Origin of the sequence: Paraburkholderia piptadeniae (assembly GCF_900007165.1) — a bacterium.
Lineage (GTDB): Bacteria > Pseudomonadota > Gammaproteobacteria > Burkholderiales > Burkholderiaceae > Paraburkholderia > Paraburkholderia piptadeniae.
The window spans coordinates 117170-168666 of sequence record NZ_CYGY02000067.1 but is presented as its reverse complement, the minus strand read 5'-3'; the positions used below and the strand labels follow the sequence as shown (position 1 = coordinate 168666).

The 51497-nt window shown below is 63.1% G+C and carries 47 protein-coding genes (1 of these 47 cut by a window edge); 36 read left to right on the top strand and 11 right to left on the bottom strand.

Translation table 11 applies throughout. The features are described from left to right. From BN2476_RS32575 to BN2476_RS32525, 11 genes are all read left to right on the top strand, one after another. The coding region (locus BN2476_RS32575) for an amino acid synthesis family protein (protein ID WP_143811094.1) at nt 1-365 on the top strand (365 nt) is incomplete at its 5' end. Continuing rightward, the gene (locus BN2476_RS32570) at nt 355-1251 is read left to right on the top strand and encodes an alpha/beta fold hydrolase (RefSeq protein WP_087738302.1); all 897 of its coding nucleotides are present in this window, start codon (nt 355-357) and stop codon (nt 1249-1251) included. The genes BN2476_RS32575 and BN2476_RS32570, both read left to right, overlap by 11 nt. Continuing rightward, nucleotides 1244-2236, top strand: coding sequence for a flavin reductase (locus BN2476_RS32565; RefSeq protein WP_235851061.1), 993 nt, complete (start codon nt 1244-1246; stop codon nt 2234-2236). Before BN2476_RS32570 ends, BN2476_RS32565 begins: the two co-directional genes overlap by 8 nt. 38 nt (nt 2237-2274) lie before the next feature. Next, nucleotides 2275-3318, top strand: coding sequence for an LLM class flavin-dependent oxidoreductase (locus BN2476_RS32560; RefSeq protein WP_087738301.1), 1044 nt, complete (start codon nt 2275-2277; stop codon nt 3316-3318). 27 nt (nt 3319-3345) lie between these two features. Continuing rightward, the gene (locus BN2476_RS32555; protein ID WP_087738300.1) at nt 3346-4818 is read left to right on the top strand and encodes an aldehyde dehydrogenase; all 1473 of its coding nucleotides are present in this window, start codon (nt 3346-3348) and stop codon (nt 4816-4818) included. A 33-nt stretch (nt 4819-4851) separates the two neighbouring features. Next, nucleotides 4852-5166, top strand: a complete 315-nt coding sequence (locus BN2476_RS32550; protein ID WP_087738299.1) for an NIPSNAP family protein — start codon at nt 4852-4854, stop codon at nt 5164-5166. 74 nt (nt 5167-5240) lie between these two features. Continuing rightward, nucleotides 5241-6272 carry an ABC transporter substrate-binding protein gene (locus BN2476_RS32545; protein WP_087738298.1) on the top strand — a complete coding sequence of 344 codons (1032 nt, stop codon included), beginning with the start codon at nt 5241-5243 and terminating at the stop codon, nt 6270-6272. 62 nt (nt 6273-6334) lie between these two features. Then, a complete protein-coding gene (locus tag BN2476_RS32540; protein ID WP_087738297.1) occupies nt 6335-7219 on the top strand; it encodes an ABC transporter permease in 885 nt (294 codons plus the stop codon). Between the two features lies 1 nt (nt 7220). Continuing rightward, complete coding sequence (locus BN2476_RS32535) at nt 7221-8015, top strand: ABC transporter permease (RefSeq protein WP_087738296.1); 795 nt, start codon at nt 7221-7223, stop codon at nt 8013-8015. Between the two features lie 14 nt (nt 8016-8029). Continuing rightward, on the top strand, nt 8030-9127 hold the full coding sequence (locus tag BN2476_RS32530; protein WP_087738321.1) for an ABC transporter ATP-binding protein: 1098 nt from the start codon (nt 8030-8032) through the stop codon (nt 9125-9127). 8 nt (nt 9128-9135) lie between these two features. Then, entirely contained in the window at nt 9136-9843 is a 708-nt protein-coding gene (locus tag BN2476_RS32525) for a GntR family transcriptional regulator (RefSeq protein ID WP_087738295.1), read from the top strand. Between the two features lie 32 nt (nt 9844-9875). On the opposite strand, the gene BN2476_RS32520 is transcribed toward BN2476_RS32525, so the two are convergent. Then, nucleotides 9876-11441 (bottom strand): methyl-accepting chemotaxis protein, encoded by a 1566-nt coding sequence (locus BN2476_RS32520; protein WP_087738320.1) that lies wholly within the window; start codon nt 11439-11441, stop codon nt 9876-9878. 242 nt (nt 11442-11683) lie between these two features. Here BN2476_RS32520 and BN2476_RS32515 point away from each other — a divergent pair, with 242 nt between their 5' ends. After that, nucleotides 11684-12160, top strand: coding sequence for a RidA family protein (locus BN2476_RS32515; RefSeq protein ID WP_087738319.1), 477 nt, complete (start codon nt 11684-11686; stop codon nt 12158-12160). 49 nt (nt 12161-12209) lie between these two features. On the opposite strand, the gene BN2476_RS32510 is transcribed toward BN2476_RS32515, so the two are convergent. After that, nucleotides 12210-15812 (bottom strand): indolepyruvate ferredoxin oxidoreductase family protein, encoded by a 3603-nt coding sequence (locus tag BN2476_RS32510; protein WP_087738294.1) that lies wholly within the window; start codon nt 15810-15812, stop codon nt 12210-12212. A gap of 101 nt (nt 15813-15913) precedes the next feature. Here BN2476_RS32510 and BN2476_RS32505 point away from each other — a divergent pair, with 101 nt between their 5' ends. Beyond that, entirely contained in the window at nt 15914-16819 is a 906-nt protein-coding gene (locus BN2476_RS32505; RefSeq protein ID WP_087738293.1) for a LysR substrate-binding domain-containing protein, read from the top strand. Between the two features lie 15 nt (nt 16820-16834). Here BN2476_RS32505 and BN2476_RS32500 read toward each other — a convergent pair whose 3' ends face one another. The 5 genes from BN2476_RS32500 to merR form a co-directional block, all read right to left on the bottom strand. Further along, a complete protein-coding gene (locus tag BN2476_RS32500) occupies nt 16835-18277 on the bottom strand; it encodes an MFS transporter (RefSeq protein WP_087738292.1) in 1443 nt (480 codons plus the stop codon). A gap of 43 nt (nt 18278-18320) precedes the next feature. Beyond that, nucleotides 18321-20285, bottom strand: coding sequence for an aconitase family protein (locus BN2476_RS32495; protein WP_087738291.1), 1965 nt, complete (start codon nt 20283-20285; stop codon nt 18321-18323). Between the two features lie 94 nt (nt 20286-20379). Further along, entirely contained in the window at nt 20380-21273 is an 894-nt protein-coding gene (locus tag BN2476_RS32490) for a LysR family transcriptional regulator (protein WP_087738318.1), read from the bottom strand. A gap of 732 nt (nt 21274-22005) precedes the next feature. Next, nucleotides 22006-22830, bottom strand: a complete 825-nt coding sequence (locus BN2476_RS32480; RefSeq protein WP_087738290.1) for a 4'-phosphopantetheinyl transferase family protein — start codon at nt 22828-22830, stop codon at nt 22006-22008. Between the two features lie 979 nt (nt 22831-23809). Continuing rightward, complete coding sequence (gene merR, locus BN2476_RS32475; protein WP_087738289.1) at nt 23810-24217, bottom strand: mercury resistance transcriptional regulator MerR; 408 nt, start codon at nt 24215-24217, stop codon at nt 23810-23812. A gap of 215 nt (nt 24218-24432) precedes the next feature. Here merR and merC point away from each other — a divergent pair, with 215 nt between their 5' ends. From merC to merB, 3 genes are read left to right on the top strand one after another with little or no spacing between them, the layout of a single operon-like run. Beyond that, complete coding sequence (merC, locus tag BN2476_RS32465; RefSeq protein ID WP_087738287.1) at nt 24433-24858, top strand: organomercurial transporter MerC; 426 nt, start codon at nt 24433-24435, stop codon at nt 24856-24858. 39 nt (nt 24859-24897) lie between these two features. Continuing rightward, nucleotides 24898-26577, top strand: a complete 1680-nt coding sequence (merA, locus tag BN2476_RS32460; RefSeq protein WP_087738286.1) for a mercury(II) reductase — start codon at nt 24898-24900, stop codon at nt 26575-26577. Nucleotides 26578-26587: 10 nt separating this feature from the next. Next, a complete protein-coding gene (gene merB, locus BN2476_RS32455) occupies nt 26588-27220 on the top strand; it encodes an organomercurial lyase MerB (protein WP_235851060.1) in 633 nt (210 codons plus the stop codon). A gap of 155 nt (nt 27221-27375) precedes the next feature. On the opposite strand, the gene BN2476_RS32450 is transcribed toward merB, so the two are convergent. Next, on the bottom strand, nt 27376-28152 hold the full coding sequence (locus BN2476_RS32450) for a maleate cis-trans isomerase family protein (protein ID WP_087738284.1): 777 nt from the start codon (nt 28150-28152) through the stop codon (nt 27376-27378). Continuing rightward, nucleotides 28149-29393, bottom strand: coding sequence for a D-amino acid dehydrogenase (locus BN2476_RS32445; RefSeq protein WP_087738283.1), 1245 nt, complete (start codon nt 29391-29393; stop codon nt 28149-28151). The genes BN2476_RS32450 and BN2476_RS32445 overlap by 4 nt, the downstream gene beginning before the upstream one ends. Before the next feature lie 260 nt (nt 29394-29653). On the opposite strand from BN2476_RS32445, the gene BN2476_RS32440 reads away from it, so the two are divergent. Genes BN2476_RS32440 through BN2476_RS32425 form a run of 4 tightly spaced genes read left to right on the top strand, consistent with a single transcriptional unit; the run spans nt 29654 to nt 34309 of the window. Beyond that, nucleotides 29654-30847 (top strand): branched-chain amino acid ABC transporter substrate-binding protein, encoded by a 1194-nt coding sequence (locus tag BN2476_RS32440; RefSeq protein WP_087738282.1) that lies wholly within the window; start codon nt 29654-29656, stop codon nt 30845-30847. 25 nt (nt 30848-30872) lie between these two features. Next, nucleotides 30873-31772 carry a branched-chain amino acid ABC transporter permease gene (locus tag BN2476_RS32435; protein ID WP_087738281.1) on the top strand — a complete coding sequence of 300 codons (900 nt, stop codon included), beginning with the start codon at nt 30873-30875 and terminating at the stop codon, nt 31770-31772. A gap of 3 nt (nt 31773-31775) precedes the next feature. Next, nucleotides 31776-33590, top strand: a complete 1815-nt coding sequence (locus tag BN2476_RS32430; RefSeq protein ID WP_087738280.1) for a branched-chain amino acid ABC transporter ATP-binding protein/permease — start codon at nt 31776-31778, stop codon at nt 33588-33590. Further along, complete coding sequence (locus BN2476_RS32425; protein ID WP_087738279.1) at nt 33578-34309, top strand: ABC transporter ATP-binding protein; 732 nt, start codon at nt 33578-33580, stop codon at nt 34307-34309. Before BN2476_RS32430 ends, BN2476_RS32425 begins: the two co-directional genes overlap by 13 nt. Before the next feature lie 69 nt (nt 34310-34378). On the opposite strand, the gene BN2476_RS32420 is transcribed toward BN2476_RS32425, so the two are convergent. Further along, on the bottom strand, nt 34379-34804 hold the full coding sequence (locus tag BN2476_RS32420; RefSeq protein ID WP_235851059.1) for a hypothetical protein: 426 nt from the start codon (nt 34802-34804) through the stop codon (nt 34379-34381). A 355-nt stretch (nt 34805-35159) separates the two neighbouring features. Here BN2476_RS32420 and BN2476_RS32415 point away from each other — a divergent pair, with 355 nt between their 5' ends. Beyond that, entirely contained in the window at nt 35160-36005 is an 846-nt protein-coding gene (locus tag BN2476_RS32415) for an urea carboxylase-associated family protein (protein WP_087738277.1), read from the top strand. Between the two features lie 372 nt (nt 36006-36377). On the opposite strand, the gene BN2476_RS32410 is transcribed toward BN2476_RS32415, so the two are convergent. Beyond that, entirely contained in the window at nt 36378-36752 is a 375-nt protein-coding gene (locus tag BN2476_RS32410) for a hypothetical protein (RefSeq protein ID WP_087738276.1), read from the bottom strand. A gap of 308 nt (nt 36753-37060) precedes the next feature. Between BN2476_RS32410 and BN2476_RS32405 the strand changes: the two genes are divergently transcribed. From BN2476_RS32405 to folD, 15 genes are all read left to right on the top strand, one after another. Further along, a complete protein-coding gene (locus BN2476_RS32405; RefSeq protein ID WP_087738275.1) occupies nt 37061-37477 on the top strand; it encodes a hypothetical protein in 417 nt (138 codons plus the stop codon). 247 nt (nt 37478-37724) lie between these two features. Further along, nucleotides 37725-38153: a hypothetical protein gene (locus BN2476_RS32400; RefSeq protein WP_087738274.1), complete on the top strand. Its 429-nt coding sequence runs from the start codon at nt 37725-37727 to the stop codon at nt 38151-38153. A 69-nt stretch (nt 38154-38222) separates the two neighbouring features. Next, nucleotides 38223-38468, top strand: a complete 246-nt coding sequence (locus BN2476_RS48670; protein WP_087738273.1) for a hypothetical protein — start codon at nt 38223-38225, stop codon at nt 38466-38468. Nucleotides 38469-38566: 98 nt separating this feature from the next. Further along, complete coding sequence (gene narL / locus BN2476_RS32390) at nt 38567-39226, top strand: two-component system response regulator NarL (RefSeq protein WP_087738272.1); 660 nt, start codon at nt 38567-38569, stop codon at nt 39224-39226. A gap of 132 nt (nt 39227-39358) precedes the next feature. Next, entirely contained in the window at nt 39359-40003 is a 645-nt protein-coding gene (locus BN2476_RS32385) for a helix-turn-helix domain-containing protein (protein ID WP_087738271.1), read from the top strand. Nucleotides 40004-40357: 354 nt separating this feature from the next. Beyond that, nucleotides 40358-41221, top strand: coding sequence for a formyltetrahydrofolate deformylase (gene purU / locus BN2476_RS32380; RefSeq protein ID WP_087738270.1), 864 nt, complete (start codon nt 40358-40360; stop codon nt 41219-41221). A gap of 146 nt (nt 41222-41367) precedes the next feature. Then, nucleotides 41368-42534 (top strand): FAD-dependent oxidoreductase, encoded by a 1167-nt coding sequence (locus BN2476_RS32375; protein ID WP_235851058.1) that lies wholly within the window; start codon nt 41368-41370, stop codon nt 42532-42534. Between the two features lie 14 nt (nt 42535-42548). Then, nucleotides 42549-42806: a sarcosine oxidase subunit delta gene (locus tag BN2476_RS32370; protein ID WP_087738316.1), complete on the top strand. Its 258-nt coding sequence runs from the start codon at nt 42549-42551 to the stop codon at nt 42804-42806. Beyond that, complete coding sequence (locus BN2476_RS32365; RefSeq protein WP_087738268.1) at nt 42807-45773, top strand: glycine cleavage T C-terminal barrel domain-containing protein; 2967 nt, start codon at nt 42807-42809, stop codon at nt 45771-45773. It abuts the gene before it with no gap. Continuing rightward, nucleotides 45770-46444: an aminomethyltransferase family protein gene (locus BN2476_RS32360; RefSeq protein WP_087738267.1), complete on the top strand. Its 675-nt coding sequence runs from the start codon at nt 45770-45772 to the stop codon at nt 46442-46444. The genes BN2476_RS32365 and BN2476_RS32360 overlap by 4 nt, the downstream gene beginning before the upstream one ends. 97 nt (nt 46445-46541) lie before the next feature. Beyond that, complete coding sequence (gene glnT / locus BN2476_RS32355; RefSeq protein ID WP_087738266.1) at nt 46542-47870, top strand: type III glutamate--ammonia ligase; 1329 nt, start codon at nt 46542-46544, stop codon at nt 47868-47870. A gap of 51 nt (nt 47871-47921) precedes the next feature. Continuing rightward, on the top strand, nt 47922-48830 hold the full coding sequence (locus tag BN2476_RS32350) for a class II glutamine amidotransferase domain-containing protein (protein WP_087738265.1): 909 nt from the start codon (nt 47922-47924) through the stop codon (nt 48828-48830). Next, a complete protein-coding gene (locus BN2476_RS32345; protein ID WP_087738264.1) occupies nt 48818-49516 on the top strand; it encodes a GltB/FmdC/FwdC-like GXGXG domain-containing protein in 699 nt (232 codons plus the stop codon). Before BN2476_RS32350 ends, BN2476_RS32345 begins: the two co-directional genes overlap by 13 nt. Before the next feature lie 15 nt (nt 49517-49531). Then, nucleotides 49532-50899 carry an FMN-binding glutamate synthase family protein gene (locus BN2476_RS32340; RefSeq protein ID WP_087738263.1) on the top strand — a complete coding sequence of 456 codons (1368 nt, stop codon included), beginning with the start codon at nt 49532-49534 and terminating at the stop codon, nt 50897-50899. Beyond that, a protein-coding gene (folD, locus tag BN2476_RS32335) for a bifunctional methylenetetrahydrofolate dehydrogenase/methenyltetrahydrofolate cyclohydrolase FolD (RefSeq protein WP_087738262.1) crosses the window boundary here: on the top strand, nt 50896-51497 show its 5' portion. It continues 298 nt past the right edge of the window; the window shows 602 of its 900 coding nt (coding positions 1-602); it begins with the start codon at nt 50896-50898; the stop codon falls past the right edge of the window. The genes BN2476_RS32340 and folD overlap by 4 nt, the downstream gene beginning before the upstream one ends.

The following is a 51497-nucleotide window of genomic DNA, read 5'->3' as shown; positions in this document are numbered from 1 at the left end:
GCGACGCGATCGAGGGCTACGGCAAGGCGGCCATCGTCGGCACGTCGGGCGAAATAGAGCACGCGTCCGCGCTGATTCACACGCTGCGTTTCGGCAACCACTATCGCAAGGCCGTCGGCGCGAAGAGCTATCTGAGCTTCACGAATCTGCGCGGCGGCCCGAACTGCCCGATCTCGATTCCGCTGATGCACAAGCACGACGAAGGCATGCGCTCGCACTATCTGACCGTGCAGTTTTCGATCGTCGATGCACCCGCGCCCGATGAACTCGTGATCGCGCTGGGCGCATCGATTGGAGGCCGTCCGCATCACCGTATCGGCGACCGTTATCAGGATCTGAAGGAACTCGAATCCAATGAAGCCTGAACTGGCGCCCGAGCGGGCGGTGTCGCATGGCGAGGCCGCGGGCACGTGCTATAGCGTCTATGCGCCGCGCTCCGACGAAAGCGGCGAGACGGTCGTGCTGATCCACGGCGTGGGCATGAACCAGAGCGTTTGGGCGCCGCAGATCGACGCGTTGACGGCGTCGTTTCAGGTCGTCGTGTACGACATGCTCGGTCATGGCGACAGCGCGTTGCCGACGCCCGCGCCGACGCTCGACGAATACGCGGCGCAACTCGAAGCGCTGCTCGACACGATGCGAATCGGGCGCGCGCATATCGTCGGGCATTCGATGGGCGCGCTCGTCGCGCTCGAATTCGCGCTGACGCATCCGCAGCGCACGCTGAGTGTCGCGGCGCTGAACGCGGTGTACGACCGCACGCCCGCGCAGCGTGAAGCCGTCATGACGCGCGCCGCGACGCTGAACGACACGCCCGCCGATGCAGGCGTCGACGCGACGCTCTCGCGCTGGTTCGGCGATCCGATTCCCGTTCATCTGACGCAGGCGGCGCTGGCCGTGCGCGAGTTGCTGCTGTCCGTCGATCCCGTCGGCTATGCGCGCACCTATCGGCTCTTTGCCAGCTCGGACGATGCCCACGTCGGCCGCCTCGCGAGTCTCGCCGTGCCCGCGCTCTTCCTCACGGGCGAATGCGATCCGAACTCGAGCCCGTCGATGTCGCTTGCGATGGCTGCCGCCGCGCCGTTCGGGCGCGCGGAGATCATCGCGAACGAGCGCCACATGATGAACGTCACCGATCCGGCGCGCGTGAACGAAAAGCTGCTCGCGTTCCTCGCGGAAGCATCGGCGGCGAACCCGGCGCGAGCTTTCAACCCGAAGCACCGAACGATTCCTGGAGAACGCCATGACTAAGCGGGCCAATGAGCGGACCACTGCGCCGACCACCGAGCAAATCGCGGAACAGGCTTTCGACATCGGCGATTTTCGCCGCGCGCTCGGCGCATTCGTGACGGGCGTGACGGTCGTCACGACGATCCAGCCGGATGGCTCGCCGCGCGGCTTCACGGCGAATTCGTTCACGTCGGTGTCGCTCGATCCGCCGCTGATTCTCGTGTGCATCGCGAAGACGGCATCGAGCTACGAGGTGTTTTCGCAGACGCGCCGCTTCGCAGTCAGCGTGCTTGCCGAAGACCAGAAAGCGGTGTCCGGCGTGTTCGCCTCCAAGGCCACTGACAAGTTCGCGCAAGTCGTGTGGCACGCGCGCACGACGGGCGCGCCCGTGATGGACGACGCGGCCGCGAGCTTCGACTGCACGACGCATGAGGTCGTCGATGCCGGCGATCACATCATATTGATCGGACGTGTCGTCGATTTCGTTCATACGAGCTCGTCGCCGCTCGGCTATTGCCGGGGCGCGTATGTGAACTTCAGCCTGTCGCAGGATGCGTTGGCGGCGGCCGGTTCGCGCGCGCAAGTGGGCGCGATTCTCGAGCATCGCGATGGGCTCGTGCTGCTCGATACGCCGAAGGGATTGCAGTTGCCGACAGGCATCAAGCTCGAGCCCGCGAGCGATTCGGCGAGTCTGCGCGGCGTGCTCGCGAAGCTCGGTCTCGACGCGCATCTCGACTTCATTTTTGCCGTATTCGAATCGGGCAACGGACAGGCGCCGAGTGTACAAATCTACTATCGCGGCCGTGTGATCGACAGCGGCGCTGCGTGGATCGATAGCTCGATCCGCATCGTGCCGCTGTCGCAGATTCCGTGGGACGAATTGCGCGACGAGGCTGTGCGCTCGATGCTCGAACGCTACGTGCGCGAACGCAGCGAAGACGCATTCGGCATCTATGTCGGCGATACGGAAGCCGGCACGGTGCAGACGCTCGCGCTCGCTCATTGACCAGCGCAACTACGTTGCGTGGGACCGGAGAACACATCATGAAGTTTTCATTGTTTCTGCACATGGAGCGATACGACAACACGACGTCGCATCGCGAGCTGTTCGACCAGATGACCGAGCTCGTGCAGATCGCCGAGCGCGGCGGGTTCGAGACGGCATGGATCGGCGAGCATCACGCGATGGAGTTCACGATCGCGCCGAACCCGTTCGTCAATCTGTCGTATCTCGCCGCGAAGACAGAGCGCATTCGTCTGGGTACGGGCACGGTGATCGCGCCGTTCTGGCATCCGATTGCGCTCGCGGGCGAAGCGGGCATGGTCGACGTCGCGAGCAACGGGCGGCTCGATGTCGGCATCGCGCGCGGCGCGTACTCGTTCGAATACGAACGCCTGCTGCCGGGGCTCGATGCGATGGGCGCGGGCGCTCGCATGCGCGAACTGGTGCCCGCGCTGCGCAAGCTTTTCGAAGGCGACTACGCGCATCAGGGCGAGTTCTGGTCGTGGCCCAAATCGACGCCCGTGCCGCGTCCGATTCAGCAGCCTCATCCGCCGCTATGGCTCGCCGCGCGCGATCCGAATTCGCATGCGTTCGCGGTGGCGAACGGCTGCAATGTGCAGGTGACATCGCTGGCTTCCGGCGATGCCGAAGTCGTGAGCCTGATGGAGCGCTTCAACGCCGCGTGCGCAGCGCATCCTGACGTGCCGCGTCCGCAGGTGATGATGCTGATGCACACGTTCGTCGGCGCGAATGCAGCGGAAGTCGATGCGGCCGTCGAGGACCTCGCACGCTTCTATCGCTACTTCAGCAAATGGTTCAAGAACGAGCGCCCCGTCACACAGGGCTTCATCGAGCCGCTTACGGATGCCGACGTCGAGATGTTCCCCCAATACTCGCCCGAATCGATCCGCAAGAACCTCGTGATCGGCGAGCCGAAGCAGGTGATCGCGCGTCTCAAGGGCTATGAGGAACTGGGCTACGACCAGTACAGCTTCTGGCTCGACAGTCATATGAGCTTCGAGCGCAAGCGCAAGTCACTGGAGCTGTTCATCTCCGACGTGATGCCCGCTTTCGACAAGCATTGAGGCAATCCTCTCATTGGAGTGGCTGACATGGTCCAGCGGTTCCAGCAATACATCGACGGTGGATTCGAAGATGCGCGCGAGCATTTCGACAGCGTCGATCCATCGACGGGCGACGTGTGGGCGCGCATGCCTGCCGCGAGCGCGGAAGATGTCGACCGCGCGGTGCGCGCCGCGCATCGCGCGCTGAACGATCCGGCGTGGGCGAATCTGACGGCGAGCGCGCGCGGCAAGCTGCTGTACAGGCTCGCCGATCTAGTCGCGCAACATGCGCCGCGTCTCGCGGAACTCGAAACGCAGGACACGGGCAAGATCATTCGCGAGACGCGCGCGCAGATCGGCTATGTCGCCGAGTACTACCGCTATTACGCGGGCGTTGCCGACAAGATCCAGGGCGCGTGGCTGCCCGTCGACAAGCCCGATATGGAAGTGACGCTGCGTCGCGAGCCCGTCGGTGTCGTCGCGGGCATCGTACCGTGGAACTCGCAGCTTTTTCTCTCGGCGGTCAAGGTCGGGCCTGCACTCGCGGCAGGTTGCACGATCGTCCTCAAGGCATCGGAAGACGGCCCCGCGCCGCTGCTCGAATTCGCGCGGCTCGTGCACGAAGCCGGTTTTCCGAAGGGCGTCGTCAACATCGTGACGGGCTTCGGCAACGATTGCGGCCGCACGCTGACGAGTCATCCGCTCGTGTCGAAGATCGCGTTCACGGGCGGCCCCGAAACGGCGCGTCATGTCGTGCGCAATTCGGCGGAGAACCTCGCGGCGATGTCACTGGAATTGGGCGGCAAGTCGCCCGTGCTGGTCTTCGACGACGCCGATCTCGACAGCACATGCAACGCCCTCGTCGCGGGCATCTTCGCGGCGACGGGGCAAAGCTGTGTCGCGGGCTCGCGTCTCGTCGTGCAGCGCGGCATTCACGATGCGCTTGTCGAGCGTCTTGTCGCAAAGGCGCAGGCCATTCGCATCGGCAATCCGCAGGACATGGCGACTGAAATGGGACCGCTCGCGACGCGCCGTCAACTCGAACACATCGAGCGCGTGCTGCGCGCAAGCGTCGAAGCGGGCGGGCGTGTCGTCGCGGGCGGCAAGCAGCCTGATGGCGTGAGCAAGGGCAACTACTTCATGCCGACCATCGTCGATTGTCCGAATGCGCAAGTGCCGAGCGTGATGGAAGAGCTGTTCGGGCCGGTGCTCAGTGTCGTCACATTCGATACGGAAGCCGACGCGATCGCGCTCGCCAACGACACGCGCTATGGGCTCGCCTCCGGTGTGTTCACGCGCGATCTGACGCGCGCGCATCGTCTGACGCGTGCGTTGCGCGCGGGCATCGTGTGGGTCAACACGTATCGCGCGGTGTCGCCGATCGTGCCGTTCGGCGGATACGGCTTGAGCGGCCTCGGACGCGAAGGCGGCCTCGAAGCGGTGCTCGACTACACGCGCACGAAATCCGTCTGGATTCGCACATCGGATGAACCGATCGCCGATCCGTTCGTGATGCGTTGACCCGTCAACGCTCGCACAGACACAGGAGCCCGCATGTTCTACGAAATCCGCACGTACCGCATCAAGACGGGTGCCGTGCCTGCCTATCTGAAGCTCGTCGAGGAGGAGGGCATCGAGTTGCAGAAGCGGTATCTGGGTCAACTGGTCGGCTACTTCTTTTCGGAGGTCGGTCCGCTGAATCAGATCGTGCATATCTGGGCCTATCCGAGCCTCGACGAACGCGAGCGCCGTCGCGCCGCGCTCGCCGAAGACCGCGCATGGCAGGCCTTTGCGCCGAAGATTCAGGCGCTGATGGAAGAGATGGAAAACAAGATCATGAAGCCGGCGCGCTTTTCGCCGCTGACCTGAGAACCTGAGAGAGAGCGTCCGGCTGGCCGCCGTACACGTTGCCCCGATACAAAACGTATTCCATGGAGACAGACATGAGCAGCAGAAGCACTTCCTTTATCGCGCCGCTGGTCGCGCTGTGCGCGGCGACGCTGGTGTCCGCGCCCGTCCTCGCCGCGGACCCGATCGTCTTTACGAGCTGGGGCGGCACCACGCAGTCTTCGCAACAGAAGAACTGGGCGCAGCCGTTCACGCAGGCGACAGGCATCAACGTGCTGATGGACGGCCCGACCGACTACGGCAAGCTGAAAGCGATGGTCGACAGCGGCAACGTGAACTGGGATGTCGTCGATGTCGAAGGTGACTTCGCGTACGCCGCGCAGCAGGCAGGGCTGATCGAGCCGATCGACTATTCCGTCGTGAAGAAGGACGAGCTCGACCCGCGTTTCGCGACGCAGGCCGCAGTGGGCAGCTTCTACTACTCGTTCGTGCTCGGCTACAACAAGGCGAAGTACGCGGGCGCGCAGCCTTCGACGTGGGCCGATCTGTTCGATACGAAGAAATTCCCCGGCAAGCGCACGCTCTACAAATGGTCGGCGCCAGGCGTGCTCGAAATCGCGCTGCTTGCCGATGGCGTGCCGCCGAACAAGCTCTATCCGCTCGATCTCGACCGCGCGTTCAAGAAGCTCGACACGATCAAGAGCCAGATCGTCTGGTGGAGCGGCGGCGCGCAATCGCAGCAACTGCTCGCATCGGGCGAAGCGCCCATCGGCATGTTCTGGAACGGCCGCCTGCATGCGCTCGAACAGACGGGCGTGCCGGTCGGCATTTCATGGAACCAGAACCTGACGGCCGCCGACATGCTCGTGATCCCGAAGGGCGCGAAGCACAAGGCCGAGGCGATGAAGTACCTCGCCGCCGCGACCAGCCCGCAGGCCCAGGCGAAGTTCGCGACCGATACGGGCTATGCGCCGATCAACGTCAAATCGGCCGCGCTGATGTCGCCCGCGATCGCGAAGACGCTGCCCGATCAGTACAAGAGCTCGCAGATCAATCTCGACATGAAGTACTGGGCCGAGAACCGCGACGCCATCGCGAAGCGCTGGTACGCGTGGCAGTCGAAATAAGCGCGCGTTGCTTGAGCGTCGCCATGAGCGCCGTATAGTCATCGGAGTGGATGGGAGACACCATGCCTAATGTTCTGAGTACCGTCGCGCATCCGCCCGCGACGGCCACGCGCCGGCGGCGCGACTGGCGCAGTATCCGCCTGCTCGTGCCCGCGCTGTTGCTGCTCGTGATCTTCTTTCTGCTGCCGGTGCTGTCGCTGCTGCTGCGCAGTGTGATCGAGCCGACGCCGGGCTTGCACAACTACGAGCAACTGCTCGGCTCGACGACCTATCTGCGCGTATTCGGCAACACGTTTCTGGTGGCGACAGTCGTGACGGTCGTGACGCTCGCGATCGGCTTTCCGACAGCGTGGCTGCTCGCCATCGCGCCGCGCAAGCTGAGTTCGTTTTTGTTCGCGATTCTGCTGCTGTCGATGTGGACCAATCTGCTTGCGCGGACGTTCGCATGGATGGTGCTGTTGCAGCAGACGGGGCCGATCAACCGCATGCTGATGGCGCTCGGCATCATCAGCGAGCCGCTGACGCTCGTGAACAACCTCGTCGGCGTGACGGTCGGCATGACGTACATCATGCTGCCGTTTCTCGTGATGCCGCTGCACGCAACGTTGCGCAGCATCGATGCGTCGACGCTACGCGCGGCCGCGATCTGCGGCGCGAGCCGCTGGCAGGCGTTCTGGCGCGTGCTGGTGCCGCTCGCGATGCCAGGCGTCGCGTCGGGCGCGCTAATGGTGTTCGTGATGGCGCTCGGTTACTTCGTCACGCCTGCGCTGCTCGGCGGACCGTCGTACATGATGCTCGCCGAACTCGTCGCGCAGCTCGTGCAGGAACTGCTGAACTGGGGCCTCGCTGGTGCTGCCGCTTTCGTGCTGCTCACCGTGACGCTCGCGCTCTATGCGTTGCAACTGCGCTTTACGGGCGGTGCGCGCGCAAGCTTCGGAGGACGCTGACATGCTGCTCGATTTCGATCGTCTGGGCTCGCTGCGCTGGGTGCTGCTCGCCGTTGGCGCCGCCGTCGCGCTCTTTCTGCTGCTGCCGATACTGTTCATCGTCGCGCTGTCGTTCGGCGATTCGCAGTGGCTCATCTTTCCGCCGCCGGGCTGGACGCTGGAGTGGTATCGCCAGCTGTTCACCGATGCAGGCTGGCTCGACTCGCTGCTGACGAGCGCGAAGCTGGCGGTGATCGTCACGGTGCTGTCGGTGCTGATCGGCTTTCTCGCGTCGTTGGCGCTCGTGCGCGGCAAGTTTCGCGGACGCAACGCGGTGCAGGCGTTCTTTCTCACGCCGATGGTACTGCCCGTCGTTGTGCTCGCGGTCGCGCTGTATGCGTTCTTCCTGCGCATCGGGCTGAACGGCACGATCACGGGCTTCGTGATCGGCCATCTGATCATCGCGTTGCCGTTCTCGATTATTTCGATCAGCAACTCGCTCGCGAGCTTCGACACGGCGCTCGAAGACGCCGCGATGGTTTGCGGTGCGTCGCCGCTCGAAGTGAAGCTGCGCGTCACGCTGCCCGCGATCCGGCTCGGGCTCTTCGCTGCCGCGATCTTCTCGTTTCTTGCGTCGTGGGACGAAGTGGTGGTGTCGATCTTCATGGCTAGCCCGACACTGCAGACGTTGCCCGTGCGTATCTGGGCGACGCTGCGACAAGATTTGACGCCCGTCGTCGCGGCGGCGTCTTCGTTACTTGTCGGCCTGACGACTGTTTTGATGCTGGCGGGCGCGTTGCTGCGCCGCGCGCGATAACCGAGGTGAACGACATGACTGCATTCCTGCAAATCCAGCGCCTGCGCAAAACGTACGACGATGTCGTCGCCATCGATCAGGTGTCGCTCGATGTGCGCAAGGGCGAGTTCATGACCTTTCTCGGGCCGTCGGGCTCGGGCAAGAGCACGACGCTCTACATCGTCGCGGGCTTTCAGGAGCCGAGCGAAGGGCGCGTGCTGCTCGACGGCAAGCCGCTGCTTTCCGTCGCGCCGAACAAACGCAATATCGGCATGGTGTTTCAGCGCTATACGCTGTTTCCGCATCTGACCGTGGGCGAGAACGTCGCGTTTCCGCTGCGCGTGCGCCGCCGTCCCGATGCCGAGGTGAAGGCGAAAGTCGACAAGATGCTCGCGCTCGTGCATCTGTCCGAGTGCCGCGACCGGATGCCCGCGCAACTGTCGGGCGGACAGCAGCAGCGCGTCGCGATTGCGCGCGCGCTCGCCTACGATCCGCCCGTGCTGTTGATGGACGAGCCGCTTTCCGCGCTCGACAAGAAGCTGCGCGAGGAAATCCAGCTCGAACTGCGCCGCATCCATCAGGAGACGGGTGTCACGATTCTCTATGTGACGCACGATCAGGAAGAGGCGCTGCGCCTGTCGGACCGCATTGCGGTGTTCAATAAAGGGCGCATCGAGCAGGTCGGCACGGGCGAAGAACTGTATTCGAACCCTGCGTCGCGCTTCGTCGCGAGCTTTATCGGCAATTCGAATTTCCTGCCGGTGCGCTTGAGGTCGAACAACGATGGCGTGATGAACGGCGTGTTTCCGAACGGCCACGAAGTGGCGTCGGGTGCGTTCAATCCCGCGCTGACGCCGGGCGACGATGGCACGCTGATGATTCGCCCCGAGCAGATGCGCATTCGCTCGCTGCACGAAACGCGCAGCGCAGCGAATGCGGCGAGCCTGCCCGTCACCGTGCGCGACATCACGTATCTCGGCGATGCGATGCACTACGCCGTTGCAACGCCGTGGCAGCAGGAGATTTCGATTCGCATGCCGGCGGGGCATCGACATGACAGCGGGCTCGCGATCGGCACGCAGGCGCTCGTCGACTGGGATGCACGCGATGTGCGTCTGTTTGCTCAGGCTTGACGGTTGCGATGAGTGACGCGCTGCCCTCGCTGAAAGTCGAACGCCGCACGACGACGTTGCGCGAACTCGCGCTGGAGAAGATGCGCACCGCAATTCTCGACGCGCATTTTCATCCGGGCGAGCGGCTCATCGAGCGCTCGCTATGCGAGGAGCTCGGCGTGAGCCGGACGGTAGTGCGCGAAGTATTGCGCCACCTGGAGACAGAAGGGCTGGTCGATTCGATACCGAACCAGGGGCCGATCGTCGCGATACTCGATCTCGATACCGCAGCGGAGATCTACGAAATCCGCGCGTTGCTGGAGGGCGAGGCCGCGATGGCCTGTGCACGGCACGCCGACGAAAGCACGTTTGCGGAGCTGGCGGCTTGCATCGACAAGATCCAGCGCGCGTTCGATACGCAAGATCACCAGGCCGTGCGCGCATTCACGACGGCGTTCTACGAGCGCATGTTCACTGGGGGGAAGAAGGCGGTAGCGTGGGATATCGTGCAGTCGCTGACCGCGCGTATCAACCGGCTAAGAGCATTGACGATCGCATCCGACGATCGCGGGCGCCAGGCGGTCCAGGAAATGCGCCGGATGCTCGCCGCCATTCGCGCGCGCAAGCCGATGGAGGCACGCGAGGCCGCGATTGCGCACGTCGAAAGAGTGGCCGAGATCGCGCGTCATTTGCTGTGCGAAGGGCAGGAAAAAGCGTCATGGAGGCGCGCCGGATAAACCGTGNNCACGGTTTATCCGGCGCGCAGGCGTCAGGCGAATGCCTCTTCGCGAAGCCGGAACTGCGCCACCGCGTCGTTGAGCCGCCCGCTCTGCTCCTCGAGCGAGAGCGCCACGGCTGCCGCCTCCTCGACGAGCGCCGCGTTGCGCTGCATCGTCTGCTCCATTTGCGTGACCGTGGTGTTCACCTGCTCGATGCCCGAGGACTGCTCATCGGACGCGATGCTGATTTCGCTCATGATCGTATTGACGCGCTCGACGGCGGCGACGAGCTCGCCCATCGTCGAGCCTGCCAGCGCGACGAGGCCGCTGCCGTCGTCGACGCGCCGCGCGGAATCGCCGATCAGCTCCTTGATTTCCCTCGCGGCCGACGCGCAGCGCTGCGCGAGTCCGCGAACTTCGGTCGCGACGACCGCGAAGCCGCGTCCCTGCTCGCCTGCGCGCGCGGCTTCGACGGCCGCGTTCAACGCGAGGATGTTCGTCTGGAACGCAATGCTCTCGATGACGCCGACGATGCCCGAGATCCGCGCGGAGCTTTCGGAGATCGCGGACATCGTTTCGACGACGCGCTGCATCGCCTCTCCGCCACGCGACGCGATGTCGGCGGCGCCCTCGACGTAGGTGCGTGCATCGCGAGCGTTGTCCGCGTTCTGGCGCACGGCCGCCGTCAGCTGCTCCACGCTCGCCGCGGCCTGCTGTAGCGATACGGCTTGCTGCTCGGTGCGCGCCGACAGGTCGACGTTACCGCTCGCAATCGCGCGAACGTCGCCGACGATCGTCTCGGTGCTCGCGCGCACCTGCTTCACGGTATCGATGAGGCCCGCCTGCATCTGCTCGAGCGCGTTCAGCAGCCAGGCCATTTCGTTTTCGCGGGAAATGACGACAGTGCCCGTCAGGTCGCCTTTCGCGATCTTCTCGAAGTGGTCGACGGCCAGAGAGATCGGCTCGACGATCGCCTTCGCAAGCGCGCGCTGCGCAAAGAAGCCGACGACGAGCGCGAACGCGGCCACCGCGCCCATCGCCCAGACGATCCGGTGGAAACGCGTGGCGGCCGCGTCGTAGCGGGCCTTTTCTCGCGCGACCTGGAACGCTTCGAGCGCGCCGATCGCATTCTGGTACGCAGCGAACAGCGCGGGCGGCGCGTCACGCTGCGTGCTGAGGAAATTGAACGCATCGTCGTGATCGAGTTGGGACAGCGCCTTCAGAAAGACCTGGTCGAGCAGGGCCTGGCGGTTGTGCTGGAGCGTGTCGAAAAGCGATTGCTCTTCGGCGGCGCGCGGGTGCAGGCGCGAGTAGGCCGCCAGTTCGTCGTTGCTCTGCGTAAGAAGCGTGTGGACTTGCGCGATCCCCTCCTTGGCGGACTGGCCGGCACTGATGATCTGCGCAACGTCGCTCAGGCGCTCGCGCAGGACGAGCATGCGCTCGGAGCTGGTCTTGAGGTGCAGCAGCGAAGCAGTGTCGTCGCGGTACATCGCCTCGAGCGAAGCATTGCCGACATAGAGGCCAGCGATGCACGCACCGACCACCAGCACGAGCAGTACGGTATAGCCGGCGATTGTCGCGACGAGTCCGCCGCGGATAGTCAGTTGTTTTCGCACGAGACGTCCCCTGGCCGGCGGCCGGGCGCGGCCATCGGCGGATGTGTTTTCCGGATCGCGAAAGACGGGTGCCGTCTTGCAACGCGTGGCGATCCTGGGTTGCGAACACATTAACGACAGGGTGGATGGAAAGGTTTTGCGTGCAGGCGACGCGGATATGGCGGATTGCGACACACGTCGTATGGGACAAACCCAAAGCACTCAACTATCCTTACGCTTTCGACAGCGTCGGTGAAAGTGCCATGACGAGAGACGACAAGTTGCGACAGGTCGCGGCCGAGTTCGGATTTGATCCGGACGAGGAAATCAAGAAGGGCGGAAGGTACACGCCTGTTTTGATCGATGGAAACTCGGCCTACATTGCTGGCCAGATTCCGCGAGTGGGAGACGTGGTGCGCTTCGTGGGCGTGGTGGGCGAATCCGTCTCGCTGGACGACGGGCGCCGTGCAGCAGCGACTTCGACGCTCCGTGCGCTGTCTCTGATCAAGAAGAGTTGCGGAACGCTCGATGCCATATTGGCGGTGCCGCGCATCACCGTTTTCGTGCGAAGCGCGCCGGACTTCACGATGCAAAGCGAAGTCGCCGATGGCGCATCCGACGTCTTGTATGCGGTGCTTGGCGATGCCGGCATGCACACTCGCACGTCTGTTGGCGTGTTGCAATTGCCGAAAGGCGCGTCGGTGGAAGTGGATTTTATTTTCAGCGTGCGGCCTGTGTAGCCGTCGGCCAGCACCGTGTCGCTGGCCTCGGCATCCAGACATGCACCTCTCATGCGCATGCAGTCGATTGTTCCGGCGTCAGGTACTCTCGCAGCAAACGCTCCTTCTTGTTTGCCGCTGCCCGGACATTACGCTCCTTGACGTGACCGAACCCGCGTATGTCATCGGGCAGGTTGGCCAGTTGCAGCGCCACAGGGAGACGTTTGGCATCGAGCGTCGCACAGAACTCATCGACGAGCTCAATGTATTCGGCGATCAGTTGACGCTCGCCGCGCCGCTCAGCGGTTCGTCCGAACACATCGAGTGCCGTGCCGCGAAGTCCCTTCATCCGTGCGAGCACGCGAAAAGCGGGCAGTATCCACGGGCCGAAGCGCTTCTTCTGCAAATGCCCGTGCTCATCGCGCTTCGCGAGCAAGGGCGGCGCAAGGTAGAAACTCAGCTTGTAGTCGCGTCCCGGTACACCGTCGAACTGCTGACGCAGTTTCTCCATATAGGCGGGGTCGGCGTAAAGACGAGCGACTTCGTATTCATCCTTGTATGCCATGAGTTTCGCGAGGTTCACGGCGACCGCTCGCGTAAGCGGCAGTTTCGAGTTACCGGCGATCTCCGTTTCCTTTGCACGAATCCCGTCGATCACGCGGCGATAGCTTCGCGCGTACGCTGCGTTCTGGTAAGCGGTCAGCAACGCTTCTCGCGCTGCGATCAGCGCGTCGAGCGATTCGGGCATCTGCACAACGATTCGCTGAGGCGCGACAGCCGGCTTGATCATCGCCTGAACGGCGGCATTGCCGTGATGCGCGACATAGCGTCCCCAATTGAACGCCTGCCGATTCTTCTCGATCGAAACACCATTGAGTTCGATCGCACGCACAAGGCTCGCCAGTTCCAGCGGCAGCCAGCCTTTCTGCCATGCAAAGCCAAGCAGCAGCGGATTGCTGTAGATCGTGTCGCCAAGCAGCGTGAGCGCAAGTGCGTTGGCGTCGATGAACGCGCAGCCGTCTCCAATGCTCTCGCGTAGTTCGGCTTCCGTCTGCGTTCCCGGGAAGGTCCACTTCGGGTTCTTGACGAAGTCTGCGGTCGGCGTGGCGCCGCTGTTGATCGCGGCGAATGTCACGCCATGCTGCGTGCGAGACAGCACGTCGTTCGACGCTGAAACGATCGCGTCGCAACCGATCACGAGCCGCGCTTCTCCCGTTGCGATGCGTGTCGCGTGCAGTGCTTCGGGCGCGGACGCGACCTGTACATGGCTGAGAACAGCGCCGCCTTTTTGCGCGAGACCGGCCATATCGAGCACAGTGACGCCCTTGCGTTCGATATGCGCCGCCATGCCGATCAATCCGCCAATCGTCACGACGCCCGTGCCGCCGACGCCCGTCACGAGAATGCCATACGGCCTCGCGAGCGCGGGCAACGATGGCAGCGGCAGCGCATCGAAATCGGGCTTGCCGCTTCCCGTGCCGGCAGCAAGCGGCGCTTGAGGCTTGCGAAGCTGCGCGCCTTCAGCCGTCACGAAGCTCGGGCAAAAGCCCTTCACGCACGAAAAGTCCTTGTTGCACGACGACTGGTTGATCTTGCGCTTGGTGCCCAGCGGCGTGTCGAGCGGCTCGACGGACAGGCAGTTGGACTGCACCGAGCAATCGCCGCACCCTTCGCAAACGGCATCGTTGATGAACGCACGGCGCGCCGGGTCGGGATACGTGCCGCGCTTGCGGCGGCGCCGCTTTTCGGTCGCGCAGGTCTGGTCGTAGATCAGCACGGTCGTGCCGGGCATGTCGCGCAACGTGCGCTGAACGGAGTCCAACTGATCGCGGTGATGAACGTCGACGCCGGCGGGCAGCACGATGCCCGAGTGATATTTCTGCGGCTCGTCGGTGACGATGACGATCCGCTTTGCGCCCTCGGCGTGGACCTGATGCGCGATCTGAGGCACCGTGAGCACGCCGTCGACAGGCTGGCCGCCCGTCATCGCGACGGCATCGTTATAGAGGATCTTGTACGTGACGTTCGCATTCGCCGCGATCGCCGCGCGGATCGCGAGCAGCCCGGAATGGAAGTAGGTGCCGTCGCCGAGATTGACGAATACGTGCTTGTCGCCGGAAAAGTGCATCTGGCCGAGCCACGCCACGCCTTCGCCGCCCATCTGGCTGAAGGTTTCCGTCTTGCGGTCCATCCACATCGACATGTAGTGGCAACCGATGCCCGCGAGCGCGCGCGAGCCTTCGGGCACATTCGTCGACGTGTTGTGCGGGCAGCCGGAGCAGAACCACGGCTTTCGCTCGACGGACACGCGGGGCTTCGCGGCTTCGCGTTCTTTCGCCTCGATGATCGCCACGCGTGCGAGCATCCGCGCGCGCACGTCCTCGGGCAAATCCGCACGCGCGAGCCGACGTGCAATGCCCTTCGCGATCAGCGCGGGCGACAGCTCGTAATGCGCGGGCAGCAGCCAGTCGCCGCGCGGCACGGACCATTCGCCGCCTTCGTTGTCGCGCTCGTCGAACTTGCCGTAGATCTTCGGGCGAACATCCTCGCGCCAGTTGTACAGTTCTTCCTTCAACGCGTATTCGAGAATCTGGCGCTTTTCTTCGACGACGAGTATCTCTTCGAGCCCCGTAGCGAATGCACGCGCGTCCTGCGCGTCGAGCGGCCACACGCAACCCACTTTCAACAGACGCAAGCCGATCTGCGCACACGTGTCGTCATCGAGGCCAAGGTCGCTCAGCGCCTGGCGCACGTCGAGATAGGCCTTGCCCGCCGTGATGATGCCAAAGCGCGGCTTCGGCGAGTCGATGACCACACGGTTCAGCTTGTTCGCGCGCACGTAGGCGAGGGCCGCATACCATTTCTCGTCCAGCAGCCGGGCTTCCTGCGCGAGCGGCGCATCGGGCCATCGGATGTTGAGACCGCCGGCAGGCATCGTGTAGTCGGTCGGCGTGACGATCTCGACGCGTTCCGGATCGAGATCGATCGACGCGGTGGACTCGATCACATCCGTCACGCATTTCATCGCGACCCATAGGCCCGAGTAGCGGCTCATCGCCCATCCGTGCAGGCCGTAGTCCAGATATTCCTGCACGTTCGCCGGATAGAGCACGGGAATGCCCGCCGCGATGAACGCATGCTCGGATTGATGAGCGACGGATGACGATTTGGCCGCGTGGTCGTCGCCTGCCAGCACGAGCACGCCGCCACGCGCATCGCTGCCTGCGGAGTTCGCGTGCTTGAACACATCGCCCGTGCGGTCGACGCCGGGGCCCTTCCCATACCACATGCCGAACACGCCGTCGCGCGTCGCGCCCGGCCACAGGTTGATCTGCTGCGTGCCCCATACGGATGTCGCGGCCAGATCCTCGTTGACGCCAGGCTGAAAGACGATGTCGTTTGCCTGCAGATGCTTTTTCGCTTTCCACAGCGACCGATCGAGCGCGCCGAGAGGCGAGCCGCGATAGCCCGAAATGAAGCCGGCCGTGTTCAGGCCCGCTTTCAGGTCGCGAGCTTTTTGCAGCATCGGAAGACGTACGAGCGCCTGCGTGCCGCTGATGTACACGCGGCCTTTTTCAAGCGTGTACTTGTCGTCGAGCGTCACAGGCGCGACGGGTGTTTCGATGGCCAGGTCGGACTGGTCGGGCGTGGCGGCTAGATCGGGCGCATTCATGGGGGCTGTCTCCGGCGGAATCGTGATTTTTCCGCCGAGTATAGAAAGCCGAATTGCTATCGTAAAATCACAAATAGACAATTCTGGTATTCGAAAATCAGATGGCGTTCGATCTCACACTCCGGCAATTGCGCTACTTCGTGGCGGCGGCGCAAACAGGCCAGTTTTCGATGGCGGCCGCCAACGAGCACGTGTCGCAATCGGCGATCACCAATGCTGTTCTCGCGTTGGAGAGCGGTCTTGGCACGCGGCTGTTCGAGCGGCTGCCGCAGGGCGTCGCGCTCACACCGGATGGCCAGGACTTTTACAACCACGCGAGGCGCGTGCTGGACGCGGCGCGCGATGCGATCCACAAGCCGCCGTTCCGTTCGCACGACATGCGCGGCACCGTGCGGATCGCCGCGTCGTATACCGTGCTGGGCTATTTTCTGCCGGAACTGCTCGCGCGTTTTCGCGCGACCTATCCGTTGATCGAGTTCGATCTGCGCGACATGGAGCGAGCGGATATCGAAAGTGCGGTACTCGCTGGCGACATCGAGATCGGCGTGGTGCTGCTTTCGAATGTCGAGAACCTCAACCGATTCGGCAAGCACGTGCTGATCCGCTCGCGGCGGCAGCTATGGGTCGCGCCGACGCACCCGCTCGCGCAACTCGATGCACCGTCGCTGAAGGACATTGCGGCGCATCCGTACATCCTGATCACAGTCGACGAAGGCGAGCAATCGACGTTGCGCTACTGGAAGAAGAAACGCATCGAGCCGAATATCGCGTTTCGCACGAGCTCGATGGAAGCGCTGCGCGGACTGGTTGCCCACGGCTTCGGCGTGACCGTCCTCTCGGATATGGTTTTCCGCCCGTGGTCGCTGGAGGGCAAGCGTATCGAAGCACGTCCGATTCTGGATACCGTTCCGCAAATGGATGCGGGCATGATCTGGCTGAAGGGCGCGCGACTGAGTGGACCAGCGACTGCGCTACAGCAGTTTCTGATCCACGCATGCGGCGGATGAACGGCGATGCGCCGCTCAGTGTGAAATGCTCTCGAGCGATTTGCCGAGCGTGCGCGGACCCATCAGGCCGATCGCGACGATGACGAGCGTCATTGCGCCCGCGATGAAAACGAACACCCCTGTCACGCCGAATTCCTTCAGCGTGAACGCGATAACGAAAGAACTGAATACGGCCGAGAGTCGGCTCCACGAATAGACGAAGCCCACTGCGCGTGCGCGGATCGCGGTCGGATAGAGTTCCTGCTGATACGTGTGATAGGTGAACGAGATGATGTTGCCGGCCAACGTCAGCAAAACACCGAGCGTCACGATCGCGACCGCCGACGCCACCTGGCTGAACAGCAAGCCGCTGACGATATTCAGCGCAGCCATGCAGACGATCACATGCTTGCGCTCGAAGCGGTCGGCAATCCAGTAGCCGAGCAGTGGCCCGAGCGGCGCCGCGAGGCCGATGACCGTCGTGTACAGCAGGCTCGACGTAACCGTGATGCCTTGCTTGACGAGCAGCGTCGGCACCCAGTTCGCGAAGCCATAGAAGCCGACCGTCTGGAAGATGTGGAAGACGATGAGCATCACTGTGCGCTTGCGATACGGCGGTTTCCACATATCCGCGAAGCCGGCCTTGCGGGGCACGGGGTCGGACGGTCCCGGTTCGGGCAGCGGCCGCCCGTACTCGCTCGCGACTTTTTCTTCGAGACGTGAGAGCACTTCGTCGGCTTCGCGAATCCGTCCTTTGTTCGCCAGCCAGCGCGGACTTTCCGGCAGGTTGCGCCGGAAGTACCAGATAAAGAGCGCGCTGATACCGCCGAGCAACACGACCCATCGCCAGCCATCGACGCCGAACGGCGCGTTCGGTACAAGCAGATAGGAAAGAAACGCAACGACAGGCACAGCCGAGAAGCCGAGTGTCTGACATATGGCGAAAGCCCTGCCACGCAGATGCTTCGGGGCAAGCTCGGACATGTAGGTGCCGATCGTCACCAGCTCGACGCCGATGCCCATGCCCGAAACGAAGCGCCAGAAATTCAGGCCGGTCGCGGTGTCCTGGAAGGCCATCACGGTGTTGGCCGCTACGTACCACAACAAGGACCACGTGAAGATCGCTCTGCGGCCGAAACGGTCGGCAAGAAACCCGCAAGCGACGGTGCCGAGAAACAGTCCGCAAAAGAGCGCGGCGATGAAGCTCGCGACGCCCGATGTGCCGAACAGGCCTGATGTCGTCGACGTGAGAATGCCGCTCTTGACGAGGCCCGGCGCGACGTAGCCGGTAAAGAGAAGATCGTATAGCTCGAAGAAGAATCCGAGGCTGAGTAGCACGATCAGCTTCCAGACGGCGCGTGTTGCAGGCAGCCTGTCCAGACGCGCGGAAATTGCGCCTGTGTCGACGGCGGAAGCTGTTTCGGCTAGCGCGGGATGATCTGCGGCGCGCAGTTGTGACGCGCCCTCCAGCATGGCCATGTTTGTCTCCAGTATCGTAGTTGTATGTCTTGCGAGCGAACCGTCAGGCCCGCTGCGCGTGCGCCTTCAATTCATCGAACGAAGCGATATGGCCGGCGAGCGCGCTGGCCACCACGGTCGGCGGACTCGCGAGCCAGACCTGGCCCGGACCCGAGCGGCCCGGGAAATTGCGGTTGATCGCGCTGATCGTGACCTGGCTCGCGTCCACGGAAGCGCCCGGACCGCAATTGGCGCAGGCCCCGCATGACGGTTGCAGAAGGATGGCACCCGCTCGCTCGAATGCCTCGATGTAGCCGCGCCGCACGCAGTAGTCCCTGACGTCCGATGTGCCGAACTGAAGATACAGCTTCACGCTCGACGGGACGCGCAGGCCACGCGCGGCAGCCCATGCGAGGACTTCGTGATAGTGGTCGAAGTCTTCGCGCTTGCCGGCGGTGCAAGAGCCGCCATAAGCGATATCGACGCGCGGGCGTTCCGCGAGATCGCGCAGCGCGACGCCGTTGCCCGGATCGCCGGGTGAGGCGAGCATCGGCGAGATGCCCGTACAGTCGATCTCGATCACCTCGGTGTAGCTTGCGCCCGCATCGCTGCGCATCCACGCTTCGATCACGAAGTCGAGGCCGCGCCGCGCCTTGAGAAAGCGCACGGTTTCTTCGTCGGGCGCGACGATGCCGGTCAAGCCGCCGAGTTCGGCCGTCATGTTCGTCAGCGTCGTGCGTTCATCCGTCGTCAGTTGCGCGATGGCGGAGCCCGCGAACTCGAACACTTTGCCGACGCCTGCGCCGGCGCGGATTCTCGGGTCGGCGAGCAGATGCAGCGCCAGGTCCTTCGCCGTGACGCCGGCTGGAATGGAACCGTTGAAATCGACACGCAGCGACTGCGGCACGGTCATGCGCACTGCGCCGGTGACGAACGCATTTGCCATATCGGTGGTGCCGACGCCGAACGCCACGCACCCGAGCGCGCCGCTATGCGGCGTGTGCGAATCCGTGCCGACGATCAACTGGCCGGGCAGCGCGTAGCGCTCGGCCATCATCGCGTGCGAGATACCTTCGGAGCCTTCGCTGAAGCGCCCGTCGATCTCGCTGAGATAGCCGTGATTCTTCAGCCCATGGTCTTGAGCGAATTGCCTGTGCGCCGCGGACAGTTCGTTGACGTCAGGCAGCAGACCGTTTCTGATGTGAAGCTCGCTCTTGTGCGAATACGAGAGGTGGTCTTCGAAGGTGAGAATGGTTTCCGGCTGATGCAGCGACAACGGCTTGCCGAACGTCGCATGCAGCATGTGTGTCGCCATGCCGGTGTAGTACTCGTGGATGAAGCGCCAGTCCGCGCGCACGAAAACGCCGGAGCCGGGCGCGAGCGATGCGCCCGTTCCTTCTGTGCGCAGCGCGTGGCGCTCGATGATTTTCTGCGCGAGCGTGCGCGGCTCGCCATCGACGGCGCGATCTGCGACCCCGATATGCCGCATGTGCCGCGCGCCATAGCGCAGCAAGCCGCCGCTTCTGAGAATCGCTGCCGACAGCGTGTCGCGCGATGCGACGAGTTCCTCGATGTCGATCGGCTCGCCGCGCCGGATGCGCTCGATCAGCCCAAAATCGGTCGACGTGAAGAGTCCGAGGTTGTCCGCGTTCTGACGATAAATCCGTTCGAAGCTCCTCGCGATCACGAGCCGGATGCCCGCGCGATATTCCGCGAGCGGACTATGCTCGCGCGACGATCCTTTGCCGTACCGGTTGCCCGCGACTGTCACGCAGAAACGGCCGTTGCGGATCGCGTCGGGGCCGATGGGATTGCGTCCTCCCGTGCGAAAGCCGAGATAGGGGAAGCGGCCGAGACGCTCGTCGAAGCGGGTGAGCACGCTCATCGGCGTGATCTCGTCGGTCGAGACGTCGTCTCTCAGCGTGCCCGCTGTCGCCTCGGTCAGATCGAGGCCGTTGAGTTGCCGCTCGACCCGTTCCGGGTCCTGGCAAAGAAACAATATCCGGCCCGTCAATTCCAGTTTCGCCATCCGATTTCTCCTTGAACGGAAATCTAGACGGCGGCGCGAACAGGCAAGAAGTGCTCGATGAGCAAAGGGGGCATCGCAAACCGCGATGTCCTCGTTAACCCTCGGCGTGCGTCAGCGAGTCGATCAATGCCTGCACGGCCTTCAGACGCGAAGACTTCCTGAGCGCATGAACCCGCAGGCTGCGACGTGCCGCCCATGGCTCGTCGAGCGGGCGGCGCACGAAACCGTGCGATCCGGCGAACGCGGACGCGGCACTCGTCGGCACAATGCCAATGCCGAGTCCCGCTTCGACCATCCGGCACTGCGCGTCGAAGCTGTTGACCGTCACGGCCAGCTTGAGCGGCGTGCGAATGGCGTCGGCGCGCTCGTTGATGATCTGATCGAGCGAGCCGCCTGCCTGAAGGGCGACAAGCGGAAAACGGATGACATCGCTGAACGTCGGCGCATCGAGAGAGGCTAGTTCATGATCGAGCGGCAGCACGACCATCAGCGGATCATCGGCGAAGTGCCACGAATCGAGGCCACCCGGTATCTTGCCGCTCGCGCAGATGCCGACGTCGGCGCGGTCGTCGACGCACGCGCGGATCACCTCATCGCTGATCTGTTCCGTCAATGCGATCTGAACAAGCGGGTAGCGGGCCTGAAACGCCTTCAGCCGCTCGGGCAGGAAGCCGACGATCGCCGATGCATTCGCATACAGCCGCACGATGCCGGCGACCTCGCCGCTGAGCGACTGTACCTCGCGTGCCAGCGATTGCAACTGATCATGCAGTGACACTGCGCGCGCGAAGGCGTGACGGCCGGCCTCCGTCAGCTCGACACCTGACGGAGAGCGGATCAGCAAGGTAAGGCCCATCGCGGTTTCGAGATCCGCGATGCGCCGGCTGAGCGCCGAAGGGGCGATGTGATTGCGGCTGGCCGCGCGAGCAATGGAGCCCTCCTGCACCACGGAGATGAACAGCTCCAGGCTGTATGGATCGATTCGCACGCCGCCCGAATCCTTGTCGAGTTTGATGGCTTGTCGTACGGGCACATCGAAGCAGTGCGTCAGCGCATTTTTGCGCAAAGCCCGTTTTCACACCCACGGGTGCTTCGATAGCCCGACAGCGGCAATAGTAGCAGCCGTGCTTATGCGATCGCAGGCGGCCGCTGTTCAGCCGCTAGCGCTTATGTCCGTTACGGAGTGGCGATCGCCACGGGTCTTTCGTTCGTCATTTTTTGCCTTCTGAGGACGCTGCTGCGATATGAAAGTCACTTCTACGGCTTGCTCCAAACCTGTTTCCAGCACATGAGGAACGTACCGCGAGCGTCCCTCGATACGGCTCCTTCGACCGGGCACGCGGAGCCCGTTAGCGCGGGGCCGTAGTGTGCGACTTCTCTGTCGGCGTCGGCGAGTACATCGGCGGGCACACGGCCCCAAATCGACAGGCTGGCCAGTATGCCCGCACAGCCAGCCAGGATAACGAAAGTACGCTTGAATCGGGGCGTGGGGTGAACGATCAAATCAAATGCGAATGACATGGGGAGCCTCGTCTGCAGGGGACTTATGAGCGCTCTTATCGGCACCCGTCTCTGAAACCGTAGGCCTGCGCTAAATTATTTTTCTTGTGCCAGATCGCGCGGAAAAGACGACAAGCCCCATGCAATTTTCGCGTCTGTTTTGTAGCGCCTTTAGCTCCCGTTCGTGAAGCGTTGAATTAGAAATTCGATTTGCGCAGTGTCAGATAACTGAAAGCAGATTGGTTTCAAAAGAAGAGTTCTCTGCCCAGGTCGAAGGCGAGCAGCGGCAAAGCGTGACGCATGCGTCATCGAGCGACACGGCCAAGGCGCCCTGGACTTCTGGACCGAGGCCCAGGTCCATGCACGTCCAGCCCGCAATGCGTGTCCCCTTTTTCGACGCGTGCCATCGGCCCTCGCCGAGTGCAGGCGCATCTTCTGTCGTATAGGAGGCTGGCTCGACCAGAAGGCCGCTGCCGAGCGCCTTGAGCAGAGCTTCTTTTCGTGTCCAGATGCTAAGGAAGGCCGTGGCCGAATCGGGTCGTGCCGCCGCGAGCACGCTTTCCTCTACTGGAGAAAAGATCCCGCGTCCGACGTTCGCAAAGTCGATGCCTTCAATCTGTCGCTCGACGTCGATGCCGACGCGGCAATTCAACGCAAAAGCGAGCAGGGCGAGCCCGTCAGTATGGGAAACATTGAATGCGAGCCTCGTACCGCGTGGCCACTGCAACGCGGGCTTGCCGTGCCTCGTCACGTTGAAGCGCAGCGATTCGGGCCTGCTGCGCAGATAGACGCCGATCAGCCAGCGGAGCATGCTCCGTCGGGCGATAAAGTTATTGCGATCGCCTTCATGCCTGTACGCTTGTGCGTGCTGTCGCTCGTCCTGCGAAAGCGTGTGGACGAGTGACGAACATGCCTGTCCGATGACAGGCTCGTCCAGCACCCATACATGCACGACTTTTTCCTGCAAGAAGAGTTGGCTAGGATCAGGCAATGAAAGAAGCCCCGCATTTCGTGCGATTCGCGCTCTGACAACATCGTGCAGCATGCCAAAACCCCGCCCTGTCACGCGTTCGCCAATGCCCTGTCCAGCGGCGCCGCGACGGTTTGCAAACCTGGCTCGACCACCAGGTCGTCATGCCGACTGCATTGCCCGTTTTCTTTGCGTGGCGTCTACCGGCCGGTACTGTGACCGTTGCATTTGCTGTGCCCACACGCGATGGCTGCTTTCTGGCTCATCGCCGTGCTCTTTCACCGCGGCAAATTCAGATGAATCCCTCTGCACGGCAGACATTCTTTTCGTCGGCATATCCCGGGAAATATGGATCGGAGACTGACGGATCACCGTGAATCCGCGACGTTGCAGTATCGACCCGTAAATTCAGGGGGTCTTCGAGTAGCGCTATCGCTCCCGCGCTTCTTAAGCGCGGGAGAAGTGCAGTTGTTTCGCAGACCGGAGAAGTAAATTCTGGATATAGAACACACGCTTGCGTAGTCGATCGCGCGGTGACAAGTTGCCGTTTCCAGGCAAGATCGCAATGCCTATTCGCCATCGGGACTTCGAAACGACGTGTCTTCTTCAGTTCGTTAGCGCACAAACAGGTTTTAGACAGGCCAGCCCATTAGCGACCTCGATCAGTTCTTTCGTGTCGCTGCAATGGGCGGGGAGGCTCGCTTGATCTGCGCCAGCGTTCGAATTACGTCGCTCGTGGACAGCAATCAGGCGATACGCGGTGCGCTGCGCAATTGCGCAATGGTGTTTAGCAACACCAGGAATGTCGCGTCATATCTAACCCAAAGTGTGAGCTTGAAAATGTGACGCGCAACCAGCGACACGCACCATTTAGTTGCTCGTGCCACGACTGCATCGGATGAAGTACGTTGCAGGGTTCAGCTTCCGCCTGCAAGGCATTGAACAAGGTCGGCAGGCTCCGCGACGGGCTGCCCCAAATACGCGCCAGATATGGATTGTTGGTGGTCCAGGCGCAACGATCCCAAACCAGGCTGCGCTGGACTACGAGGCAGCTTCATCTCCCTTGCAACGAGGCAATCAGCGGACATGACACGTGACCCCGACTGGCATGACAGGCGCTCACCAGCCGCGATAACACTGACTCCATGCGTGACAGGTCAGCGAGTTTTGCATGGATGTCGTCAAGCTTGTGTTCGGCCAGCCTGCTCGCTTCCTCGCAGTGAGTGCCGTCTTCGAGCCTGAGCAGTTCCGCCACCTCTTCCAGGCTGAAACCCAGTCGCTGCGCCGATTTTACGAACCGGACCCGTGCCACGTCGGCTGCGCCATAGCGCCGGATGCCGCCGTACGGCCTGTCCGGCTCGAGCAACAGCCCCTTGCGCTGATAGAACCGGATGGTTTCCACGCCGACATCAGCCGCGGCCGCCAGGGCGCCGATGGTCAGGTTCTCCATATCGCTTTTCATACCGCTTGACTCCGTACATAAGTACGGAAGTAAATTTACATCATCGAGCTTAACGGTGTCAGCAAGGTCGATGTGACCTTCGAGAAGCGGGAGGCGCGTGTCAAGTTTGATGGCACCCGAACCAGCGTGCAGAAGCTGACCCAGCCGACCGCCGACGCAGGCTATCCGTCCAGCGTCAAGCCGTAGCGGGATGCCATTCACTTCGGAGCGACATCATGGTGTTGATCACAAGGATTGCCGACAAGGCCGGACTGCTAGGGAGCATCGTCTCGGCGATGGGCTGTGCTTCCTGCTTTCCCGCCCTCGCGGGGCTCGGCGCGGCTATCGGGCTGGGGTTCCTCGCGCAGTGGGAGGGCCTGTTCATCACGACGCTTATCCCCCTGTTTGCCGTCCTGGCGCTGCTCGCCAATGTGCTGGGCTGGTTTAGTCACCGTCAATGGCATCGCATGGCGCTCGGCGTCATCGGGCCGTTGCTGGTGCTTGCCGCAGCGATGTTGATGCGCTTCTATGGCGTGCCGACCGCACGGCTGCTTTACGTTGGCCTCGGCTTCATGCTCGGCGTATCGGTCTGGGATTTCGTGTCGCCGGCGGTTCGCCACTGCGGGCCAGACGGCTGCGAAGAGCCCGGCAGGCGCGGCTGATGGGATGAACGCCGAACAGGAGCAGCAAGGAGCCATCGCATGATCCGCCTCAAGATTGCCGGGATGACGTGCGACGCATGCGCGACGCACATCCGGGAAGCCCTGGAGAAGACGTCGGGTGTGTGCTCGGCGAGCGTGTCGTGGTCGCAAGGGCGAGCCGATATCGACGCGGACGCACACGTGAGCGCCGGAATACTGACCGATGCCATCACGAATCTGGGTTATCGCGTACTGGACCACGATGCCCCGGCAAAAGCCTCCACCCAGTCCGACGAGGCAATGGGCTGGCGGAGCATGGGCCTGAGCCGCAAGCGCACCGGGCCGCCGCCACAGGTTGCCGTCATTGGCAGCGGAGGTGCCGCGATGGCCGCGGCGCTGAAGGCCGTCGAGCGGGGTGCCCGGGTGACGCTCATCGAGCGCGGCACCATCGGCGGCACCTGCGTCAATGTGGGCTGCGTGCCGTCGAAAATCATGATCCGCGCGGCCCACATCGCGCAGCTGCGCCGCGAGAGCCCGTTCGACGACGGCCTTCCGCCGACGCCGCCGACAATCTTGCGCGATCGCCTGCTGGGCCAGCAGCGGGCGCGCGTCGACGAACTGCGACAGGCCAAATACGAGGGGATTCTCGACGGCAACCCGTCCATCACGGTGCTGCAAGGTTCAGCACGGTTCAGGGATGCACACAGGCTCGTGGTGCGGCTGAACGCCGGGGGCGAGCGTGACGTGATGTTCGACCGCTGCCTGATCGCAACCGGCGCGCGTCCGGCCATTCCGCCGATTCCCGGCCTGAGCGACACACCGTACTGGACCTCGGCCGAGGCGCTGGCAAGCGACACGATTCCGTCCCGGCTTGCAGTCATCGGCTCGTCAGCAGTCGCTGTCGAACTGGCGCAGGCCTTCGCGCGACTGGGCAGCCAGGTGACGATCCTCGCGCGCCATACGCTGTTCTTCCATGACGATCCTGCCATCGGTGAGGCGCTGACGGCCGTCTTCCGGGCTGAAGGGATCAACGTGCTCGAGCACACCGAGGCCAGTCGTGTGAGCTACGCGCAAGGCGTATTTACGCTTGCCGCAGCGCACGGTGAGGTGCGGGCCGACCAGTTGCTGGTCGCCACCGGGCGCACGCCCAATACGGATGGACTCGCGCTTGATGCAGCCGGCATTGCGGTCAGCGCGGGGAGCGCCGTTGCGATCGACAACCGCATGTGCACGAGCGTCCCGCACATCTATGCCGCTGGCGACTGCACTGATCAGCCGCAGTTCGTCTATGTCGCGGCAGCTGCCGGAACCCGCGCGGCGATCAACATGACGGACGGCGACGCCACGCTGGATCTGGACACGATGCCGGTAGTGGTCTTTACCGACCCGCAGGTCGCCACGGTCGGTTACAGCGAGGCGCGGGCGCGCGACGCCGGCATCGACACCGACAGCCGCGTGCTCACGCTCGACAAGGTGCCGCGCGCGCTCGTCAACTTCGACACGCGCGGCTTCGTCAAGCTCGTCGCCGAAGCGGCGACGGGCCGGCTCATCGGCGTACAGGCGGTGACCCCCGAGGCGGGCGAGCTCATCCAGGCCGCTGCGCTGGCCATCCGGTCGCGGATGACGGTGCAGGAACTGGGCGACCAGCTGTTTCCCTACCTCACGATGGTCGAATCACTCAAGCTTGCCGCGCAGACTTTCTCAAAGGACGTCACGCAGCTCTCATGCTGCGCTGGATGACCAGGCGCCGATGATGGACCTAGCACACTACACCACCGAACTCGTTGAGCGTCTGACGACGGCGGTCCCGACCGAAGGTTTCACGGAACTCTTTGTCGCGCTGCTACGCGAACTCGCGAAGGGGAAACCGGTAGCGCCTGCTACGCTCGCCGCCGCCCTGCAGTGGCCTCCTGAACGGGTGGCCGCGGCACTCGAACAAGCCGTCAGCACAGAATGGGACGAAGACGGCAACGTCGTCGGGTACGGCCTGACGCTGCGCGAAACCGCGCATGCGTTTGAGATTGACGGCCTGCATCTGTACACCTGGTGCGCGTTTGATACGTTGTTTTTCCCTGCGCTGATCGGCCGGACCGCGCGCGTGATCTCGCGCTGTGCCGCCACGGGTGTGCCAGTGACGCTCACCGTCGCGCCCGACGCCGTACGCGATGTCGAGCCGGCGGGCGCGGCGGTGTCGCTGATCCTGCCGCAGGACACGCCCGATATCCGCGCTGCGTTCTGCTGTCACGTGCATTTCTTCACGTCCGATGCCGTGGCCCGCGACTGGGCGTCGAGGCATCCGGGAGTCGACATCGTCGACGTGCATGCCGCCTTCAGTGTGGGGCGCGAGCGCGCACTAACGTTGCTGCGGAACGCGCACACATAATACGCCGGCAGCGGAGGTCGCAAGTCGCATGCGCGGGCGTTCGTAGCCGCTAACAAAATCGTGTCGTCCGAATCAATATCGAAACGGTGACTACTCACCTGGCCGTCACCCCGGCTGCTCGTCCGCTACAAGCCTGTTAGAGCATCGGCCCATTGCTACAGCGCAAATAACTGCCCGAGTTGCGGCTCGCTATCGCATACGCCAGCAAGCCGTAACGCGTGCCAGGCCATCGCGAAGTTGCTCGATATGACGGGCTTGCCTGTCGGCGCCTCCAATTCCGGAATCAACGCAGCGACACGCAGGCTCGTGCAGGATACGAACACCGCGTCCGCATCGGCGTGGCGCGCCAGTTGTTCGATCGCCGCGCGAAGCGAAGGGGCATCGATACGGGCAACCTCGTTATCGTCCGCGTGCTCGAACGACGCGATGCGGGTCACGGCGATCCCGCGTGCCTCGATGTAGTCGCGCATGAAGTCGTTGATGGACCGGATATACGGCGTCAGCAATGCGACACGCCGCACCTGTAGCGCGGCAAGCGCCGCGACGGCAGCCGTGATCGGCGTCGTGCAGGCGATGCCGGGACGCGCCTCGCGTATGCGGGCAAACACGGGCTCCTCGCCGATCACCATGGACGCGGACGTGCAGCCGAACGCCACGACATCGAGCCGCTCGCCTGGCAGGAGCAATTCGACTGCGGGCGCGATGCGTGACTCGATTTCCGCTAGCCGGGCGGGTGTGATATCCGGCGAGTTCTGCAAGCGGCTTTCATAGAAGGCGACGCCATCCTGCCGCAGCAGTTGACGCCATTCGTGTTCGATCGTGTGGTCGGTTGCCAGCACGATGAGGCCGATCGCCGCGCGATTCGCGATTCCGTTGTCGAGTGCGAAATCGAGCTTCGTGTAGGCGTCGTGCTGCAATGAGATCGTGCTCATTTGATCGTCATCCCTGTCAGGCCCAGCTCGGGTGTGCGTCCCGCCATGATGTCGGCGAGCAGTTTTGCGGTGCCGCAAGACATCGTCCATCCCATGTGGCCGTGGCCCGTGTTCAGAAACAGATTGCGGTGGCGCGTCCGGCCGATCAGCGGGGTGCCTTCAGGCGTCATCGGACGCAGCCCGGCCCAATAGCTCGGCTTCGTGTAGTCCGCGCCGTCGGGAAACAGCTCGCGCGCCGCTTGCAGTATCGGCGCGAAGTCAGAGGGCGTGTGGCGTGTGTCATAGCCAGCAAATTCAGCCGTCGCGGTAAAGCGCAGCCGCGCGCCGAAGCGCGCCCACGCAACGAGATGGTTTTCATCCACGCCACCGATCTGCGGGGGGCGGTGTTCCCGTCCGGCCGGAAACGTTGCCGAGTAGCCCTTGACGGGATAGATGGCCAGCCTGTAACCGAGCGGGCGCGCAAGAATCGGCGAATACGAGCCGAGCGCGAGCACGTAGTCGTCCCCGGCGATCAGGCCCGCTGGCGTGCGGACACCCGTTATTGCATTGCCCTCCGTTTCGATGCGGCTGATCGGGGTGTCGAACATGAAACGTACGCCAAGCCGCTCGCAGACTTTCTGCAGTTCGCGGGTGAACTGATACGCATCGCCGCTCTCGTCAGTGGGGCAGTAGATCGCGCCGGCAATCCTGTCGCGCGCGTGCTCGAGCGCCGGTTCGCGCGCGACGGCTTGCGCGGCGTCCAGCGTTTCGAGCGGCAGGCCATTGTCGACGAGGATCGACATGTTGGCGCGGCCGCGTTCGAACGACGCGGCGTCACGATAGAGATACAGCAGGCCACGGCGGGTCCCGTCGTACTGCAGTTGCTCCCTTGCGGTCACCTGCTGCAGCTGATCTTGTGCGTATCGGCACAGCCGTACCTTCCGCGTGGTGTTTTCGCGCGACCGCGTCGCGGTGCAGTTGCGCAGGAACAGCGCGCACCAGGCCCACATGTGGGGATCGGCGCTCAGGCGCAGGCGAAGCGCCTGTCCTTCGACGAACAGCGATTTCAACAGGATCTTCGGTGCGCGCGGCGAAGCCCAGGTGTACGAATGTCCCGGCGCGACGAGCCCGGCATTTGCAAAACTGGTTTCGAGCGCAACACCTGGGCGGCGATCGAGCACGGTGACGGCGCGACCGTCCATCGCGAGGTAGTACGCCGTGGTGACGCCCGCGATGCCGGCGCCAAGCACGATGCTCGTCATGCGCGCCCCCCTGCTGTCATTGACAAAATATTAGCCGGTCGCCGCTTTTACGGGGGATTTATACGCGCATACCCTATAACGGTCAGGCGTTCTTCGAGTTCTATCATGGAGGAGGCATTCTTGTGCCCGCACTGCGCGAAATCTGCACAACAGGCTCGCGCCACACCCTACGTAACGATCCATTACGTTCCGCTAACTGACCGCTGGCTTACCCGCCTCGCGGGATGGTCCGGTCGGACTCACAGTCAGGAGCCACGAACATGAATATTCATAACAATGGCACGCCCGACGCCGCTGGCATTCTGCGGCAATCCCTCAGCGCTGCGGTTGTCGGACTCGCGACATTCTCCGCGCTCGTCCCACAGGCGGCGCAGAGCCAGACCATCAAGATCGGCGTGCCCGTGCCGCTTTCGGGCAGCAGCGCCAATGCCGGCACCGACATCGTCAACGGCGCCAAGCTGGCTGCCGCAAAAATCAACGCGGCGGGCGGCGTGCTCGGCAAGCAGATCGAACTGGTGCCGGAGGACGACGCCTGTGACGCGCAAACGGCTGTGCAGGCTGCGCAGAAACTGGTCGACGCGGGCGTGGTCGCGGTGGCTGGCGGGTACTGCTCCAGCGCTGCGCTTCCCGAGCTGACGACGTTCCATCGGGCCGGCATTCCCTATGTACTGGATGCGTCGACCAATCCGAAGCTCACCGAAATGGGCTACAACAACGTGTTCCGCACCATTGGTCGCGACGATCAACAGGGCCCGTTCGCGGCCAGCTTCATCAAGAATTCGCTCCACGCGAAGCGCGCAGCCGTCATCGATGACAACACAACCTATTCGAAGGGCCTCGCTCAGAACACGGTCGACGCGCTGAAGAAAGATGGCGTCGACGTCGTATACAACGACTCGATTACGCCGGGCCAGATGGACTACTCGCCGACGCTCACCAAGGTCGCGTCGCTAAAGCCTGACGTCATCTACTACACCGGCTACTTCTCCGAAGCAGGACTGATCGTCAAGGAGGCGCGGCAACTGGGCCTGAAGATGACCCTCATGGGCGGCGATGCCACCAACGACCCCACGCTGATGAAAACGGCCGGCCCGGCGGCCGACGGCATGATCATCACTACCTCTCCGCTGGCGCAATTCCTCTCGGGCGCCCACGGCTACGTTGACGACTACACCAAGGCCTACGGCCAGGCCCCGGGACCGTATTCCGTCTACGAATACGATGCAGTCGGCGTGACGGCAAAAGCGATCGCCGATGCGAAATCGACGAGTCCGGCGGCGATCGTTGCAGCGCTCCACAAGGTCAAGGACTATTCGGGGATGACGGGGACGATCGGGTTCAATCCGAAAGGCGACCGCAGCCTCGCGGTCTATATCACGATCATCGTGCGCAACGACCAGTTCGCGGCTTATCAGCGACAGGACGCGGCGGGCAAATGGGTGGCAATGAAGTAGGCACGGCGGCGTATCCGTTGCGGCCATGAGCACCTTTTTCCAGTTCGTAGTCGAAGGGCTGACAATCGGCTCGTTCTATGCGCTCGTGGCCCTCGGGTACACGATGGTCTACGGCATCATCCGGCTGATCAATTTTGCGCACGGCGACCTGTTCATGGTCGGCGCGTTCGTCGGATGGACGAGCCTCGCGACGCTCGCGAGCGCGCATCTGCCGCTCGCGTTCGCGCTGGCCGCTGCCTTCGCGGCGTCGACGGTGGTGACGGGGGGGCTCGGCGTCGCCATCGCGCGTGTCGCCTATCAGCCGTTGCTGCGCGCACCGCGGCTGTCGATTCTGATTACCGCGCTGGGCATCTCGCTGGTGCTCGAAAACGCCGTGCTGCTGACCTATGGCGCGGGCTTCAGGACCTATCCGCACCTGCTCACCCAGGCGGGGCTGAATCTGCACGAAGTGCAGATCACGTTTGCGCAGATCGGCATCATCGTCGCCAGCTTCGCGCTGATGCTGGGTCTCTATTTTTTCGTCCATCACACGTTCCTCGGCACCGCGATGCGCGCGCTCGCCATCGATCAGGATGCGGCGCGCCTGATGGGCATCGATGTCGAACGGCTGATCCAGCTTACCTTCTTCATTGGCTCGGTGCTCGCCGCCGTCGCGGGCGTGATGGAGGGTCTCTTTTACACGCAGATCAACTTTTTCATGGGCTTCGTGCTCGGCCTCCGCGCGTTTACCGCGGCGGTTCTGGGCGGAATCGGCAACATTCCGGGCGCGATGGCGGGCGGCTTTCTGATCGGGCTGCTGGAGGCATTCGGTGCCGGCTACGTGTCCTCGCAGTGGACCGACGTATTCGTGTTCGGCGTGCTGATCGCCGTGCTCGTGATCAAGCCGACGGGCCTCTTCGGCGAACGCGTCGTCGAAAGGATGTAGCCCATGCGCGCACTGGCTTTCCCGCCGCGTTGGCCCGTGCTTGCCGTCATCGGCCTGCTGGCGGCCGCCGTCGCGCTGCCCGCGTTCGCGAGCGGCTATGTCGTGAACGTCGCGCTTACGATCATCACGTACTCGATCCTCGGTCTCGGGCTGAACATTGTCGTTGGCTATGCGGGACTGCTGGATCTTGGCTATGCGGCGTTCTTCGCGATCGGGGCCTATACGACGGCACTGCTCGAAACGCAGCTGCATTTCTCGTTCTGGGAGACACTGCCGTTCAGCCTCGCGATTGCCGGCGTGTCAGGGATCGTGATCGGCTACCCGACACTGCGCTTGCGCAGCGACTATCTGGCGATCGTCACGCTCGGCTTCGGCGAGATCACCCGCATCGTCGCGACCAATCTGGAGATTACGGGCGGGCCGAACGGCATCTACGGCATCGAGAGCCCCAGTCTGTTCGGCTATGAAATCAGCTCGCCGCACGCCGTCTACGAGCTGGGCATGGCGTTCTTTATCGTCGTGCTGGTGTTCGCGATCCGGCTAGGCCAGTCGCGGCTCGGACGCGCATGGACGAGCATTCGCGAGGACGAAGCGGCAGCGGAGGCGGTCGGCGTGCCGACATTGCGTGTCAAGCTGCTCGCGTACGTGATGGGTGCGCTGATCGGCGGGATAGGGGGCAGCCTGTTCGCCGCGCGCTTCGGCACCATCGATCCTACTGGCTTCACCTATCTGCAGTCGGTGACGATTCTCATCATCGTCGTGCTCGGCGGGCGCGGCAGCATTCCCGGAGTGATTGTCGGCGCGGTTATCGTCGCGGGCGTGCCGGAATTGCTGCGTTTTCTGAACCTCTGGCGCATCTTCGGATTCGCTGTCGCACTGGTGATCCTGATGTTGCTGCGGCCGCAGGGCCTGTGGCCCGTCCGCACGAAACGCGCGATGCCGCGCGCCGATCTGGCCGGCGTGCCGTCTTCACCCGCGCCGGCGGTCAATGCTGGGGACGACCAGCCGCTGCTCGAAGTTCGGGACCTGATGTGCCGTTTCGGCGGCGTGCTGGCCATCGGCGGAATCGGCTTCGTCGTTCGCAGCGGCGAGATTCTCGCGCTGATTGGCCCGAACGGCGCTGGCAAGACGACCGTTTTCAACTGCCTGACGGGCGTGATCCGCGCGAGCGCGGGACGCATCTTCTGGTGCGGATCTCCCCTCGGTGGCGGCGCGCCGCACCGCAACGTGCATAGCGGCATCGCCCGTACGTTTCAGGGCATTCGCCTCTTTGGACACATGAGCGCATTCGAGAACGTACTGACGGGCATGGACCACCGGCTGCACACGCCGCTCGTCGCCGAACTGCTGGGCACGCCGTCCGCACATTCCGAAGCGGCCGAACACGAGGCGCAAGGCATGCGCTGGCTCGCGATGGTCGGGCTTGCCGGGCGCGCCAGCGAGTACGCGGCCGATTTGCCCTACGGGGATCAGCGGCGGCTGGAAATTGCACGCGCGCTGGCCAGCAATCCGCGCCTCCTGCTGCTGGACGAGCCCGCGGCCGGAATGAATCCGACCGAAAAGCACGCGTTGATGGACCTGATCCGGCGCATCCGCGCGCTGGGCATCACGGTGTTGCTGATCGAACACGACATGACGCTGGTGATGGGGGTGTCGGACCGGATCATCGTGATGGATCATGGCGTGATCATCGCTGAAGGGCCGCCGGCGCAGATCCAGAGCGATCAACGGGTGATCGACGCCTATCTGGGCACGGCCGAAGAAGACGACGCGGCCGACGATGTCGCCAATGGGGAGAAGTCAGTGTGGAACTCCTAGAGGTTCGCGATCTGCGCGTGAGCTACGGCAACATCGAGGCGCTGCATGGCATCTCGCTCGATGTCCAGCCGGGCGAAATCGTCGCGTTGCTCGGCGCCAATGGCGCCGGCAAGACCACGACGCTCAGAACGATCTCAGGGCTCGTCCGCTCGCGCGCCGGACGGATCGCGCTCGCCGGACGGCCGCTGACGGGGCTGCAGGCGCATCAGATCGTTGCGCTCGGCATTGGGCACGTGCCGGAAGGACGGCGGATGTTCGGGGCGTTGACAGTCGAAGAGAATCTGCGGCTTGGCGGCTACCTGTTGCGGCGCGACGCGGCTGCGCTCGAACGCCGGATTGCAGGACTCTACGAAACATTCCCGCGGCTTCGCGAGCGTCGCAGCCAGTTGGCCGGCACGCTCAGCGGCGGCGAACAGCAGATGGTCGCCATCGCGCGCGCGTTGATGCTCAAGCCGAAACTGGTGTTGCTCGACGAACCCTCGATGGGACTCGCGCCAAAACTGGTGCGCGCGATCTTCGGCATGATCGCCGACATTTGCACGGAAGGCACTTCGGTGCTCCTTGTCGAGCAGAACGTGAGGCAGGCTCTTCGCATCGCGCACCGCGCCTATGTGCTCGAAAGCGGCAGCGTGGCGCTGTCGGGTGCGTCGCGGGAACTGGCGCAGGACAGCCGGGTTCGCACCGCGTATCTCGGCGGCAGTGCGTCGGCAGCGGCGTGACAGGCGAGGCGCGCGCCGGTTTCGCGCGACGATGACGGAACCGGGGGCTGTCGCTGAGCTTCGCGCCAGTCAGTGTGGCTGACCCAGGCATGCGTCCGCCACGTCGACGATCGGCTCGCTGGCGGCGTGTGCTTCGGGGAAGCGATCGATGCATTTGATCTGCAGCAGCATCCACCAGGTGCCGGGCGGGTCGTGGCCGAGCCACATTACCGTCGCGGCCGCTTTGGTCCGAAGCCGCCATCGCTGCCAGTCCGCGCCTGTCGGCGAAAAGTGGCCCTGACTGTCCGTGTATTGGCGCGGGTCCAGATCGTAGCGCTTCAGGTAGGCGGGATTGAGGCGCTCGTCGAGCGTAATTCGCCCGTCTTGTGCGATGCGCGCCTGTTCACGCAGCTCGTCCAGACTGAAGTCGCTCACCGCCCGGTTGACGACCAGAAATTCGACCAGCAGCGCTGCGCCGGCTACCAGGCATGTCGCGGCGATGCAGAGCGCGAGCAACGAGAGAATCCGCGTGCGTGCCATCATTTTTCCGGGCCCCGCAATGCGATACGAGAGCGTGACGTGCCTGCGAGGAACGCGGGCGGATTCGACGGCTCCCGATTCAAAACATACAACTTCGCATGCCGGTGGTCCAGATGTCAGCCGCACCCCGTGATCAGACACCGCGTGGGCCTTGAAAACGTGCCATGTCCGGGATTGCGACCGCGCGCCGTGGCGGCGCGCCGCGCATCGCAAGCCGCTGCGAGGACATGCGCATGGACGGGTAGTAGGATGACCTGTCACATCGACCAGTTGCCATAAGCCGCGCCGCGCCAATCTGCGCACATAGACCGTTTTTTCAAGGAGCGACCTCATGTTGAACTACCCTGCCGCGTATCAATCGACAACAGGTTCCGCGCTCGATGTCGACAAGGATTTCTATAGACGCATCGCGGCCGAACAGAGTAGCCGCGAGCTGGTCGAGTCGATCGTCGTTCCGATCCGCTCGGGCCGGGCGTGGACCGTGCCCGCAGGCCACGTGTTCCGCATTGTGACGATCGAAGGACCGCAGGTTGCGGACCTCAATATCTGGAACCAGCACAATCCGCGCGAACGGATGTGGGCGTCGCGCACGCGTCAGCTTCAGGCGGCTCATGTGAGCACGTTCGACCGGTTGTGGTCGACGCTGCCGTTCCTGCGCCCAATGGTGACGATCACCGACGACAGCCTCGCGAATTATGGTATCGACGAGCACGGGGGACGCGTGCATGATCTGCTGGGCACGCGTTGCGATCCGTACGTGAATCGCATGCTGACAGGGGAAGACTTCCATTTCCATTGCCATTCGAACCTGACGCGCGCCATCGCGCCGTATGGCCTGACAGAGTACGACGTCCACGATGTGCTGAACGTATTCCAGTGCACCGGATTGAATCTCGAGGACAAGTACTTCATGAAGGCATGTCCCGCAAAAAAGGGCGATTATCTGGAGTTCTTCGCAGAGATCGATTTGCTGTGCGCGTTGTCGACATGTCCGGGGGGCGATCTTTCGTTGCCGATGTGGGGCCCCGATGCGCGTGATCCGCTCGAAGTGTGTCGGCCGCTTGGCGTCGACGTTTATCGCGTCGCGCCGCAATTGCTCGCCGGATGGTCGCAGCCACCTGTGGCGGCTTACAAGGGGCAGCATGGATTGACGTTACAGCGGCCTGACTGGAAGTAATCGATCCGCGTCAGTAGCGAGTCTACTAAAGTGTAATTCCATCGTTACCAGTGCTTTACTGAGGCGGCTATCGCGTCACCCGAAAACGCGGACTAGTGCCGGATAGCCGCTGGCGTTCCACACTGAAGCCCGGCGCGTACAGCGTACAGAAAACAATGCGCTAAAAAAATGACCTCGACTTCCTGAACAAGTCGAGGCCGCAAACATCGCCACCCTGACCGACCGTTGCGGAGACAGCCCATCTCCAACGGCAGATGACGATGACCCTTGGTTTCCCATGACCCCGCCGGCGTACTACGATTCGTCTGCCTGACGTTCGTCGCGACGGGATGAATGGGGGCTCAACCTATGCCCTATGACACTGGGCCAGTTTCAAAGCACTTGCCCGTTTTCTCCAATCGCATTTTTCGCCGCTGCACACCGCCGTTGCCTGCTCCGCTCAACAGCTTGTTTCAGGATGGATTCGATTTCGCCGTCGCTTAGCGACTCTGCAACCGTTTGTGCGTAAGTGTGGTGCCGTTCCGTAAGCGGCGCGGCCAGGTCTCTGGCGTCCATGTACCGGAGCAAAGCGATTTTTCTATGCCCGCATTGGATGCTGTGGTCATATAACGCCAGTGCTGCCACTACTCCGCACTTTTTCCCGACATCCTCGACAAGGCTTCGCGTGTCAGATCGTTTCATTTGGAAAGGCACCGTTTGATCGAAGAAGCGGATGACCGTGTCAGTGTCAGTTTCGAACAAATGCATGGCAACTCCCTTGTGGAGATACCACCAGGTGGGTAGTACCCGACATCACGCGAGGGCATGCGGCGACATTCGAGTCTCGGCGAAATCAAGCGCCGGACCGCGCGTTCTCTCGCTGGATGCTGGTCGGACAGCCATTGCTATCTCCCGGAATCACCTGATCCCCGGATTACCTCTTGCTGGGCATTGATAATGTCCCGGTTCGCGGCGATGCTGTGTTCGGCCAGTGACTTTCAAAAGCGCCCGGCCGCTCCACGTCCGTGCTGCCTGATCGATCAGTTGATCAAGAGGCAAGTTTGGGAGACCTCAACATGACTTACGGTTACCACCAAGGCCGCCCCGAGCATTACCCGCTAGAGCCGGATCTGCATGGCACCCGACACTGGTTCGTCACTTCAGAAGCCACCGGCGAGGATCGGGCGGACGCGCTCGCCGCATTGGCAGGCCTTGCTCACCTCGAGGTATGGTGCGTGGATAAATACATGGCCCACGCTGGCGCCGGCGCGACGCATGCGTTGCCGTCGGCCGTGGCGCGCTGGTTCGATGACGAGTCCGACCTGCTCTGGGCACTCGAGCACGCGATGTGCAGGGCTGCCATTGGCCTCAGAATCTATGCGCTCGGCACGCAGCCGTTCATCCGCTCCATCAGGCAATTGGCCGACCGATGCGCCATTGCACCCGAGGCTGTGCGCGTCGCGCACAGCGGCGGGGCTCTGAGCCGCGTGTAGTGCATTCATTGCGCAGTAGCACAAACGCACTGGATGCGATTACGGGCGTGCAGGCTGATGCACAAGCGCGAGCGAGCCGCCCGAGGTCAAGCGTACCTCTAGCGGCAACTGCGTATCTGCCCGAACCTCTTCCCTCGATTGCTCCGAATACCCCCGGAGAGGGAACTCCCTCTGGCGGATTGCAAGGCGCTGTTGACGGGGCATACTACAGACACGAACCACCGAAACCTTGCAGCGGAGCAGCATCATGGAAAGCCGGAAGTTTCTGACCCATCAGCAGATCTTCGACCGGGCAGTCGCGCACCTCTTCTGCCAGGGCCAGGCGGCCCTGCTGCCACATGGCGGTGGTGCATATCGCGGTTATTGCGGAGGGTGTCCCGTCGGGAGCTTCATCAAGCCTCGCGATTACATGACTGCAATGGAAGGAGTGCCAGTCCGCTTTATCGGCAAACAATCAACGGACGCGATACCTGCGTATATGGACGTCGGTGTCGCGGCGCTCAGGAAAGCGCTGCTTCGCGCGCACATCAACGTCTACGACCCGGCGACGATCGAATTGCTCAGTTGTCTCCAGAACGTGCACGACGTGTTCGGGAAATGGGAGTGGCGCGAGCGGCTTCAGTCGATCGCGCGGCATTTTGGTCTATCGGCCTGCCAGCTAAAGGCGGCAGCTTGAACGCCGCTGGGTTGGCTGCGATGGGCATGAGCGAAACACCAATCATGAACGGGCAATAAGGCAGAGATCGTGAATACATACCCACACTCTTTACGCGATCTCGTCGAGAAATGGCTGGCGCCAACGTCGACAACACCCGTTCGCGTGACCCGGTTCAGTCGCACGCGAGATGGCAACAGGCGCTATGTCTGTGTCGAGGTCGCGCAGCCGGCGTGTTCCGTGGCCATTGTTTTTTTCCGGCATGACGATGGCTCCTGGCGCGTTTTCCCGCCCCAGCGCGAGCGCCCGGCGATGACTTGCCCGCAAGCCGCGTGACGCGTGGCATCCTCGGGTTTGACCTATGATGAAAGTGATGGGGCACACGGCAAAATCATGTGCGGCGCTTGTGCTAATTCAGGTATGAGGAATAGGACGTGGAGCCTGTCAATACCGTACTGCTGATCGACGATCATGCGCTGTTTCGCAAAGGTGTCGCGCAACTCATTCAGATGAACCCTGCATTTCGCGTGGTTGGCGAAGCGTCCTCAGGACGCGTAGGCGTCGACCTCGCGGTTCGGCTCAAGCCGGACGTGATCCTGATCGACCTCAACATGCCGGAAATGAGCGGAATCGAGACGCTCGAAATGATGAGGCAGCAAGGCGTCGATTCGCGCTTTCTCATGTTGACGGTCTCGGACAACGAACGCGACGTCGTAGCTGCGCTGCGCGCGGGCGCGAGCGGCTATCTGCTCAAGGACATGGAGCCCGAAGAGCTATGCATGAACTTGCAGAAGGCGCTGCAAGGAACGGCTGTGCTCAGCGAGTCGGTCACGGGCAAGCTGTTTCACGCGCTGTCCGCGGGGCAACCTCTGCCTGCCAACGAGACGGGCCTCTCCGCGCGGGAGCAGGAGGTGCTCGACTTTCTCGTCGAAGGTATGTGCAACAAGGAAATTGCGCGCAAGCTCGATATCAGCGTCGGTACTGTCAAAGTGCACGTCAAGCACCTGCTGCACAAACTCGACCTGCATTCCAGGGTTGAGGCGGTAGTGTGGCATCACGAGCACCTGGCGCGTCGCAATCCGCCGCGCGCTTGAATTCGCCGCATTGACTGCATTCGATCGGCTTGTCCTCATCGTCGCCGGCCACTGGTACTATTCGCACTGCGGACGCCCGGAAAGGGTCGTGCCGCATACCCGATTGCCGATAGTCACGTGTAGAGCCAAGCGATGAAGAGCGAGACAAATGCCGATCTTCCCACCAGTCAACTCGAAGATCCTGGCGATGGAAGGTCGATTGAGTCATTCCTGGGCAAGGTTGTCAAAGAGTACCGTACGAATCAGGGGCTGACGATCGCCGACCTGGCGGAGCAAAGCGGCCTGTCGCGAAGCATGGTGTCGAAGATCGAGAATGGGCAGGTGTCGACCAGTCTCGATTCGATCGTGAGCATTGCGCGTGCACTGGGCATTTCGATCTCAGCGCTTTTCAAGAACTTCGAGCATCGCGAGGGCAACGCGCAGCATGTGAAAGCGGGAAAGGGCATGGAGGTGGTGAGGCGCGGTACCACCAAGGGGCACACGTACCATCTGCTCGCCTACGATCAAGGCCCCGTCAAGCTGTTCGAGCCGTTTCTCATCACGATGGACGACGAAGCCGAAGTGTTTCCAACCTTCGAGCATCCCGGTACAGAGTTCATCTATATGCTGCAAGGCAAGATGGAATATCGCCACGGCAATCGCAGCTATCTGCTTCAGCCCGGCGACGCGCTGACCTTTCGCGGCTCCGTCGCACATGGCCCTGAGCGTCTCATCAAGCTACCCATCCGGTTCATCACCGTGATCATGTATGGCCAGTCGCCGGAACTGGACACCTGATCGATCTTCGCCCGTCTGACCGACGAGGCGATCGCTGCGCGCGCATCGATGCGCGCCGGCTTGCCTTCTCTAACCGCCTTGCAGCCGTCGCGTCGGGACGGACGGCTGCGCCTCTTTCCTCCGCCTTTCCACGTGTGGCTTAGTTCGGAATACAGATGTGTTCCGGCCGGGCGCACGGCCATCTCGCGTGCGATCGGGTGATATGCGCCCGGCGATACCCCCGTGTGGGTACAGAACAAATACACAAGATGTACGGGTGTTTCCTGACAGGAAAAAAAGTTGATTGGCGTTGACATGCGAATATCGCCTGGCTACTGTTGTGCTCAATGATTCCTCTTCGAATCGACCCACACCATGTCCTCCAATACGCACCGTTTTACGCTTACCCTTTCCTGCCCCGATCGCATCGGGATCGTGTCTGCTGTAAGTACGTTCCTTGCCGAGCATCGCGCGTGGATCATCGAGGCCACCCATCACGCGGACGAAATCGAGAAGCGCTTTTTCATGCGCCACGAGATCACAGCGGACTCGCTGCCATTCGGTGTCGATGGGTTTCGCGAGCGCTTCGCCCACATCGCGAAAGAGTTCGCGATGGACTGGAAGATCTCTGACAACTCGGTCAGGAAGCGGGTTGTGATACTCGTGTCGAAGCTGGAGCACTGTCTCTACGATCTGCTTGCGCGCTGGAAAGCGGGCGAACTGGACATCGAGATTCCGTGCGTGATCTCGAACCACGACACATGGCGCAGCTTCGTCGAATGGCACGGCATTCCGTTCCATCATGTGCCCGTCACGCCCGACAACAAGGCGCAGGCCTACGACGAGGTGCAGCGCCTGTTCGAGGATGCGCGCGCCGACACGATGGTGCTCGCGCGCTATATGCAGGTTCTGTCGCCGAAGCTGTGCGCGGCGTATCCGGGGCGAATCATCAACATCCACCACTCATTCCTGCCGAGCTTCGTTGGCGCGAAGCCTTATCACCAGGCATACGGACGCGGCGTGAAGCTGACGGGCGCCACCTGCCACTACGTGACGGAAGAGCTCGACCAGGGGCCGATCATCGAGCAGGACGTCATTCGCGTGCGTCACTCGGACCGGCCGGATGACCTCGTGCGTCTTGGGCGCGACATCGAGAAGGCTGTGTTGGCGCGAGGCTTGCGTTATCACATCGAGGATCGCGTGCTGATCCACGGCAACAAGACCATCGTGCTGCGATAAGCACGCGGCCGATTCCCCATCGAACAGGTCGTAGAGCCGCCCCCAGGCGGGGCAGCACAAAGGAGCGTTTTATGCCATGGCGTCTCGTCCGCTTCGCTCTCTCGAAGAAACATCCCGAACCGAGGATGTTCACGAGACACGACACTTTGCGTCGTTCATATGACGTTGTGATCATCGGCGCGGGCGGCCACGGTCTCGCGTCTGCCTACTATCTCGCGAAGGAGCACGGCATCACGAATGTGGCCGTGCTGGAGAAGGGGTATATCGGAGGAGGTAATACCGGGCGTAACACCACGATCATCCGCTCGAACTATCTGACGCCCGAAGGCGTGAAGTTCTACGACGAGTCGGTGAAGCTGTGGCAAGACCTGTCGCAGGACTTCGACCTCAACCTGTTCTATTCGACGCGCGGCCACTACACGCTGGCCCATACCGATTCGGCGATGCGCACGATGCGCTGGCGCGCCGAGGTCAACAAGCACTACGGAGTGGACTCCGAAGTTGTCGGCCCGGACGAGGTGAAGAAGGCGGCGCCGATGATCGACATCTCGTGCGGCGGCGTCGCGCCGATCATGGGCGCGCTGTATCACGCACCGGGTGCCGTCGCGCGGCACGATGCTGTCGCCTGGGGTTACGGGCGGGGCGCGGACCAGCGCGGCGTCGAGATCCATCAGCAGACGGAAGTGCTTGGCATCGACGTGGTGGGCGGCAAGGTCAAGGGCGTGAAGACCTCGCGCGGCTATATCTCGACGAACAAGGTGCTGTGCGCCGTTGCAGGCTCGACGCCTCGAATGACGGACATGGTCGGTGTGCGCACACCCATCTTCATCCATCCGCTTCAGGCGATGGTGAGCGAGCCGCTCAAGCCGTGGCTCGATCCCATCCTCGTATCGGGCAGTCTGCACGTCTACATCAGCCAGTCGGCGCGGGGCGAACTCGTGATGGGTGCTTCGCTCGATCCGTACGAGTTGCACTCGACCCGCTCCACGCTCGACTTCGTCGAAGGGCTCACGGCGCACATGCTCGAAATGTTCCCGTTCCTGTCGCAGGCGAAGGTGATGCGTCAATGGGCAGGCATGGCCGACATGACGCCCGACTTCGCCCCGATCATGGGCAAGACGCCCGTCGAAGGCTTTTATCTGGATGCGGGCTGGGGCACCTGGGGCTTCAAGGCCACGCCCGTGTGCGGCAAGACGATGTCCCACACGGTTGCGAACGATGCCACCCATCCGCTGATCGAGGGCTTCTCGCTCGACCGGTTCCGCCGCTTCTCGCTGACGGGCGAAAAGGGTGCGGCCTCCGTTGGCCACTGACCTGGAGAATGACGATGAAGATCATGACCTGTCCGGTGAATGGCGCGCGCCCGGTGTCGGAATTCGCATACTGGGGCGAGATTCGCCCGATGCCCGACCCGATGGACTCGAGCGATGCGCAATGGGCCGACTATGTGTTTTGCCGCAACGGCGCAGCGGGCGTGAAGCAGGAATGGTGGTGCCACACGCCAAGCAACACATGGTTCATCGCCCAGCGCGATACCGCGAAAGATCTCGTGCTGCGCACGTGGCTTGCCGGCGAGGAGGCCTGAATGCGTCTGACTCCTCACCGCGGCGAATGGATCGAGCGCAATACGCGCGTCGATTTCTCTTACGAAGGCAAGCACCACAGCGGCCTTGCCGGCGACTCGATTACGAGTGCATTGTGGGCTTCGGGCGTGCGCGTGCTTGGCCGCAGCTTCAAGTATCACCGGCCGCGCGGCGTGCTGTCGCTCGCTAATCACGATGTCAACGTGATGCTTCAGGACGGCGCGCGTCTGAACGTGCGCGCCGACGTGACGGCGTTGACGCCCGGCGGCAACTGGCATTCCGTCAATACGTTCGGCGGCGTGGAAGCGGATCGCGCCCGGATCGTCGGCAAGCTCGCTGCGTTCCTGCCCGTCGGTTTCTACTACAAGGCTTTTCATAGCAAGCGCTGGTTCCCGCGCTGGGAACGCATGTTCCGCACGATGACGGGCCTCGGCACAGTCGACTTCAATGCGCCGCATATCCGCACGCCGAAGCGCTATGGCTTTTGCGACGTGCTCGTGATCGGCGCCGGGCCATCGGGTATTTCGGCGGCGCTGGCGGCGGCGGAGGAAGGCGCGGATGTCGTCATCGTCGACGAGAACGCGCGCGTCGGCGGTAGCGGCGGTTATCAGCTCGGCGGCGACGACAAGCGCTTCGACACGGTCCGCGAACTGGAGACGACCGTGCTCGGCCATCCGCGCATCCGCGTGATGACGGGCACGCTCGCAGCGGCCTATTACGCCGACCTGTGGGTGCCGCTCGTGGAGGCGACACGTATCACGAAGATGCGCGCAAAAGCGGTGATCGTCGCGAGTGGCGCGTTCGAGCAGCCCGCCGTGTTTCGCAACAACGACGTGCCCGGCGTGATGCTCGCTTCGGCGGCGCAGCGGCTCGTCTATCGTTACGCGGTCGCGCCCGGCAAGCGGGCCGTCGTGCTGGCGGCGAACTCCGACGGCTATCGCGCGGCGCTCGACATGCTCGCGCGGGGCATCGAAGTCGTTGCCGTCGTGGACCTGCGCGCATCGCATAAGAGCGAGGATCTCGAGCGCGATCTCAGGTCGAAGGGCGTCGATGTGTTCGCTTCGAGCTGTGTGGTCGAGGCGGTGGCGGACAAATCGGACGGGCGGCTAACGGGCGTGCGCGTCGGTGCGTTCTCGACGCAAGGCGGCGTGCGCTATTCGACGACGACGACGCGCCTGATCGAATGCGACACGCTGCTGATGAGCGTCGGCTGGGCGCCCGCCGCGAACCTGCTGTACCAGGCGGGCACGAAGATGCGCTTCGATCACGATGTCGAGCAGTTCGTGCCCGATCAATTGCCGCCAGGCGTCTTCGCATGCGGCCGGGTCAACGGTGTGTACACGCTCGATAGCAAGCTGCGCGACGGCGCGCGCGCGGGCATGCAGGCCGCCGTGCACTGCGGCCTCGGCGACGGCGAGGCAGATGGCGCGGCGCAGCTGCGTCTCGCGGAATGGGAGTCGCCGTCGCATCCGTGGCCGATCGTCGGGCATACGTCCGGCAAGAACTTTGTCGATTTCGACGAAGACCTGCAACTGAAGGACTTCGAAAACGCGGTGCAGGAAGGCTTCGACAACATCGAACTGTTGAAGCGCTTCTCGACCAACGGCATGGGACCGAGCCAGGGCAAGCATTCGAACATGAATGGCTTGCGCATCCTCGCACGGCTGACTGGGAAAGAGCCTCAGGAGGTCGGCACGACGACGGCGCGTCCGTTCTTCCATCCCGTGCCGATGTCGCATCTCGCGGGGCGCGGCTTCAATCCCGAACGGCGCACGCCGCTGCACGCACAGCACCAGTTGCTCGACGCAGTTTGGATGCCGGCCGGCGTGTGGCAGCGGCCGGAGTACTACGCCGTCGCCGGCAAGGATCGCGCGACCTGCATCGAAGAAGAGTCGCTCGCCGTGCGAAATGGCGTGGGCATCATCGACGTCGGCACGCTCGGCAAGATCGAAGTGCGCGGACCGCAGGCTGCCGAATTTCTCGAGCGCGTCTACGTGTCGAAGTATGCGGGGTTGAAGGCTGGCATGACCCGCTACGCGGTGATGTGCGACGAGTCAGGGGTCGTGATCGACGACGGCGTGATCGCGCGTCTCGCCGACGACCACTTCTACTTCACGACCACGACGTCGGGGGCGGCCGCCATCTATCGCGAGTTGTCACGTCTCAATACGATCTGGCAGCTCGACTGCGGCATCGTCAACGTGACGGGCGCGTTTGCAGCGGTGAACCTTGCGGGACCCCTGTCGCGAGCCGTGCTCGGCAAGCTCGTCGACCTCGATCTGTCGTCGGCGGCGTTCCCGTATCTCGGCGTGCGCGTGACGGGCGTCGCGCTCGGTCAGAACCGCGTGCCTGCACGGCTGATGCGAGTGGGCTTTGTCGGCGAATGGGGCTACGAAATCCATATTCCCGCCGAGTACGGCGCGGCGCTCTGGCGCGCGCTGCTCGAAGCGGGCAAGGAACACGGCATCCGTGCATTCGGCGTCGAAGCGCAGCGTCTGCTGCGGCTCGAGAAGGGACACGTGATCGTCAGCCAGGACACCGACGGCCTGACGACGCCGCGCGATGCCGGCATGGAATGGGCCGTGAAGATGGACAAGCCGTTCTTCGTCGGCAAGCGCAGCCTGCAGATCATCGACAAGCTGCCCGCCAAACAGCGACTCGTCGGCTTTGCGCTCGATGCAGGCGTGCGCAATGCCGGTCTGCGCGAGTGCCATCTCGTGATCGAACGCGGCGAGATCGCGGGGCGTGTCACGAGCGTCGCGTGGAGCGCGACGCTGCAAAAAACGATCGGTCTTGCGTTCGTGCGGCCGGGGCAAGCCGAACCCGGCACACGCATCAAGTTCCGTTTGAGCGATGGCCGGATGCTGCCCGCGACTGTCGTGCCGACTCCGTTCTACGACCCTGAGAGCGAGCGTCAGAAAGACGCCGTAACGATAAAGACTGCCGCACCGAGGAAGGAGACAGCATGAATGCGCCACTTCGAATGAGCCCGGTGTGCGATGCACGGAAGGCGACCAGCCTGCAATGGAACGTGCGGGAGAACATGCGCGTCGAGGAACAGGTCGATGCCGCCGACAGCATGCGCGCGGCCACGCTCGGGATCGCCGACGTGTCGTATCTCGCTCGAACTGGCTTCAAGGGCAAGGGCGTGGCGGCCTGGCTGCAGGCGCAGGACATCCCTGTGCCGGCGCAGCCGAATAGCTGGGCACCGCTTGCAGGCGGCGGTGTGGTGTTGCGGCTCGGTGTCTCCGAGTACCTGATCGAAGACGGTCTCACGCATGGCAGCTCCGCACGGATGGCGCATCTCGATACGCCCGTGCACGTGTATCCCGTGCTTCATCAGGACGTTGCGCTCGTGCTGTGCGGCGAAGCCGTGCACGAATTGCTGCTGCAAACCTGCAATGTCAATTTCGGCGCGCTCGATCTGGCATTCCGGCCGGTCGTGCTGACTTCGATGGCGGGCGTCGCCGTCACCGTCATGCCGGGCGCGCGGGCAGGCAGGGCTTACTACCGGGTATGGGCCGACGGCACGTATGGTTTGTATCTGTGGGAGACCCTCTCGGGCATCGCCGCCGAGCTGGGTGGCGGCCCTGTAGGGCTTGCCGCGATCACGGATATCGATCAGCTGGCAGTCCGGTAGCGAGCAGATGTAAGCAGACCGTAGTAGTCGACGCGGGCGCGAAGGACGGGCCGGCGTTTTCCGAAACCCTGGACTTATCACGTTTGAGGACATTCACATGACCCCCGAAGACGCCCGGAAGTTTCTCAAAGACAACGAGGTGAAATACATCCTCGCGCAGTTCGTTGACATTCACGGCGTCGCCAAGACGAAGTCCGTGCCTGCGGCGCATCTCGACAGCATTCTCACAGCAGGCGCCGGTTTCGCGGGGTTCGCGGTGTGGGGGCTCGGCATCGATCCCCAAGGGCCCGACTTCATGGCCGTCGGCGACGTCGACACCTTGCAACTCGTGCCCTGGCAGCCGGGTTATGCCCGCATCGTCTGCGACGGGCACGTGAAGCGCGAGCCCTGGCCGTTCGAAAGCCGTGTGACGCTGAAGAAGCAGGTGCGCCGTCTGGAGGATCACGGCTGGATCCTGAATACCGGTCTCGAGCCCGAGTTCTCGCTGCTGCGCAAAGGACCCGACGGCGCAATCGTGCCGTGCGACCACACCGACGCGCTGCACAAGCCGTGCTACGACTACAAGGGCCTCTCGCGTTCGCGCGAGTTCCTTGAGCGGCTGACGGACGCGTTGATCAAGGCGGGTATCGACGTCTATCAGATCGATCACGAAGACGCGAACGGCCAGTTCGAAATCAACTACACGTACACCGACTGCCTGAAGTCTTGCGATCACTACGTCTTCTTCAAGATGGCGGCAGCGGAGATCGCAAACGAACTGGGCCTGATCTGCTCGTTCATGCCGAAGCCTTTCGCTAACCGGCCCGGCAACGGCATGCACATGCACATGTCGATTTCCGACGGCAAGAAGAACCTGTTCGCTGACGATCACGACGAGAACGGCCTCGGCCTTTCGAAGCTCGCGTACCACTGGACGGCAGGCATTCTCAAGCACGCGGGGGCGCTCGCCGCGATCTGCGCGCCGACGGTGAATTCATACAAGCGTCTCGTCGTCGGGCGTTCGTTGACGGGCGCGACATGGGCGCCCGCGTATGTGAGCTATGGCGACAACAACCGCTCGTCGATGGTTCGCATTCCTGGCGGCCGGATCGAACTGCGCCTGCCGGATGCCGCCTGCAATGCCTACCTCGCGACGGCCGCCGTGATCGCAGCAGGGCTCGACGGTGTCGAGAACCGGCTGGAGCCCGGCAAGCCGTGCAATGCAAACCTCTATGAGATGTCCTCGCAGGAGCTCAAGGAGAACGGCATCAGCATCCTGCCGCAGAACCTCGAAGCCGCCTTGCATGCGCTGGAGCGCGACGAACTGATGCTCGAGGCGCTGGGACCGGCGGGCGCCGAGTTTCTCCGTCTGAAGCACATGGAGTGGATCGAGTACATGCGCCATGTGTCGGACTGGGAACAAAAGGCTTACCTCGAATTTTTCTGATGAAGAACCCTCATCAGATTTTTTATTGAAATTGAGCGCGAGGAGATAACGATGTGTGGAATTGTCGGACTACTCGTCAAGAAACCGGAGTTGCGTGAGCGGCTCGGCGAATTGATGGTGCCCATGCTGCTGGGCATGACGGAGCGCGGCCCCGATTCGGCCGGTCTTGCGGTGTTCACGGAGCCCGTCGCGGACGGCACGCGCAAGATCAGCCTCTACTCGGGCCTGACGGAAGAGGGCGCGGATTTCAACTGGCAGGGACTCGTTCATGAACTGAACCAGCACCTCGGCGCGAAAGCATCGGTGCAGGCCAAGGACAATCACGCCGTGCTGAGCGTGGCCGCCGATCCCGAGACGGTCAAGCACTGGATCCGCGAAACACATCCCGGACTGCATGTGCTGTCGACGGGTCGCATGATCGACCTGTACAAGGACACGGGCACGCCGGGCCAGGTCGCGGACCGTTACGCGTTCAGCGGGCTGACGGGCACGCATCTGGTCGGCCATACGCGGATGGCGACGGAATCCGCCGTGACGCCCGATCGCGCGCATCCGTTCACGGCCGGCGAAGACTTTTGCCTCGTGCATAACGGTTCGCTGTCGAATCCGAACGGCGTGCGGCGCATGCTCGAACCGCAAGGCATCCGCTTCGACACGGACAACGACACGGAAGCCGCGTGCCGTTTCCTCGAATACCGGCTGCGCGAAGGTGACGACCTCGAAATCGCGTTGCAAAAGGGCTTCGAGCAGCTCGACGGCTTCTACACGTTCCTGATGGGCACGCCCGAAAAGCTCGCGCTGATCCGCGATCCGTTCGCCTGCAAGCCGGCCGTGGTCGCCGAGACTGACGATCTCGTCGCGATCGCTTCCGAGTTCCGCTCGCTCGCGCATCTGCCCGACATCAAGCATGCCCGCGTCTTTGAACCGGCTCCGGAGGAGATGTACGTATGGACAGTGTGAACTTCGACCTGGCGTCCGGCTCGGTGACGGACGTGAACGGATTCCTGCACCGCGAGGCCGCGAAAGCGGGCACGCGCAAAGTGCTGATTTCGAATCCCGACGGCGCGCACAACATCGCGGTGGGGCTCGATCTGCCCATCGAAGTGGAGATCGACGGCCATGCAGGCTACTACGCGGCCGGCATGAACAAGGAAGCGAAGGTGACGATCTCGGGCAGCGCCAGTACGGGCGTGGCCGAGAACATGATGAGCGGCCGCGTGCACGTGAAGGGCTTCGCCTCGAATGCGGCGGGCGCATCGGCGCACGGCGGGCTGCTCGTCATCGAAGGCGATGCGGGCCTGCGGTGTGGAATTTCGCTGAAAGGTGCGGACATCGTCGTGAAGGGATCGGTCGGCAGCTTCTCGGCCTTCATGGCCCAGGCGGGCCGCATCGTGATCTGCGGCGACGCAGGCGACGCGCTCGGCGACTCGTTGTATGAGGCGGTGATCTACGTGCGCGGCAAGGTCAAGTCGCTGGGTGCCGACGCGCGCGAAGAGCCGATGCAGGGCGCGGATGTGGAAGCCGTTGCGCAACTGTTGCGCGCAGCGGGGCCCGCCTTCGCAGAGTTCGATCCCAAGGAATTCAGGCGCATTGCGTCGGCCCGCTCGCTTTATCACTGGAATGCCGACGCGAATCAGGAATATTGAACCGGGGACCCCGCCATGGAAATCAAGCCCGTACACATGAAACACCTCGCCACTGAAGAGTCCTGGGGCTTCGACCGCAAGACGATCGACTATATCCAGAATGCCGCGGCACACGGACTGTACGAGATCCGTGGCCTCGGTGCGAAGCGACGCGTGCCGCACTTCGACGACCTGCTGTTTCTCGGCGCATCGTTGTCGCGCTATCCGCTGGAGGGATACCGCGAAAAATGCGTGACCAAGACGGTGCTCGGCACCCGCTTCGCGAAGAAGCCGATCGAGCTTGCCATTCCCATCACAGTCGCAGGGATGAGTTTCGGCGCGCTGTCGGCGAACGTGAAGGAGTCGCTCGGCCGCGCCGCCACGGAAGTCGGCACGTCGACGACGACGGGCGACGGCGGCATGACACCCGAAGAGCGGCGCTCTTCGAAGACGCTCGTCTACCAGTGCCTGCCGTCGCGCTATGGCTTCAATCCCGACGACGTGCGCAAGGCTGATGCGATCGAGGTCGTGATCGGGCAGGGCGCCAAGCCCGGCGGCGGCGGCATGCTGCTCGGCCAGAAGATCTCGCCGCGCGTGGCGAAGATGCGCACGCTGCCGGAAGGCATCGACCAGCGTTCGGCATCGCGTCATCCCGACTGGACGGGTCCCGACGATCTGCAGATCAAGATCCTCGAACTGCGCGAGATGACCGACTGGCAGACGCCCATCTATGTGAAGGTCGGCGCGACCCGCACATTCAACGACGTCAAGCTCGCGGTGCATGCGGGCGCGGACGTGATCGTCGTCGATGGCATGCAGGGCGGCACGGCCGCGACGCAGACGTGCTTCATCGAGAACGTCGGCATTCCGACGCTCGCCGCGCTGCGCCAGGCCGTCGATGCGCTCGAAGACCTCAACATGAAAGGCCAGGTGCAGCTGATCATCTCGGGCGGCATCCGCAGCGGGGCCGACGTCGCGAAGGCGCTGGCAATGGGCGCCGATGCCGTGGCCATCGGGCAGGGCGTGCTGGTGTCGCTCGGCTGCAATAGCGCGTCGTATATCGAGAACGGCCAGCATGTGAATGCGCTCGACGACTACGCGAACCTCGGCACCGCGCCGGGTTTCTGCCACCATTGCCACACGGGCAAGTGCCCCGTCGGCATCACGACACAGGACGCGGTGCTGCAGGAGCGTCTGAAGCCGGAGGTCGGTGCAAAGCGTCTGAAGAACTATCTGAAGACGCTGAACATGGAACTGACGACGATCGCGCGCGCGTGCGGCAAGCAGAACGTGCACCACCTGGAGCTGGAAGACCTCGTGGCGCTCACGGTCGAAGCGGCGGCGATGGCGCGCGTGCCGCTCGCCGGGACCAACTGGATTCCTGGCTTGAACGGCGCACGATGACAGCGCAACTGATCGACGGCCGGCATCTCGCGCGACGTCTGCGCGCTCGCTTTCGCGAGCGCGTCGCGGCCCTGTCCGCGCGTGGTGTCGTGCCTGGTCTCGCCGTGGTTCTGGTGGGCGACAATCCCGCGTCCGAGCTGTACGTCGCGAACAAGGTAAAAGCCTGCGGGGATTGCGGCGTGCGCTCGTTCATGCATCGCTTCGACGCGGACTGCCGGGAGACGGAACTGCTCGATCGCATCGCCGCGCTCAACGTCGAGCGCGGCACGCACGGCATTCTCGTGCAATTGCCGTTGCCGCCGCAAATCAGCGTACGGCGTGTGCTGGAAAGCATCGTTGTCGACAAGGACGTCGACGGTTTCCATCTCTACAACGTCGGTGCGCTGGTGGTCGGCAATTCCGTTTTTCCACCGTGCACGCCCTATGGCGTCCAGCTTCTGCTGGAGACGACGGGTATCGACGTGGCGGGAAAGCACGTCGTGGTGGTCGGCGCGAGCAATATCGTCGGCAAGCCGATGGCGCTGATGCTGCTCCAGAAGGAAGCGACCGTCACCGTCTGTCACAAGAAGACGCGCGACCTCGCGCAGCATACGATACA

Bases quoted from the DNA above. Each gene is read 5' to 3' on its own strand.
- BN2476_RS32570 (WP_087738302.1), top strand. From the start codon at position 355: ATGAAGCCTGAACTGGCGCCCGAGCGGGCGGTGTCGCATGGCGAGGCC.
- BN2476_RS32565 (WP_235851061.1), top strand. From the start codon at position 1,244: ATGACTAAGCGGGCCAATGAGCGGACCACTGCGCCGACCACCGAGCAA.
- BN2476_RS32560 (WP_087738301.1), top strand. From the start codon at position 2,275: ATGAAGTTTTCATTGTTTCTGCACATGGAGCGATACGACAACACGACG.
- BN2476_RS32555 (WP_087738300.1), top strand. From the start codon at position 3,346: ATGGTCCAGCGGTTCCAGCAATACATCGACGGTGGATTCGAAGATGCG.
- BN2476_RS32550 (WP_087738299.1), top strand. From the start codon at position 4,852: ATGTTCTACGAAATCCGCACGTACCGCATCAAGACGGGTGCCGTGCCT.
- BN2476_RS32545 (WP_087738298.1), top strand. From the start codon at position 5,241: ATGAGCAGCAGAAGCACTTCCTTTATCGCGCCGCTGGTCGCGCTGTGC.
- BN2476_RS32540 (WP_087738297.1), top strand. From the start codon at position 6,335: ATGCCTAATGTTCTGAGTACCGTCGCGCATCCGCCCGCGACGGCCACG.
- BN2476_RS32535 (WP_087738296.1), top strand. From the start codon at position 7,221: ATGCTGCTCGATTTCGATCGTCTGGGCTCGCTGCGCTGGGTGCTGCTC.
- BN2476_RS32530 (WP_087738321.1), top strand. From the start codon at position 8,030: ATGACTGCATTCCTGCAAATCCAGCGCCTGCGCAAAACGTACGACGAT.
- BN2476_RS32525 (WP_087738295.1), top strand. From the start codon at position 9,136: ATGAGTGACGCGCTGCCCTCGCTGAAAGTCGAACGCCGCACGACGACG.
- BN2476_RS32515 (WP_087738319.1), top strand. From the start codon at position 11,684: ATGACGAGAGACGACAAGTTGCGACAGGTCGCGGCCGAGTTCGGATTT.
- BN2476_RS32510 (WP_087738294.1), bottom strand. From the start codon at position 15,812: ATGAATGCGCCCGATCTAGCCGCCACGCCCGACCAGTCCGACCTGGCC.
- BN2476_RS32505 (WP_087738293.1), top strand. From the start codon at position 15,914: ATGGCGTTCGATCTCACACTCCGGCAATTGCGCTACTTCGTGGCGGCG.
- BN2476_RS32500 (WP_087738292.1), bottom strand. From the start codon at position 18,277: ATGGCCATGCTGGAGGGCGCGTCACAACTGCGCGCCGCAGATCATCCC.
- BN2476_RS32495 (WP_087738291.1), bottom strand. From the start codon at position 20,285: ATGGCGAAACTGGAATTGACGGGCCGGATATTGTTTCTTTGCCAGGAC.
- BN2476_RS32480 (WP_087738290.1), bottom strand. From the start codon at position 22,830: ATGCTGCACGATGTTGTCAGAGCGCGAATCGCACGAAATGCGGGGCTT.
- merR (WP_087738289.1), bottom strand. From the start codon at position 24,217: ATGAAAAGCGATATGGAGAACCTGACCATCGGCGCCCTGGCGGCCGCG.
- merC (WP_087738287.1), top strand. From the start codon at position 24,433: ATGGTGTTGATCACAAGGATTGCCGACAAGGCCGGACTGCTAGGGAGC.
- merA (WP_087738286.1), top strand. From the start codon at position 24,898: ATGATCCGCCTCAAGATTGCCGGGATGACGTGCGACGCATGCGCGACG.
- merB (WP_235851060.1), top strand. From the start codon at position 26,588: ATGATGGACCTAGCACACTACACCACCGAACTCGTTGAGCGTCTGACG.
- BN2476_RS32450 (WP_087738284.1), bottom strand. From the start codon at position 28,152: ATGAGCACGATCTCATTGCAGCACGACGCCTACACGAAGCTCGATTTC.
- BN2476_RS32445 (WP_087738283.1), bottom strand. From the start codon at position 29,393: ATGACGAGCATCGTGCTTGGCGCCGGCATCGCGGGCGTCACCACGGCG.
- BN2476_RS32440 (WP_087738282.1), top strand. From the start codon at position 29,654: ATGAATATTCATAACAATGGCACGCCCGACGCCGCTGGCATTCTGCGG.
- BN2476_RS32435 (WP_087738281.1), top strand. From the start codon at position 30,873: ATGAGCACCTTTTTCCAGTTCGTAGTCGAAGGGCTGACAATCGGCTCG.
- BN2476_RS32430 (WP_087738280.1), top strand. From the start codon at position 31,776: ATGCGCGCACTGGCTTTCCCGCCGCGTTGGCCCGTGCTTGCCGTCATC.
- BN2476_RS32415 (WP_087738277.1), top strand. From the start codon at position 35,160: ATGTTGAACTACCCTGCCGCGTATCAATCGACAACAGGTTCCGCGCTC.
- BN2476_RS32410 (WP_087738276.1), bottom strand. From the start codon at position 36,752: ATGCATTTGTTCGAAACTGACACTGACACGGTCATCCGCTTCTTCGAT.
- BN2476_RS32405 (WP_087738275.1), top strand. From the start codon at position 37,061: ATGACTTACGGTTACCACCAAGGCCGCCCCGAGCATTACCCGCTAGAG.
- BN2476_RS32400 (WP_087738274.1), top strand. From the start codon at position 37,725: ATGGAAAGCCGGAAGTTTCTGACCCATCAGCAGATCTTCGACCGGGCA.
- BN2476_RS32385 (WP_087738271.1), top strand. From the start codon at position 39,359: ATGAAGAGCGAGACAAATGCCGATCTTCCCACCAGTCAACTCGAAGAT.
- purU (WP_087738270.1), top strand. From the start codon at position 40,358: ATGTCCTCCAATACGCACCGTTTTACGCTTACCCTTTCCTGCCCCGAT.
- BN2476_RS32370 (WP_087738316.1), top strand. From the start codon at position 42,549: ATGAAGATCATGACCTGTCCGGTGAATGGCGCGCGCCCGGTGTCGGAA.
- BN2476_RS32365 (WP_087738268.1), top strand. From the start codon at position 42,807: ATGCGTCTGACTCCTCACCGCGGCGAATGGATCGAGCGCAATACGCGC.
- BN2476_RS32360 (WP_087738267.1), top strand. From the start codon at position 45,770: ATGAATGCGCCACTTCGAATGAGCCCGGTGTGCGATGCACGGAAGGCG.
- glnT (WP_087738266.1), top strand. From the start codon at position 46,542: ATGACCCCCGAAGACGCCCGGAAGTTTCTCAAAGACAACGAGGTGAAA.
- BN2476_RS32350 (WP_087738265.1), top strand. From the start codon at position 47,922: ATGTGTGGAATTGTCGGACTACTCGTCAAGAAACCGGAGTTGCGTGAG.
- BN2476_RS32345 (WP_087738264.1), top strand. From the start codon at position 48,818: ATGGACAGTGTGAACTTCGACCTGGCGTCCGGCTCGGTGACGGACGTG.
- BN2476_RS32340 (WP_087738263.1), top strand. From the start codon at position 49,532: ATGGAAATCAAGCCCGTACACATGAAACACCTCGCCACTGAAGAGTCC.